Below are 57,671 nucleotides of genomic sequence, written 5' to 3'. Positions count from 1 at the left end.
CTCGTAAAACGGATTTTCCGGCAGATGCTCCGTGACAAACGGGCACTGGCATTAATGATGGTGGCCCCTTTATTAATCATGACCCTCCTCCATTATTTATTTAACGGAAACACGGTAAAGCCCCTGGTCGGTATAACAGGCGCAGACGCTTCCTTAGTAAAGCAATTAAAAAGTAAGGACCTTATCGTCAAACAATATGATCACGTGAATAATCCAAAGGACACGGTCATCGAGGATGATTTAGATGCCCTGCTGCAGCTCAAGGATGAAGAGTTCAATCTCACGCTTAAAAACGATGACCCTTCTGCAGCAAAACCGCTGCAAATAAAAATTCAGCAATCCATCGCTGCTGAAAATGCCAAAAAACAGACCAAAAAACTGAAAACATTTATCAAAACTGTCCAAAGTAAGCTTCCGGGTGTGCCAATCAAACTAGATTCGGCGAAGGCCCCGACTATCCAGACAGATTATGTATATGGCAGTAAGAATGCGACCTTTTTTGATAAACTCGGAGCGATTTTTGTCGGCTTCTTTGTCTTCTTTTTTGTCTTTCTGATTTCCGGGATTGCCCTGTTAAAGGAAAGAACCACCGGGACATTGGACCGGCTTATGGCCACTCCGATTCAAAGAAGAGATATCGTATTTGGCTATTTACTCGGATACGGAATCTTTGCCGTTATTCAAACGGTCATTGTTGTCTTTTTTGCCGTTAAAGTTTTAGATATCATGTTGGTTGGCTCCATTTGGAATGTGATTCTCATTAATTTAACATTAGCCCTGGTCGCCTTGTCGCTTGGGATTTTATTATCTGCCTTTGCCAATTCTGAATTCCAGATGATGCAATTTATCCCGATTGTCATCGTTCCGCAAATCTTTTTTGCCGGTATTTTTCCGGTTGAGGGGATGGCAGACTGGCTGCAGGTCATTGCCAGGTGCATGCCCATGTACTATGGAGGCGATGCTTTGCAAGGCGTAATGTATCGAGGGGAAGGACTTAGAAACATTAGCGGCGACCTCTTCGTCTTACTCGGATTCGCCCTTGTCTTTATTGTCTTGAATGTATTTGCCTTGAAAAAATATCGAAAAATATAACAGTCTATAAATCCGAAGGGAGTCTCCTATGTCAGAGGAAGAAGAGTTAATCCAGCAGCTGTTTGCTGAAGAAGATGAACTAACTGATAAGCAAAAGAAGATTCTCATCGCAGCAATTGAATCTTTTTCGGAAAAAGGCTATGCCGGTACTTCGACAAATGAAATTGCTAAAAAGGCGGGTGTTGCCGAGGGCACCATCTTCCGCCATTATAAAACAAAAAAGGACCTGCTCATGTCCATCGTCGCCCCGATGATGGCAAAATTGATTGGCCCCTTCATCATCAATGATTTAAATAAGGTTTTAGACCGTGAGTTTGACCACGTTGAGGATTTTATCAGAGCCATGATGGAGAACCGCCGTGAATTTTTAAAAAAGCATATCTCTATTTTAAAAATCATGCTCCAGGAAATTCCCTTTCAGCCGGAATTAAGGGAGCAATTTTTCGAGCATGTGGCGAAAAAAACGTTTGACCGATTCGTTAATGTCATTCAACACTACCAAGCCAAGGGGCAAATGATTGAAATGCCACCGGAAAGTGCTGCTAGGCTTGCCATTACCACCATTTTCGGCTCATTGATGGCTCAATACTTACTTTTCCCCCATGCTGAGTGGGATGATGAAGTCGAGACGGAACGAATTATCCAATTTATTATGCACGGACTGGGAACAACAAAGGCACGCTGACTCAGCGTGCCTTTCTTTTTACTCTTCAGGTGCATTCAAGATTTTGATTGTTTTAAAACCGAGATTGATTTTGTAATTTAAATTCCAGCTCCCGCCCAGAATTTCAATCTCACTTTCCTGGAGGGAGAAGCGAAGAACTACGTCATGGTCTTCATCGATGATCACGTAAGCATTTTTATTCGAAAAAATTTGATACGATGGGTGCGAAATAATGGTCCAGCCATGTGATAATTTATTGCTTTTTGTACTCATCCTTACCCTGCCTTTTTGGTAAATTATATAACAAAGCTTGCGCCTTGTTAACACAGTCCAATTGTTTATTTTAAATTGCTAATCCGAACACGATAGAGTTAATCGCCGTTTTGTACGCGATTTCCCCCTGCCGTTGCTGTTATTGCTTACATCCCTTTATATATACTTACTCCCTTCACGGACACTTAGTGGAGCCAGCTTGCGGCTTTCAATAAACTTTCTTACCGATTCTGGATTGGTTTTCGAATATTCGCGTAGGGCCCAGCCAATTGCCTTTTGGATAAAAAACTCCTTGCTGTCGGCGTTTCTTCTTATGTATTCGTAGAGAATTTCTTCCCTTGTTTCTTTTTTGTATTTCAATTGAAAAAGAATCGAGGCCCTGCGCAGCCACATATTTTCATGTACAGTCCAGCTTTCAATCGTTTCACCCATTACCTCTGGAAACTTTTGAGCAATCGTACCAACCGGCTTTGGTGCCAATGCATCAACCGAATCCCACCAAGATTTAGTAGTAATCAGCCCCTCCAAAAAAGCCAAATCCTCCTTTTGCAGTTTCTTTTGTAATTTTTCGAGATACCCTAATGCCGTATATTGATACTCTCTTTCTGTTTTTTCCCAAAGCTCAAGGACAAAACCAGGATGAAACGGTTTTTTTAAAATTCCTGTTTCATTGAAAAATTGTTTTTCAAGCTCTCTTCTTTGCGGTGTTTTAATTCCGAGAAAGGGAAAATGATTCTTCAAGTATTTTTCCATCGGTTTGGCATTTGCTTCATTGCGGCTTTTTTCAAATAGATTGGTTAATAACGCGACTTCATCGCTCAAATTTCTCATCCCCCGGCATTGATCTTTCTATCATTCTAAAATAGTTAGTCTAGTTATTGCCACTATTAGGAAGAAACAATCTTGCGCATAAACAATTGATCACATGCCAAACTATAGATTATGAATAGGAAAGGAGCTTAACTATGACAAAGAAATATAACAAAGGCAGCGGCAATCAAAATTCTCCACAGGATGGGCATGCAGAAGCGGAATTCGCCAGTGAATTTGTCAGCGGAGATAACAGCAAGGGCAACAAAAAGAACGTAAAAAGCCAGCAAAGTAAAACCAATCCCCATCAATAAAAAGCCAGGCGGTCACCGCCTGGCTTACTGTTTTGAGGAGTTATATTGATGTTTTTTTCTGATTTACTAACCTTTTTCATTTTCTTATGCATTAACTTCAGCCAAGTCCCCCAACTCATTGATCTTCTCACGAATTTCACTTTGGATTTTTTCTACTACTGTAAAATCCATAGCGGAAACATAGATTTCCTCAAGCTCATCATGCAAATCCTTTGCCTTTGCAAGATAGGAGGTAGCCTCTGTCATTTTTGTTTTATATTTCCCGGAAATTTCAGTGATAAAATCTGCGTAAATTTCATCTGTTCCAGGTTCAATTAAAAGTTCGTACATATCAATAATTTCATCGCCATCGCGGCTTGGGAAATATTCATGCGGGGCGGTGCTATCAAAGATGGCAATCCCAAGCTCCCTTAAAATGACCATATCCAGACTATTCGGATCAAAACCACAGTGATAAACTTCGGCATCGACCCCTCTTTCTTCTGCCGCTGCTGCAAGCTTCTTCAGCATCGTTGATTTTCCGGAACCGGGCCGGCCTTTGATAAAATAACGTTTCGTAATCTCTTCGGTTAAATTCGGTACAAAATCAACAGCACCCATTGGTGTGGCTGCTCCTAAAAAGCGATGGCGAATATCGGACTTTTTATTCAATTTCATTTTTCCAAAGAAATTTTCAATGAGTTTATTGGTTAATTGATCCGCCTTTTTAAAATCCATACTTCCGATGTAAATTTTCTCCCAATCATCATGAATGTCCAATGCTTCGTTAAACGTAGCGTAGGCCGTTTGGAAGGATTCACTGATTTGATTGGTCAGGCGTTGAATTTTATTTTTATGAAAGCGGAGTTTTTGGGAATTCCATGCTTCTCCAAGATTAATATACTCTTCTACTGCCCCCGGTGCCTGCGGTTCAATGACATGCGGAGCCGTTCCATCGACAATTCCCACTTTTAAGGCTGGAATAATTACACCGTCGATCGAGTTGTTATCAGAGGAGCAATGGAGGAATTCAATATTATAGCCTTTTTCCAGCCATTCATTGCCTATTTTTTTCATTAAAGAGGATTTTCCTGTTCCTGGCCCTCCTTTTAAAATAAATAAGCGATCAAGCCCCTGGAGGTTGGAATCATAAAGACTGTGAAATCCTCTTGCTGTATTGCCACCGGCGAAATAATTTTTAACTTTCCCTACCACTTAACAACACTCCCTTTATCAGCCAATAGGAAAGCTTACCTCCTATCCGGCATTAAGTGCAACTTCGCCCCATGAACTGCCTTACGGATTTGTAGTCGGCGAGGTTTCTTTCTGACATTTTCACCTTATCATATGCGTGTGTCTTTTATAGGTGAATGCCTATTGGAAGTGAGGAGATTAAAATTTGATTAAAACCTATGTTTGGTTTATTTTAAGAGATCGGCAAATTCGGCCTTGGCCGTTTCATGTAAATGCTCGGGCTTTAATACAATTTGTACGCCAATTTTCCCAGCGCTGACGACCATTACTTCAAGCTGTTTTGCGGCCACTGCTATAAAGGTTTTATATTCCTTTTTCATTCCAATCGGTGAGCAGCCGCCGCGGATGTAACCTGTCCATTTTTGGATATCCTTTACCGGAATCATTTCAATCTTTTTTTCACCGGAAACCTTTGCAGCTTTTTTTAGATCCAATTCTGCCTCAACGGGAATGACAAAGACATAGATGTTTTTCGATGCCCCATGGGCAACGAGGGTTTTGTATACTTCTTCAGGATCTCTGCCGATTTTATGGGCAACCGAAACCCCATCGATTTTTCCGTCCTTGTTATCGTATGTATGCATGTCATACGGAATCTTCTTTGCATCAAGAATCCGCATTGCGTTTGTTTTTATCTGTGCCATTTTCCATCATCCTTAAAAGGAACTTTTTTATTGCCATTATACCAAATATAGATGGCCCTGCTCACACAATGCTCCAAAAACTGTCACCTGATTGTCACTCTCTAAAACAATGGATGTAGTAAACTGAAGTAAATTAGAAAACTTCCAAGATTCCTGCAAACAATTTGGATTGAGGGTGGTTGGTTTGAAATACGATTTGGTTCTTTTACATGCACCTAGTGTCTATGATTTTCGGGAAAATGCCTTACTTGCTGGACCCATTAGTGATGTTGTTCCGTCAACACCGGTTTTCGAAATGTATCCAATCGGGTTAACAAGTATCGCCGATTATTTAGAACGATATGGATTTAAAGTCCGAATTATTAATATTGCCAATCGGATGCTGATGAATCCGAGCTTTAATGTTGAAAAAAAATTACGCAGCCTGAACACAAGAGCGTTTGGTATTGACCTGCATTGGCTGCCCCATGCTCATGGAAGCATTGAACTCGCCAAAGTAGTGAAACAACTCCATCCAGATACCCCTATCATTTTCGGCGGGTTATCTGCCACCTACTACCACAAAGAATTAATTGAATATCCATTTATTGATTTCGTGATGCGCGGGGATTCGACTGAAAAGCTGATGCTCCTCCTAATGAATAAACTCGTGGCAGGGAACACCCATTACGCAGACATCCCAAACCTTACTTGGAAAAGAGACAACCAAAAGGGCTTTAATCCGATTACGTATGTACCAAAGGATTTAGATGAGTTTGATGTCCCAGGCTATCGCTACACGATTCGTTCCGTTTTTAAATACCGTAACTTTATGGACCCGCTTCCCTATAATGGCTGGCTGCAATACCCCAATACGGCTTTGCTTACAGCGCGGGGCTGCACGCAAAATTGCCTGATTTGCGGTGGATCCCGGGATGCCTACAATGAAAATTGTAAGCGCAGCCATCTTGCACTTAGGTCTCCCGCTAAGCTGGTCGAAGACATTCAATTTATTCAACGTTTCAGCCGGGCGCCCATTTTTATTCTGCACGATATCCGCCAGGGCGGAGATGACTATGTTAAAGAATTCCTACGCCTTCTGAAAAACATCCATCTAAAAAATGAAATTGTTTTTGAATTATTCCAATATGCCGATGAACACTTTTTCCAAAAGCTACAGAAAAGTGTCCCGAAATACAGTATTGAAATTACCCTTGAAACCTTTGATGAAAATCTAAGACGGAACAATGGAAAGTTTAGCTGTACAAATCAGAAGGTTATCGACACATTAAATTTTGCCTTAAAGCATGGCTGTAAGAAAATTGATTTGTTTTTCATGGTAGGGATACCGGGGCAGACGTATGAAAGCGCCTTAAAAAACATATCGTTTTGCAAGCAAATTCATCTTGCCTGCGGGCGAGACCCAAGGCTGTTTTATTTTGTAGCACCGCTGGCTCCCTTTTTAGACCCGGCAAGTCCTGCTTTTGAGCATCCAGAAAGGTACGGTTACAAAAAGCTCTGTCATACGCTTGAGGACCACCGCAAGGCGATCACTCAGCCATCATGGAAGCATATGCTGAGCTATGAGACTACTGAGATGACGAGGGATGACATCGTTGCCGCAACGTACGCTGCAGCTCACCAACTCAATGAGTTTAAATTAAAATATGCTCTAATTGACGGAGCAGCCTATTGTGATATTAAGCGGAAAATTGTGCAATCTTTAAATTATATTGAAAAAATTGATCAAATCCTTAAACTGCCTGATGAGCTGCAAGCAGCAGAGTTTGCAAAACTAAAAAAAGAAATAGAGGAATTAAACCATTATAGTATTTGCGGAAAGAATGAATTGAAATGGGAAGTCCAAAAGAATTATGCCAATATTTTTTCACTTGTCTCTGTCGGAATCGAGCAGCTGTGTGAGGATTATGCAATTAAAATCAGACATCAATTGAGCCCGAAACTAAGGGAGCAAGTGAATCTGGATTTATAATAGACTGTGTTAAACTTGGTTGTTGATTTCCGCTCCAGGATGCTCGCTTTCCGCGGGGCGGGCGGTGAGCATCCTCGGCGCTGAAAGCGCCTGTGGGGTCTCACCTGTCCCGCTGCTCCCGCAGGACATTGAATTACATCCTCGAATCCGCCCACGCACGAAGAAAATGCGTTAGCATTTTCGAGGAGTCTCGCACCTTCCTCTCCAATCAACATTGTTCTTTAACAAAGCCTTATAATAAAGAAAAGGTACTGGGGTTTCCCCAATACCTTTTCTAATGCCCCCCAAGGTAGGCTGATTTAATTTGATCACTTGCCGTGAGTTCTTCTGCAGAACCTGATGCAACAATTTTCCCTGTTTCAATGACATAGGCACGGTCAGCGATTGATAAGGCCATATTGGCGTTTTGTTCAATCAAGAGAATCGTTGTGCCTGTTTTATTTATTTCCTCGATAATATTAAAAATTGTTTTAACTAAAAGCGGTGCAAGTCCCATTGATGGTTCATCCAATAACAACAGCTTTGGACGAGCCATTAATGCACGCCCCATTGCGAGCATTTGCTGCTCCCCGCCGGATAATGTTCCAGATAATTGCTTGCGGCGCTCATGAAGGCGCGGGAACAACTGATACACCTTATCGAAGTCCTCGCGAATTCCTTGCTTATCATTTCGAAGATAGGCACCTAATTCAAGGTTTTCCTCCACTGACATATTAGCAAACACACGGCGTCCTTCCGGAACATGGGATAAACCCATTTTTACGATGGACTGGGCCACTTTACCACCAATTGGCTTTCCCTCAAATAGGATTTCACCATTCTTTGGTTTTAGTAAACCCGAGATCGTTTTTAATAGTGTACTCTTCCCAGCACCGTTCGCCCCAATCAAAGTAACAATTTCCCCCTGGTTGATTTCAAGGGAAACACCTTTTAAGGCATGAATATTACCATAGTATACATTGATATCATTAATAGTTAACATTATGAAATGACCTCCTCGCCGAGGTATGCTTTGATGACTTTTGGATTATTCCTGATTTCCTCAGGAGTTCCTTCTGCAATAAGTTGGCCGGAATCAAGTACATAGATTCGTTCACATACGCCCATGACCAGTCCCATATCGTGTTCAATTAACAAAATCGTTAAGGAGAAACGCTCACGGATTAACGCGATTAGATTCATCAATTCCTCTGTTTCCTGGGGATTCATCCCAGCTGCCGGCTCATCTAAAAGGAGCAATTTAGGGTTGGCCGCAAGGGCACGCGCAATCTCAAGGCGGCGCTGCTGACCATAAGGAAGATTTTTCGCTTTTTCATGCATAAATCCTTCCAGGTTAAAAATCTTTAAGAATTCAATCGCCTTTTCCTCCATTTCCTTCTCACCGGAAAAATGAGACGGAAGACGGAAAATTGAGCTTAACATCGAATGCTTTGCAAGCGAATGATAGGCTACCTTAACATTATCAAGCACAGATAATTCACTAAATAAACGAATATTTTGGAAGGTACGGCTGATTCCCTTTTTGGTTATTTTATAGGGCGCCAAACCATTTAATTTTTCCCCGTCTAAAGAAATACTTCCTTCTGTTGGTACATAAACCCCTGTTAGGAGGTTAAAAAAAGTTGTTTTTCCGGCGCCGTTTGGTCCAATTAATCCGACAAGCTCGCCTTGGTTTAATTCAAGGTTAACATCGGAAACAGCCTTTAAGCCGCCAAATCGGATTCCGGCATTATCTACTTTAAGCAACGGTGCGTTTGCATTCATCCTTTTACTCCTCCTTTAACGGATTTACCACCTTTAAAGAATGAGGTTATTTCTTTTGTTCCTAACAATCCTTGTGGACGGTAAAGCATCATGATCACGAGAACTAAGCTGTATACAATCATCCGAACTTCAGGGAAGCCCTGCAAGAACGTAGAGATAATCGTAAGTAAGATCGCGGCAATAACTGCTCCGGACATACTTCCTAATCCGCCAAGTACCACGAAAATCAAGATATCAAAGGATTTCAAGAAACCAAAGTTCGTTGGCTGGATAATATAGAAGTTATGTGCATACAATGCACCGGCAACCCCTGCAAAAAAAGCACCGATGGCGAATGCTGCAACCTTATAGTACGTCGTATTGATTCCCATAGCATCGGCAGCTATTTCATTTTCTCGAATGGAAATACAAGCACGTCCGTGTGTTGAATTCGTAAAGTTTACAATTACTACAATGGTTAAAATTACACAGCCTATAAGCCATGGCCATGTAGTGAAATGGGATACAGTCATCCCGCTAGCGCCGCCGACATAGTCGATATTTAACAAGACAATCCTGACAATTTCCCCAAAGCCAAGTGTCGCAATCGCTAAATAGTCTCCCTTAAGTCTTAGAGTTGGAATACCGATGATTAGACCTGTAATCGCTGCGCCAATTCCTCCCGCTAAAATGGCTACCGGGAAGGGAAGACCTAATTTCATTGTCACAATCGCTGATGCATATGCACCAACTGCCAAGAACCCGGCATGTCCAATCGAAAACTGGCCGGTAATTCCAATGATTAAGTGCAAGCTTGCTGCTAATATAATATTAATTCCAATGAAAAACAAAGTGTTTACATAAAACTGATTCAGTGTTCCACCATTAATTAAAAATTGGATTACAACTGAAAAAACAACGGCTAAAACGATTGAACTCCAGAAGCCTTTTGTATGTTTAATTGTATTCATCGCTTAGCCACCCCCTATACCTTTTCCCTGACATTTTTACCAAATAGCCCTGCCGGACGGAAGATTAAGATTAAAATAAGAACAACAAAGGCAACGCCATCACGCCATAAGGAGAAACCTAACGCACTGACAAGTGATTCGATTACACCCAAGACAAGACCGCCGGCCATTGCACCCGGGATGATTCCAATTCCGCCTAATACAGCGGCTACGAAGGCTTTCAGACCTGGGATAATTCCCATCAACGGTTCAATTTTTGTATAGTACATACCAAAGATTACACCTGCTGCACCTGCAAGGGCTGATCCGATTGCAAAAGTTGCTGAAATTGTGTTGTTTACATTTATACCCATTAACCGCGCTGCATCCATATCGTGTGAAACAGCACGCATTGCTTTCCCAATTTTAGTTTTCTTAACGATAAATTGTAGTAAGATCATTAAGAAAATAGATGTCGCTAAGATCAGTAAGGACTGGCCGCTAATTTTTACGCCAAATACTTCTAAACTTTTAAAAGGAACAAGATTGTCAGGATATGCAGCTGGCTGCGCACCTCTAATATAAATCATTCCATACTCAATAAATAATGATACACCGATTGCCGTAATAAGAGCGGCAATTCTTGTTGCATTTCTTAAAGGTTTATAAGCAATTCTTTCAATTAGAACTCCAAAAATCGCACAAACTGCCATTGATATAATTAAAGCAAGGAAAAAATTCAAATGAAGAAATGTGATTGAATAAAAGCCGATAAAGGCTCCCACCATGAAGACATCTCCATGGGCAAAGTTGATTAATTTTACAATACCGTAAACCATTGTATACCCTAAGGCAATTAAAGCATAGATACTGCCCAAGGAAATGCCGTTGACTAGCTGCTGTATTATTTCCATGTATTACACTCCTTTTAAAAGGACTTTCCACTTCAAAAACGCATTTAAGTGCTGAATCTATCAAATTCAAGTCTATTAAATTGGAATAGGGAGACATGAATCTCCCTATTCATTTTCGTTTCATCTTATTGAGGATTTACCTTTGATTTAAATGTTTGTTTACCATCTTTGTACTCAAGAATTACAGCTGATTTGATTGGATCATGGTTCTTGTCCAGCTTCATTGATCCTGTTACAAGTGATAAATTGTTTGTTTCAGCAAGAGCTTTTTGGATTTTTTGCGGGTCACCAGAGCCTGCACGCTTAATTGCATCTGCGATAAAGTAAGCTGAGTCATAGCCTAATGCGTTGAAAGCATCTGGAGTTTTCCCTCCATACTTCGCTTCGAATGCTTTTACGAACTCTTGTACTTTTGCATCTGAATCGCCTGAAGAGTAGTGGTTTGTGATGTAAGTGTTATTTAATGCCTTAGCACCAGCAATTTCTACTAGTTTAGGAGAATCCCAGCCGTCAGCACCCATCATTGGTACATTTAGACCAATTTCACGCGCTTGCTTCACGATTAAGCCTACTTCTTCATAATATCCAGGGATAAACACAAAGTCAGGGTTTTTCGCTTTGATACGAGTTAATGTAGCATGGAAATCAGTATCTTTTGCAACATATGCTTCCTCAGATACAACATTGCCGCCATTTTTCTTAAAGAAATCTTTGAAAGAAGCCGCTAAACCTTTTGCATAGTCACTTGAGCTATCAATAAGGACTGCTGCATTCTTCACTTTTAATTCATTGGAAGCGAAATTAGCCGCTACAGTACCTTGGAATGGGTCAATGAAACAAGTACGGAATACATAATCATTTAATTTACCATCTTTAACCGTAACCGTAGGGTTTGTTCCTGTTGGAGTCAATATTGGTACTTTATTATCATTAGCAATTTGTACTTGTGCAAGGGTGTCTGTACTTGTTGCTGCACCAATAACAGCTGATACTTTATCTTGTGTGATTAATTTGATTGCGCCGTTTGTTGCTTCAGCAGCATCTGATTTGTTATCGACACTTACTAGCTGCAACTTCTTACCATCAATTCCTTTTTTGTTGATTTCACTGATAGCGAGATCAACACCTTCTTTAATCGATTGGCCGTAAGAAGCAACGCCGCCGGATAACTCGAGGTTGGCCCCGATTTTAATCGTTTTGCTGTCACTGCTTGAAGCATTGCCGCTGGTTGATGAACTGCTGCTGCATCCAGCCATAACACTTGCTGCAACTAAAAAGGATGCAACTACACCTACTACTTTCTTCTTTTTCATGGAATACCCCCTGCTAGATAATTTTTCCAATAGTTTTCTTATTGTTTCTAAAACAATTAATATTCTGAAAACATTGTACAAAATTATTTTCCTTTCGTCTAGTACTATTGTCCGTTATTTTAAAATAATTTTTAAAATAATGAATATTACAAGCTAATCTTTGTTCCATTAGGATTTTCGCACTGTGAAGCGTTAAAATTCCTATAGAATGCAAAAATAAGTCCCTTCAAAAATATTTTTCAAGAAATAGAGAGAGAAAAAAGAGAACTCCTGAAATGGAATTCTCCTTTTGTGAAAAAATTATTCTAATACTTTACTTTTCGTTTCTTTTCCTAGAAAAACGACCGCAGCCGCCCCTACTAGAACGGTAATACAAAAAATGGTAAAAATCATGGAAACGGATGTTTTTCCAGCCACCAAGTATCCTACCAACAGCGGTCCAAGCACCCCGCCGATTCGACCAAAGGATGCTGCCATCCCAGTACCGGTACCACGGATAATGGTTGGATACTGTTCTGGTGTATAAGCGTAAAGTCCGCCCCATGCACCTAAATTAAAGAAGGATAACAGAATTCCTGAAAGCATTAATAAAGCTGTTGTATCCGCATTTCCAAAGAAATAAGCGCTGATCGCCGTTCCGGTTAAATAGACAGCCAATACAAATTTCCGGCCAAATTTCTCAATAAACCATGCTGCGGTAAAATAACCAGGCAGCTGGGCAAGAGTCATAATCAGCACATATTCGAAGCTTTTAATTAAACTAAAGCCTTTCATGACCATTACACTTGGAAGCCATAGGAACATTCCATAATAGGAAAATACGACACAGAACCAGACAACCCAGAGCATCGTGGTTTGGCGGCCATATTCCTTGGAAAATAACTTTGCCATGCTTTGAAATACTGAAATTTTCTCTCTCTTTTTCGCTTCGGTGAAACGGGGAGAATCCGGTAAGCCCATGCGTAAATAGAGAGTATAAATGGCAGGAATTGCACTAATCAGTAATGCTACCTGCCAGCCAAACTTTGGAATGACAAAATAGGATATAACCGCAGCAACCAACCAGCCGACTGCCCAGAAGCTTTCAAGCAGTACAACAATTCTTCCGCGCTTTTCAACCGGAACACTTTCCGAAACAAGGGTGGAGGCCACTGGAAGCTCGCCGCCAAGACCCATCCCTATGAAAAACCTCAATACTAAAAACATGGTGATCGTTGTGGTAAAGGCGGAGGCACCACTGCCAATTGAAAATAATAATAGCGTGATTATAAAAACACTTTTCCGGCCCACCCGATCCGCCATTAATCCAAAAATAAGGGCGCCGACTGCCATACCGATGGAATTGATACTGCCAATCCAGCCCATTTGCTCCGCAGATAAATTCCATTCTACTTTTAGGGCAGCGATAATGAAGGAAAGCATCCCCACATCCATGGCATCAAACATCCAACCCGTACCGGCAATGGTCAGCAATTTCCGGCTGGAGATATCCTTGTTTTTCATCGCAGCGCCTCTGTTAAAAACATCCTGCTCGTTAATCATATGGACCCTCCTGAACTAAATATATTTTTACTATTTCCAAAACCTCATTCTTTTAATAAGTCCAACTGTATTCTAACAGGTGTCTTTACAGTAGTCACTACATTTTTTCAAATAAACTTGCTTGTTGATCTCCGCTCCAATCAACAAGTTTAAAATTTAAATGGCCTTGTACATAGCCTAATGCAAAAAAGAGCACTGTTAGTCCAGTGCTCCCTCAATATTTTTAAATTGATTGAAAAACATTTGATAATATCTTCCGTTTTGCTTCATTAATTCATCATGGCTGCCTTTTTCAATAATCTGTCCTTGATCAATCACCATAATGGTATCAGCATCCCGAATCGTATTTAAGCGGTGGGCGATGATAAAGCTTGTGCGGTTCTCCATTAACGTTAACAGTGCTTCCTGAATATGAAGCTCAGTACGGGTATCAATACTCGAGGTTGCCTCATCCAATATCAACAGGGAAGGTTTCGCTAATATCACCCTGGCAATTGCGAGCAGCTGACGTTGGCCTTGACTTAAATTACCGCCATTTTCCGCAAGCACCGTATCATATTGCTTTGGCAGGCGTCTGATAAAGCCATCAGCATTGGCCATCCGTGCGGCTGCCGCCACCTCATCATCGGTCGCATCCGGTTTTCCATATTTGATATTTTCTTTAATCGTTCCGGAGAATAAATAGGTATCTTGAAGCACAAAACCAAAGCATCGCCGCAGGCTATCCCTCGTATATTCGCGGATATCCCGGCCATCGAGTAAAATCCGGCCGCTCGTCACATCGTAAAACCGAGTTAACAGGTTCACCACCGTCGTTTTTCCTGCACCCGTCGGCCCGACAAGTGCCGTACTGCTGCCCTCAGGTGATACAAAATGAACATTTTTTAAAATCGGGACATCCTGCCGATAGCCAAAGTTTACATTTTCAAAAACAACATGGCCTCTCGGATTGACTAATTCCACAGCATCAGGCACATCCTCCGGCTCTTCCTGTTCATCGAGAACTTCAAAAACCCGCTCGGCACCTGCAACACCAGACTGCAAGATATTAAAAATATTAGCTAGATCATTCAGCGGTCGGACAAATTGCCGGGAATACGTGATAAAGCTGGCAATTGCACCAATGGTAATCAAGCTTTTAACGGCAAGAATCCCCCCGACAACCGCTACAAGAGTAAAGCCTAAATTGTTGATTACGTTCATAATCGGCATCAAAAATCCCGACCAAATTTGCGCCTTAAGGCCGACCTCACGGAGCTTGGTGTTGACTTCATCAAATTCCTCGATGACCTTATCCTCATGATTAAAGGCTTTTACAACATGGAGACCAGATATAGTCTCCTCAATATGACCATTTAATTTTCCTAACTGTATCTGCTGGTCCTTAAATAACACACTTGTCTTTTTGGCAATCGTTTTCGTAAGTAAAAAAACTAATGGAACCGTGATTAAACTTACTAAGGTCAAAATCGGGCTCAAAACCAGCATCATGATTAAGGACCCAATAATGACAATTGCCCCGGACATAAGCTGAGTTGTGGATTGGGAAATAGTGTTGCTGACATTATCAACATCATTGGACAATCTGCTCATTAATTCTCCGTGTGTTCTTGTGTCAAAAAACGCAACAGGGAGCTTTTGCAGCTTTTTGAAAAGAGCATCTCTTAGGTTTTTTACAATTCGCTGCGAAACTCCAGCCATCAGCCAGCCCTGTAAAAAGGTTAGGGCGGCATCGGCGAAATATGCGGAGGTAAGAATAATGATTGTTTTTTCTAACAATCCAAAATCAACCCTGCTATGAAGGCTCATCGCATCAATTGCTCTTCCGATTAGGTAAGGGGCAATCAATGTAAGGACAGAATCAATCACAATAAATATAAAAATGATTGAAAGCATGTTTCTTTCCTTACCGACATAGTGCCATAGCCGTTTGAGCGTTCCTTTAAAATTCTTTGGTTTCACGACAGGTCCTCTTCGGTGAGCGCCGCCAAATCCGCCTGGTCGTCCACCTGGACCTGGAAGCGGCGGGGTGGGACGCGATTGTTCTGTTTCCTTCGCCATCTACTCCACCTCCTTGCCAATCTGCGATTGGAAGATTTCCTGATAGACTTTGCATTCATGAATCAGTTCTTCATGTGTTCCGATTCCAACTACCTTACCTTGTTCCATCACAACAATTTTATCTGCATCGATAATAGAAGTAATCCGCTGGGCAATTAGCAGACAAGTGAGACCTTTTGCGTATTTTTTCAAGGACTCCTTTATTTTTGCTTCTGTTGCCACATCAACGGCGCTCGTACTATCATCCAAAATAAGAATTTCCGGTTTCTTAATTAAAGCCCTGGCAATGGATATCCGCTGTTTTTGTCCACCGGAAAAATTCACGCCGCCTTGGCCAATGATGGTTTGGTACCCTTCTGGAGACGCCGATATAAAATCCTGGGAACCGGCGATCACAGCTGCCGCTTCAATTTCCTCGTCACTGGCATCCTCTTTACCCCATTTAATATTTTCAGCAACACTGCCGGTAAAAAGAATTGTCTTTTGCGGTACAATCGCGATTTTTTCTCTCAATCTTTTTGGATCAACCTCATTAACATTTTCTCCATCTACCTTGATGGTCCCGGAGCTGACATCATAAAAGCGGGGGATGAGGCCGACAAGCGTACTTTTTCCTGATCCGGTTGAACCAATAATTCCAACGGTCTCCCCGGGCAGGAAAGTAAGATTAATATCTTTTAAAACAGGTTCATTTGTTCCCTCATATGAAAATGAAACGTTTTCAAAGTCAATTCTGCCTTTTTCTGTTGAATTTTCGTTCACTTCGTCCTTCCAGGTCTGGAAGTCTTCCTGCTGAAATACCTCGCCAATCCTTCCCGCCGAGGCCTTGGCACGGACGAACATATTAAATACCATGGAGATCATCATCAATGAAAATAAAATTTGTGTCATATAGTTGGTAAATGCAATAATATGACCGACTTGAATTTGGCCTGATTCGACTCCTAATCCTCCCAGCCAGAGAACCGCGACAATCCCCAGATTTACTGTCAGCATAATAGAGGGGCCGAAAATAGACATTAGTCTTGTCGCTGAAATCGATTGGTGCTGAAAATGATGATTGGCCTTCGTAAATTTAGCAATTTCTACATCCATTCGATTGAAGGCTTTTACCACGCGGACTCCTGATAAATATTCCCTCATTACACTGTTCACCCGGTCTAATGCCTTTTGCACCTTGGTGAATAGAGGAAATCCGAGCCTCATATTCATCATAATCAGCACTCCAACGATTGGTACCACGACCGCAAGGACCACCGTGAGGCGAAGATTTAACCGTGAGGCCATAATTAACCCGCCAAAGGCAAGTAGGGGAGCTTTTACAAACATCCTCATTAGCCCGTTTACAAAAATTTGTACCTGGTTCACGTCATTGGTCAGCCTTGTAATTAACGACGCGCGGTCAAAACGATCGATGTTTTTAAAGGACAGCGATTGGATTTTTTTAAATAGATCCGACCGAAGTTCAGCACCAAAATTTTGTGAAACTGTACTGGCCACGATGCTTCTCGTAGAGGCAGACACTGCACCAATGGCCGTAACCAGCAGCATTATGCCGCCCATTTTTAATACGTAATGGATATCCCGCTTGGCAACACCGACGTCAATGATCTTGGACATAATGGTCGGCTGCAGCAGGTCACATATGGCTTCGAAGGTTAGAAATAATACGGCGGTTAAAAAGAATTTCCAATACTTCCTTATATATTTGCCTAAAAATTTCACGACATTGTTCACCTCTAATTGCTGGAAATGTAGGAAGTATCAAATTTAGATATGTTTATTATAATGAGGCTACGGGTTGTTAAACAAATTTTAGGACTTAATATTATTCAAATAAAAAAACAACACTCCGCGTATACGGAATGTTGCTTCGTTTTTTAGTATGTACTTATTCTGCAGGGCGGAATTCATGAACCCAGACGCGCATTTGTGGAAGCCATGGCATTCCTGGATGCATCGAAAGAATCGATTGCTTATAATCTTCTAAGGAATTGAAGCCCTCGCGGCGTGCATCGTCATCAGTTAATTCACCTAGAGATTGCGAGTAGACCTTTTCGACGACAAATTGACGTCCCTCTAGTGTCATGATTTCCCCTGGATCGGCATAACGTCCGTTACGGCGCGTTGCTGTTTTTTCTCCTGAGAGTACTTTTTGTACGTCTTCCGCTACCGTTATCATGCGGTCAATTGTACATGTCTTTGGTGGTAATGCATTGTTTTCTGTCATCATCATTTCCTCCTTGCATAGATTATTTTTCCATTTTAGCATTATTGTAACCATAAGAAAAGTTCACGCCTAAAATCTAAATAAAAAGGCAGAACACCAATTGGTTCCTGCCCTCTTATTTTATAATTTTATTTCTTTTTTACCGTCGTCTTTGCGGCGGAACTCTTATTTCCTGCTGTATCCGTTGCCGTTACATAGACAGTCGTCCCCACTTTTAAGGCATTTTTCAGTTTAATTGAATACTTCCCTTTACTGTTGACATAGCCAGTCACAACGGTTTTCCCTGCTTTAACGGTAATCTTTGCACCTTTTTCTCCATGACCGGTAACCAATTTCTCTTTACTTACGATTTTATCAACCTGTGGTTTGGCTGGTGCTTTGTTATCTAAGAGGAACGATTTAGAATTAAAGATCACCGTGTTTCCTGCTTTATCTTTTGCACGGATGTGCAGGTAGTATTTGCCATCCCCTTTAGGAGAAGTTAGATTCGTACTATTTTTAAAGGATTTAAACCCTGACTTCGGTGCGGCAGCACTCTTCGTCCAGGCATATCCATAGCTGCTGAGGTTCGAGTCTTTAACCGTTACCTTAGGCGATACTGATTTTGCCGGTTTCGTGCTGCCGTTTGGCGAAACCGTTACGGTTGGCTTTACCCCGTCCAGATTGAAAGAATTTGTTCTCCAAGCCGTGGAATTTCCAACTTTATCTTTTGCACGGATGTGCAGGTACCATGAGCCTGTTTTACCTGAAAGTGTTAATGTTGAACCGCTCTTGAATGTCTTATAACCTGAAGCTGGTGCTTTCGTGCTTTGTGACCAATAATACTCTAATGTTCCAGGATTAGAATCCGTAACCGTTACTTTTGTAGCCGCTTGTTTCGCAAGTGTCTTACTGCCGTTCGGTGAAGCTGTTACCTTTGGTGCATCATTATCCACTTTAAATGAGGCTTGCTTTACAGCTGACCCTGCCGTTACCTTCACCGTATAAGCTCCTGTCGGAGTATTAGCAGGCAAGGTGAGTGTTTTACTGAACGACTGGCTGGCTGCCGTTAACTTTTCAGAGATTGAAGTAACGGCTTTGCCGGTACTATTTATTATCTCATACTTAACCGTGCCCCCGACTGTTCCTTGTAATTTACCAAAGATTGATACTTTGTTGTATCCCGTTTTATTGGAATAAACCGTTTTGCTAAGTGAATTCAGTGTTACAGAGTCATTACTCTTTACAGAAATCTTAACGGCTCCGACTGACATATCATTTGCTTGTTCCGTAACCTGGAAGCTTAATCCTAATTTCGGTACATTACGGCCAGCATAAATCAGCCCTGGATTGCTGTAATCCCTTGAATCATCAAATAAATTGACGGCAGACTGCGCATCTAACTTAACATAGTACGAGGCCCCATATTGTGTGAGGTCGATATAGGTTTCGTCGGTAGGTTTCAACGAAAATGCTGCATCTTGAATTTGGTACCGTGAATAAGGGACTGCCCCAAGATTGGCTGATGTCGAAGCATCATAGAAATCAGCTGTTTTTTGATGGGCATCCACAACCCCTAAGAATCCATCCCCAGGGTGATCTCCGACCCAGTTTTCGGTATACTTGTTATCCACATACCAAAGCACCGCACCTGGATCATAAGTTATATCATAAGCTTCCCATAAATGTTTTAGCGCCACATCTGCAGCCGCATAGTTACGCCATTCTAATAAATAATATTGATCCGTTAGGGATTTCCCATTGTTTTTCGCGAAACCTTGAAGCAAAAACGGTGATTGCGCTCCATCCGCATTATCACTTAAAACCGTTTGGCCATTTGCAGTTATCTGTATATCATCCAGATAAAAACCAGGCATGGCAACTCCCGGGTCCGTTACATAAGCAATGACTAAATAAAATTGTTTCCCTGCAAGTGCGGAAAGATCAAATGTTGCATCCTTCCACCCATTGGAATTACCCGTAATACCATTTCCAAGATTCGCGCCATATGGATTGGAGTTGGTTGTAATGGTACCCGGCAGCGGAGAAAAATTCTGCCCGTCTAACGATACGCCAACATAAGCATAGTCAAAATCCTTTTCAATATTATACCAAGTTTTAATTTTTAACTGTGCTGATGACTTTCCTGTTAAATTCACAGGTGCTACCATTCCATTTGTGAGATTATTAGCACTGCCGCTAAAGTACTCATATTGGCCGCTTGCAGGTGCATTAACGGTTGTTGATTTTTTCGGCAATTGAATTTTTACCGCATCTTGGTTTGTTCCCTTGACACTTGCCTGATCCAAAAGAACCGTCTTTCCGCCTTTCAGGTCGTCCAATTTATACTCGGCATTTTTAAACCAGTTGGACCCAGGCATAGTCCCTTGTAGATACTCCTTATCATATGGGCTAAAACCTGTTGGTTCCGTCCCAGGAATTATTCCGGCCCAGCTTCCTGAGGACATAATCGTCCAATATTCCGTTGCGGCACCCACAGCATTTTGGGTATATGCCGTGTCATATTCATCAGGCAAACCCAAATCATGGCCAAATTCATGGGAAAAGACACCCGCTGCACCGTCTTCCGGCTCAATGGTGTAAGTGTATCCATAATAGTTTGAACCTGGAATTTGAACAGGCCCGCCTAAATCCCAGCTGTGGGACCAAATTGCATCTGCACCAAGTGCGCCGCCCCCAGCTTCTTCACCAACACCGGAGTGGATGACCATTAAATGGTCAATGATTCCATCTGGTTCACGATAGTTTCCATCTCCATCTAAATCATATTGATCCTCTATATCATAGTCGCTAAACTTAATAGCTGGATCTTTGGCCGCTGCTGCCAAAGCCTCTACCACTAATGCACGCGGGTTAACATCGCTGTCTCCTTGCTGTGGATCATTTTTGCCATAATAGTCTGCATTATGTTGAGCGGTATACCATTTAGAAACCTGGCCATCAATTGTGTAACTTCCACCTGATTGCTGGTCATAATATTGTTTAACGGATAGCAATTTTTCGCCGTTCGGTCCTGTATATCCATTGTCACCAAAAATCATATCCTGATAGTGCTGCTGGGTATAGTTATCATAGTAAAGGTAGGTTTCATCTTCTCCAATGTTGCTATTCTGATAGTTGGGATAATCGATTAATAGCACAAGTACCTTATCTTTTCTTACCGCCCCGGTCCATGGCTCTTTCTGAATCGGACCAACTTTCTTGCCTGTGAATACTTTTGGATTTACCTTTTTCTCTTCCTTAAGCGCTCCCGCAGGCTTAAGCTTTAACTTCTTCTTTTCTTGCATTTTTGCCCGAACCTTTTTAACTTCCTGTTGATTGGTACCTTTCACTTCCGCCTTTTCAGCCCGTTTGGCAATATAATCATACATTTGCTTGTGCTGTTTCTCTTCGGAGGCATTCTTGTCAACAATTCCCTGTTTAATTAAAAGCTTAAGTACTTTTTTTTCATTGATGATCCCTTTATCAAATGGACCACCAGTATGTTGATCTAGAAAAGGCAATTTACCAGTATCACTGTTAGTTTGATGGAATTCCATTTTTTGAAGGTTCTTTAACTGAATATCTTTTCCCTTTACTTCTTTTGCAAATGTGATCGGTGCAAAAGAACTAAATACCAGCCCGGCCGAAAGCAATGAAGAACCGAGCATCTTTTTCCACTTAACCATTTACCTATCCCCCCATTTTTAAACTATATAAAAATGCTCCTCCTTTTTTTATTTTTTAAAATCTACAAATATAGGTCTTTAGCAGTAGATTTTAAATGATCAAATAGTATTCTATCATCATAGATATGCGAATTTACGGATAATTTGTAAATTTTGGATATTATTTTTAGCTATAATACTTCCTTTTCCGCTATTTCTCCCACTAAAATGCTAAAAAAACACCCGGATGAAATTCTTCCGAGTGTTAAAGAAATGATTAATATAGTAGTTTTTTAGATACAGTTGTTGAATAAGCACTTTATATATCCTTAATTTCACGACTCCATAAAAATAACCGAGGGATTTGGCCTTTAAACATTCAAATCCCTTTTTTGATAGGAAACATAGGTAACTGCCGCTAAAACAGCTACTGCTACGATAGAAACACTCATATATACAGGGTCAAGTACTGCATCCGCCATTACCTTTTTCGCCTCATAATATTTAAAGGGGGTCAAGTACTTTAATCCATCCAGTTTATGGTTTAGATCGATAAAAATCGATAAAAGATACAAGATTAAAAGAATAGCTGTTCCGATGGATGCAGCCCGTTTTGGTTTTTTGAGAACAGCTGCCATTGTCGAACCTAGTAGCAGGAAAATAAGCTGCAGCATAAACATTCCGGCCATTAAGGTATAGATCACATCCAGCGGATCACCTGCTTTATTAAACTTGTATACCATCGCTACCGAAAGAACTAACGTGACAAGATTGAAAATAACTACATTCACAAGGGCAGCCAATAGCTTCACCGTGAGAATCCTTCGACGCGAGATGGGTTTTGCCATTAAAAATTCTGTTGTTTTGTCCCGCTCTTCTTTTGCAATGATATTGGCGCCAATCATTAATGCATGAATCGCAGCCATTAAAAGAAGGTACGCAAATAGCATCCCGTAAAACCCGATTGGGGTTGAAAAATCTAACTCTCCGACGCCCATCATCGCCTGTAAGGATTTCGGCATACTCGCCATCAGTTCGTTAATCGATTGACCTGATGAGGAAGAATAACCCTCATATTTTCCCATTCCGGCCACAACCATAAACAGGATACCAAAACACCAAATGATCAATGACTTCCGATTTGCCTTCATTTCTCGGAAAAATAAATTCATGACCACACCTCCTTATACCGCATGAATGTCTTTTTTAGTATAAATCACATAACTGGCGGCAATCGCTGCAAAAATAAAGACCATTTCAATGATAATAAAAGAAGCGTCATAGCTTGAATGTTTGATAATATAAGTTGTTTCATAATACTTAAATGGGGTGAGGTAGCGAATCGCCTTTTCGCCAATCACTGAACCTAACATATTTAAGATATAAAAGCCAAATACGGTACCAAGTGAAATCGGCAAAACGGATTTAATTTTTGGGACTGATACTGAAATAAGCATTCCCAGTGCGACAAACATCAATTCTACTAAAAAAGCGGTTAGTGAAATCAGCAAAAAGGTCGTTAAATCAAATGAATTCTCACTGACGGCCAATGCTGTATTGACTGCAATGACAATGTAAATAACATTCGTAATGATCAAGGAGGCTACTACTGCCAATAGTTTAGCTGTGACAATTTGCTTCCTTGTAACAGGCTTTGTGAGCAAAAAATCAGCTGTTTTTTCCCGAACCTCTTTTGATAATATCGAGGTTCCTAGATTCATAGCCTGAATGGAACCACACAAAAGCACATAGGTAAAACCGTAGGAATAGAACCCTAATAACGATGTAATGCTATCAAGCGAAACACCTAGCGCCCTCCGCACCGCTTCGGGATAGTTCTCCAGCAGCTTTTTAAACTGATCCGCATCCTGTGTTAAGCCAGGGAACATCGAGAGGAAGAAAACAATCAACGCTGCTAAAGAAAGTGTCCAGATTACCGTCGACTTCCGATATGCCTTTAGTTCATGGAGAAAGATATTCATCGTTTTAATTCTCCTTTTCATAATAGTGCATAAAGATTTCCTCAAGATCCGGTTCGTCAATCCAAAGGTTCTCAAGCTCAAGCTCCGAGAGTTTTTTCAAAATCAAGTTGATATTGCCGCTGTATAGGAAGCTAGTGATATTGTCTTTCACCTCGAAATTCGTGACCCCATCGATTGTTAGATTCGTAAGTGGGGCCTTGGTTTCTAACTTGAACTTTTTATGATTGTTTTCACGTAAGGTACTGATTTTTTCCACCTTTACAAGTCGGCCCTCTTTAATAATCGCCACACGATCGCACATTTTTTGCACTTCACTCAAAATATGGGAGGAAAACAAAATCGTCTTGCCCTTTTTATTTTCTTCTTTTAATAGATCAAAGAATTTTTGCTGCATTAACGGGTCAAGCCCGCTTGTCGGTTCGTCAAGGATGATGAGTTTCGGATCATGAAGGAGCCCTTGGACGATTCCAACTTTCTTTTTGTTTCCAAATGAGAGGTCATCGATTTTTTTATTAAGGTCAAGATCCATGATTTCGGCTAATTCTTTCATCCGTTTACTGCAATCCTTTTTATAAAAACTTGCCGAGTACTTGAGGAGGTCTTTGACTTTCATGTTGTCATAATAAAAAACTTCTGATGGCAAATAACCGATTTCTTTTTTGATTTCTGGTGCATACTTCACGCTGTCCTTGCCAAAAATTGTGGCACTGCCGCTTGTTGGGTAGATGAGTGAAAGAAGTGTGCGGATGGTCGTCGACTTTCCGGCGCCATTCGGCCCGATAAACCCGAAAACTTCTCCTTCCTCGACATGAAAGCTGATATCTGTAATACCTCGCGAATTGCCATAGGTCTTTGTTAAGTTATTCAGTTCAATCACATTCATCGCGTGAACCCCCTTATTTATAAAAAGCTTTCATCAAGATCTCAAAATACTCTTCGATTTCTACTTGAATTCTTTCGTAATCAATTTGGTGAGAGGGGGAAAGTTTTACCTTGTTCATTTCCTCTTCACCCAGTTTTTCAAAGGTAGAGGTAATAATTTTTAAGACCTTTTTGATATCCATATCCGATCGAAATTTTGAAAAATCAATGCCATCATAGATTTTGCCAAAATTGATGTCATTTAGTTCCTTTACCTTTTTTTCAATCTCAATTTTAATCTCAGATGATTCGTCTAGATAAGCCTCTTCAATAAATTTAAATAGGTTGGGATATTGGTTTAATAATTCTGTCTTAATTAAGATGGCTCCGCGAATTCTGTTAAAAAGGTCTTTTTCCTGTAAATTGATTTTTATATAAAATTCATCGGCAATGATTTTGCAGCAGTGATCAAATAAAAATAAAAACATTTGCTTCTTGTTGCCAAAATAATGAAACAGCAAGCCCTTTGATATACCCGCTTCTTTTACGATTTCATTTGTTGAGGCGTTATCATATCCCTTCAGGGCGAATTCCTTTATGGCTGCATTGATTATTCGGTCTTGTTTTTCTTGATCTAGGTTGAGAAATTTAGAAAACATAGTGGCTGCCCTCTTTCTTTATTGCGTTGACCACATTAGTCAATGACATTGTAACTCCGTTGACCAACTAGGTCAATAGCGGTCAACGGATATTTTTTACATTTTTCAGAACATTTCTTTGTAAGGTTATTATGGGTCCGCGGGTTGTGCTAAGATACATACGAGGCTGAATATATGGAGGTGAAAGATATTTTTACGTTAAAAGAAAGAGACCTGTCACTTACTCTGACAGGCGTCATTTCTGCTCAAAATTGGTTAGCTGCGAACCATCCGTTTCTTCCTGTTTTATCTAGTAAGCAGGCATCAGTAGAAGCAGGAATTGGCGGAGAAGAAACGGTATCTGAAATTTCCAGAAGACACTTGTTTCCATTTGATCACCACATTTTCCACGATTTATCCCCCAGCTCTGATGAGAAATTCCAAATGGATACCTATTTTATGACTCCTTCTTATGGGTTAGTTTTTGAAACGAAGAATATTGGCGGAAGTTTGGAGTTCAGAGAAAATCCGCCTCAACTGATCCGCACAAGGGAAAATGGACAAAAGGATGGGTTTGAAAGCCCTGTCGTTCAATTGGATCACAATCGTGAATTATTGAGTGCCTGGCTAAGGTCCCGAAACATTTATATTCCTATTTATGGGGCTGTTGTTCTTGCCTACCCAAGACAAATTGTGGAAGTCCCGCCTTCGAAGGCAAAAGTCCTATTCCCCAGTTCGATTCCCGCCTTTATTAACAGTATCCCAAAGCTAACAAAGAAGTTAGATCCTTACTGTTTTGAGTGGCTTTCTGCAGAATTGCTTAATAGTCATCAACGTTATATTCCAAAGCCAATCTGTGAGGCTTACAAATACCATTTGAGGACATTCAGCCAGGGGTGATTTGTAAGGTATGTGACCGGATTGGGATGGTGAAACACTGTAGGACCTGGTACTGCCCTTATTGTGAGGCGACTGATCATTTGGCCCATGTGAGGAACTTACAGGAATGGTTTCTGCTTTTTAAAAGAACAATTACGAATCGAGAGTGCCGGGAGTTTTTGCGGGTTGACAATATCCATACTGCAACCCGAATTTTGCAAAGCTCCAATATGGATATGGAAGGAACGTTTAAAAATAGGTCATATATTATGGATTTAAGCAAAGTCAGGTAAGAGTAGCATCTACTTTTGAGAGTATTCTCACCTTATCCGAGAGTATTTTACGCTCATCCATGAGTATTACCACCTCATCCGAGAGTGGCATTCACTTTTGAGAGTATTCTCAGCTTATCCGAGAGTATTTTACGCTCATCCACGAGTATTACCACCTCATCCGAGAGTAGCATCTACTTTTGAGAGTATTCTCAACTTATCCGAGAGTATTTAACTCTCATTCACGAGTATTGCCACCCCATCCGAGAGTAGCATTCACTTTTGAGAGTATTTTACGCTCATCTGAGAGTAGCACATCGACTTATCTAAAAACGTGTACCCATCCAACGAAAGTGCTATTATAAACATGTAGCAAAACCAAAATAAGGGAGTGCAAACAAACATGAAAAATGAAATCATTGAAAGATTTACTTCCTATGTAAAAATTGATACCCAATCTGACGAAAGCAGCAGCACTTGTCCATCAACACCAGGGCAGTGGACCTTGCTCCACAAACTTGAAGAAGAATTAAAGTCCATTGGCATGCAAGAAGTCAGCATCGATGAGAACGGCTATCTAATGGCAACGCTTCCGTCCAACACAGAAAAAGACGTACCCACCATCGGATTCCTGGCCCACGTCGACACCGCTACAGACTTCACCGGCAAAAACGTCAACCCGCAAATCCACGAAAACTATGACGGCGGCGACATCACATTAAACGAGGCCTTAAAAGTTGTCCTATCACCAAAAGACTTCCCAAGCCTCCCAGAATACAAAGGTCATACCTTAATCACCACCGACGGCACAACCCTGCTCGGCGCCGACAACAAAGCCGGCGTGGCTGAAATCATGACCGCAATGGCATACTTAATCAACCATCCGGAAATCAAACACGGCAAGGTCCGCGTTGCGTTCACTCCTGATGAAGAAATCGGCAGAGGGCCGCATAAATTTGACGTTGCCCGATTTAACGCTACATACGCCTACACCGTCGACGGCGGTCCGCTAGGAGAATTAGAATACGAAAGCTTTAACGCAGCTGCAGCGAAGATTACCATTAAAGGAAACAATATTCACCCAGGCTCAGCAAAAGGTAAAATGATCAACTCTGCCAAAATTGCGATGGAGTTCAACAACCAGCTCCCGGCCAAAGAAGCACCTGAATACACCGAAGGGTACGAAGGCTTCTATCATCTTATTTCAATCAACGGGGATGTTGAACAAACCAAGCTATACTACATCATCCGTGATCATGACCGAGAAAAATTCAACAATCGCAAAACAGTCATTACAAACCTAATCAATGAGTTTAAAGCAAAATACGGCGAGGACAATGTTCTTCTTGAACTGAATGACCAATACTACAACATGCGTGAAAAAATTGAACCGGTTAAGCAAATCGTTGATATTGCCCAGGAAGTAATGGAATCTCTTGACATTAAGCCGCTGATTAAACCAATCCGCGGCGGAACGGACGGTTCGCAACTATCCTTTATGGGTCTGCCAACACCTAATATCTTTACCGGCGGCGAAAACTTCCACGGGAAATATGAATTTATTTCTGTCGATAACATGGAAAAAGCCGTAAATGTAATCGTTGGCATTGCGCAAAGCTTTGAGAAAAAAGCGTAAATAGGAAAAGGCTAACCCCGCGGTTAGCTTTTTTCAATTCAACAGTGCCCCGATACAATCCCTTAAAGTAGCAACCGTCTCCTCGAACTGCGCCTCCAACTGCTCTCTTGGCCATTTTTTCTGCCCCGAATCCAAGTCACTTCGAATCAATAACAACATCCAAATCGAAAACGCAGCGGAGAATAGATAATATTCCCTTATAAAGGCCTCATCTGCTATTCCCGCATGGTCACAATACGTTTTTAAGGCCAACTCCCGAAACGGATGAGGTACCTGCTTCGGAAAAATAGGGTGGGCTAGATCAAGCAGATGATACAAATCCCAATAGGGTGCATTCAGATGGGTATGCTCCCAATCCAACACCACCACTTTCTCACCCGCGCTTGCAATATTGCCAATATGAAGATCGCCGTGTGATAACACGAGCTTCTTTGAAAAATTAACCCCATCAAGCAGTGGAAAAATCTCCTCTATCCCCAAATCCTGTACCAAAACCCTTTTCTCAGTAAGTTCTAAAAGAATGTGCTCCATTTTCGGTTTAAGTCCCGTCACAGGAAGTCCCACCATTCCTTCAACAGAGAGGGAGTGCCATCCTGCCATCAGCCTAACCACTTCTAAAACTGTATCCTCCTGAAAATCATGATCAAGCGATCCAAGATCCTCAAAAATCATCCAATTCTCATCCAGTTTCTCAGCAACCGAGCAGGCCAGCAGTTTGGGATAGATCTCCGGAAAAGCGGGGAGGACATGCTCATACACCCAAACCTCTTTCCCTAACTGCCCGTTATTGGTTAAGGGCTTAAAAATGTAACTTTCAGTCGGTGACAGATAAAATCGCTCAACAAGTTTGCCATTCATCCCTTGATAAAGTGTTTCACTTTTATAGATTTTTTCACTTTTTAACGTCCCATTCAAAAGGACTAGATTTTTAAGGCGCTCCATAATTCCTCCAACTCACTTTTAGTACATTTTATTCAGTGAAATCCAATTCATTAAAAAAAGCCCAACAATTTGTTGGACTTTCCATTTTAAAAAAGCGCCACTGATTTTTTCAACGCCTCAAGCTCTTGACGCAGCTTTCGATTTTCCCTTTGAACGGCTTCAATTTCTGTTTCGTCCTTTGCAACGACAGGGAATAATAGATTGATTTCATACCAATTCTTTCCATCTATAGATTCCATTGGATGACACTGCTTAACATTCGCTTTAGGATATCTTTTTTTTACGAGTGAAACTTCATCCTGTGAAAGCCTTAATTCACGAAAATTGACTCCATCCGCAAAAGATCTCGATAAGAACTCTTCAAACTTCTCCATTTCTTTAAAAATCATCCTTTTCTCACCCTCCATTTTGACTATTCAAATGGCTAATCACGACATCATTTTCGGCATCGTATTAACGTAGAAAAGGAAGGATCAGTGCTATTTTTCTTTTTTTTTGACCTTACTTTTTTTATTTAACCTCATATTATATTTATTACGTATTTTTTTAGATATGCAAATTAAAAAGATTGCCCCCCCAATAAGGGGCAATCTCATTATAGAATTTTGTTTAAAAATCTCTGGGTCCGCTCATGCTTTGGATTTGAAAAAATTTCATCTGGAGACCCTTCTTCAATAATATTCCCATCTGCCAACATGATAATCCGGCTTGCCACTTCGCGGGCAAATCCCATTTCATGTGTGACAATCACCATTGTCATGCCCTCTTCTGCTAATTCCTTCATGACTTGAAGGACTTCACCAACCAGCTCCGGGTCAAGTGCAGAGGTCGGTTCATCAAAAAGCATCACCTTTGGTTCCATCGCCAATGCCCTGGCAATCGCAACACGCTGCTTCTGCCCGCCTGACAGCTGATCCGGATAAAAATTAGCCTTATCGGATAAGCCAACTTTTTTCAAAAGATTCAATGCCTTAGCAGTTGCCTGGGCCTTCGTTTCTTTTTTCACATAGATTGGTGCCTCGATGATATTTTCAAGGACGGTTTTATGAGGAAACAGGTTAAAATGTTGAAAAACCATTCCGACTTTTTCCCTTATTTTATTGAGATTGGATTTCCCATGGTCAACCTTTTCCGAATCAATGATAATCTCGCCGTTATTCGCGGTCTCCAGGAAATTCATACAACGAAGCAGTGTACTTTTTCCAGAACCACTGGCACCAATCAGCACGACAACCTCTTTTTCTTGAACCTTCAAATTAATATTTTTTAAGACTTCAAGTTCACCGAAGGACTTGGATAGCTGTTTAATTTCAATCACGCTACTGCCGCCTCCTTCGGTTTACTGACATCCAGCTTCCTCTCAACCCTGTTTGCTAACCATGTAAAGATTAGCACAATGATTAAATAATAAAAACCGACAACGAAATAAGTTTCAAACGGCATATAGTTTTCACCTTGTACCGTCAGTGCCGTATTGAATAGGTCTGTAACAGAAATATAGGCGACCAGTGATGAATCCTTTAAGCTGATAATAAACTGATTTGCGAGTGGAGGAATCGAGCGCTTGAAGGCTTGTGGGAAAATAATTCTCCTCATTGCAAGCGGCAGCGGCATCCCTAACGACCTCGCCGCTTCCATTTGACCTCGGTCAATGGACTGCACCGCCCCCCTAAAAATTTCAGCAATATAGGCACCGGTATGAATACTTAATGCCAACGCGCCTGCGGTAAAGCTGTCCAGCGTTACCAAATTGGCAATTCCGTAGTATAAAAACATGATTTGAACAATTAACGGTGTACCACGGATAAGGCCAATATAGATGTCTGCCACGCGATTTAACAGTTTTATAGAAGAAATTTTAAATCCGGCAAAAATCACTCCAATAATCATGGCAAACACTAAAGAAATTACCGTAATCGAGATGGTCATCCAGGTGGCCTTCAAGAAGGCCATACCATTTTCACTTAAAATTCCCGTCACATTGTGTAAAAACGTCAATGTTACAGCCTCCCTAAAAAGCTTCTTTATTTTTCTAAAAGATTTTCATTGAACCATTTCTTACTGATTTTTTCGTAAGTTCCATCCTTTTGCATGTCAGCAATGGCTTTGTTGATTTTATCTGCGAGCGCTTTGTTTCCTTCTGTTACCGCTACACTAACGCGGTCCTCATTTAACAGGTCACCAACCGCTTTAATTTTTAGATGCTTTTCATTTTTGGCATTCAGACCAACAATTTTATCCGTGATCACTGCATCAATACGGCCTAACGCTAAATCTTGAAGGGCGTAAACATCACTTGGATAGCCTTTTACCTTATCGGATAATTTAACGGCCATATCCTTCCATGTGCTGGACTGAATAACTCCAATGGTTTTGCCTTTTAAATCGTCTTTTGATTGAATAGCATTATTGCTGTCTGCAACAAAAACTTGCGCGCCTGATAAATAGTATGGGTTTGTAAAATCAACCTGCTTGTCCCGCTCAGGCGTTGCGGTCATGCTTCCGATAATGGCGTCATACTTGTTCGCTTTTAATCCTTGAATAATTGTTTCCCATGGGTTCGTTACAGGGTTTGCTTTTAAACCGATTCTTTTAGCAATTTCGTTCCCAATTTCCACATCAAAACCCGTCAATTTGCCATCCTTTTTATAGTTTAACGGCGGGTATAAACCGCTCATCGCAAAGGTTAACGAACCACCCTTTACTAGTTTTAGATCTGAACCTTTCGCTTTAGCCGTTTCGTTATTTTGCTTCGTTCCGCATGCTGATAAAACAAATACAAGCGCAACTGTTAGCAGAATCATTATTCTTTTCACAATATTCCCTCCTTTAAATTAAAAAAGGCACCGCCATAATATTATGACGGTGCCTGACACACCCTCATCTTTAAGCTTTGAAAAAGATAGCTCTCCACAATTCACTAAATTGTGACAGTTCTGCCCCTGTTTGAGTGCAGACCCAGCCTCCTGAAACTAGTGATTTCAGTGACTTCGGCGATTATTCCTTTTTCCTATTTTCATAGATTTCACTAAATCTCCAATAGGATACTCTTAAAAATCGCGACCTCTACCCCATCTCAAAACTTGAAAAGATGAGGATTTATTATTTTATTTTTCAAATAACAGTTTTTAGTATAGCGAAATAATATGATAAAATCAATAATAAATATTCAAAAAATATTATATTAATAAACTACTTGACGCCAAAAACCTTTAGGTATACATTTTTGTAAAAACATTTTATTCAAAAAGGGGAATGTACCATGCTTGAAAGCCGGGAAGCGGTTCTTGCTTTAACCACTCAGCTCGTGAATGTTGAAAGTATCGTTAATACAGCTGGCGAGAAGACAATTGCCAATTCATTATATAAAATTATCGCAGATCTTCCTTATTTCTCCAAAAACACATCCTACTTAACATTAGAGAAGACAATTAATGATATTCATGAACGCTACAATGTGCTTGCCTTTGTGAAGGGAACAAAAGGTACAAGCAATCGAACAGTTATTTTAATGGGTCATATGGATACGGTAGGAATCGATGATTTTAATCAATTAAAAGACCGGGCGTGTTTTCCTGATGAGTTGATGGAAGCACTAAAGCAGGAAGAGCTCCCTGTTTCTGCAAAAGAACATTTGGAATCAGGGGACTGGCTGTTTGGACGCGGCGTCCTTGATATGAAAAGCGGTGTCGCCAGCCATCTTTTTCTTTTACAATACTATTCAGAGTATCCTGAGGAATTAGACGGAAATCTTGTCCTTTTAGCAGAATGTGATGAAGAAGACAGCTCCCACGGTGTTTTATCTGCCTTAAAAGTATTAAAAAGTTGGAAAGAGGAACATGGCTTTGATTATGTTGCGGCCATTAATTCTGATTTCGTATCGCCCCGCTATGCCGGTGATATAAACCGCTATATTTATAAAGGCACGGTTGGGAAGCTCCTGCCATCTTTTTTTATTACTGGTGCAGAAACCCATGTCGGATCCTGTTTTGAGGGCTTAGACCCGAACTTTATTGCGGCAGAATTAACCAAGCAGATTAATTATAACCCTGAGCTTTGTAACGAGGCATTTGGGGAGACGACGGTACCGCCTGTTTCCTTAAAGCAAACCGACCTTAAACCATCCTATACCGTACAGACCGCCCTATCTGCCTATGTTTACTATAACTTTTTTATCCATTCATGGTCTCCAAAGGATGTGCTGGAAAAGTTAAAGGAGCAGGCACTAATTGCCTTTGAAAGGGCGCTTGCATCCTTTGATGAGCGCTATAAACGTTACAGTGCGGCGAGTGGCGAGCCTTATGTAGAACTGCCATGGGCACCTCGAGTGTTTACATACGAGGAAATGGAACAAATGCTTGTGGCGGAACATGGGGATGCATTCGTTCGTCATATGAATGAATTTAAAGAGATATTGTTGCAAAATCAAGAACTTGATACGCGGATGTTTGCGGCACGAGTAGTAGAGGAAGCCTGGAAATGGATGAAGGATAAAAATCCTGCCATCATTCTGTTTTATTCTTCACTGTATTCACCAAGAATTGAATTAACAGGGAAAACAAGCCGTGAACAGGCTTTAATTGATGCCTTGGATGAGGCAGTAGAGGCTGTACAGCCAAGCTACCAGCACCCCATTGTAACAAAGAACTTTTTCCCATATATTTCGGATATGAGCTTTGTTGCTTTAAGTGATGATCAAGAAGGAATTAATGCGGTTTCGAAAAATAACCCCGGCTGGGGAACCAAGCATTATGTAGAATACCAGGATATCCGCGAGTTAAATGTTCCGGTTATCAATATTGGGCCTTATGGTGTAGATGCTCATAAAAAACTTGAACGAATGGAAATGACCTACTCTCTAGAAGTCGTGCCGAACTTAACCAACCTTGTTATCCGTAAGCTTCTAGCATAAATTAGAAAACACCTAGCCAATCTCCTTGCGGCTAGGTGTTTTTAATTCATTATCCCTGTGTAACCAATGCTTTTTTCAATGCTTCCACTTCTTGCTTTAACCGTTCATTTTCTTTTTGAATGTCCTCAAACTTCGATTCAGCATCATAAGCGGGCAATAGGTTGACTTCATACCATGCTTTATGATCCTCGGACTCCAAAGAAGCGCTCTTCAAAACACTGGCATTTGGATACCTTCTTAATAAGTAATCTACTTCCTCGTCTGATAATCGTAGCTCGCGAAAACTTACCCCGTCCGAGAACGACTCTGCTAAAAACGTTTCTAATTTTTCCAATTCAGTTGGTGCCATGAAAATCCCACCTTCCGCTCGTAACATGCAAATCTATTAAGAATACACGGCTGAACTATTTTGTTTTTTCGAGGTGCCGCCTGAAAGGGCAATCGACTGTTCAACGAGAACCTCCAATGCATCCACACAGTACTGCGCTGCCTCATCACCAATCCTTACACAAGAAAGCTCCGTACAGGCAAGAACAACACAGTTACAGCCTTCGTCAAAAATAAGCTGATGGATCATCTCTTCGAGTTCCAGCGGGTCAATCATTTTGTCAGCCTTTATGCTGTAAATAATGTCCATCGTCTGTTTTTGAACGGCTTCACTCGGAACATACATCTGCATCTTGTATTTGCTGGATTCTTTTTCGTAAATACCGCTGCTGATGGTTCCCTTTGTTGCTAACAGTCCAACCTTGGCGTTTTCGCCGTATTTTTGATAAATCACTTTTAATGTTTCATCCACCATATGAATAATTGGAATCTCTGTCATGGCCTGCATTTGATCGTAAAAATAATGCGAAGTATTACAAGGAATCGCGATATGAGAAACACCGGCAAACTCCAATAGTTTGAAGTCCTTTTTCACTGCATCTAAAAATAAATCATCCCGTCCATTTAAAATGGCTTCGGTACGATCCGGTAAGGTGGCGTGATTCAGGATCATAATATCGATATGGTCTTGATCCCGATCAGCGACTGTATTTTCAACCACCTTATCGAAAAATACAGAGGTAGCCTTGGGACCCATTCCACCGATTACACCTAAACTTTTCATTCAACCACCTTCCATTTCTTGAAAATTATCGTTCCGTTAAAAAGATTAAACGGTAACCAACTCGTCGGGCTGTTTTGCCTTATGAGAAGGCGCATCAGACTCTAATTCTATGAAAAACTTTTTATACCAAACTAAGAATACATAAACTGTCCAAATATAACGGGCATAATTGTGTCTGTTATGGTAATGGTCGTCCAAAAATTTCACCAATTCATCGGTGTTAAAGAATTCTTTCGCAATGTCAGAGGTAAACATTTCTTTGACTAATTGATAATACTTTTCTTCACGCAGCCAATAGCGGATTGGCACAGGGAAGCCGACCTTTGGACGATTGGCCCATTCTTCCGGCAATACTTCCTTCGCTGCAGTACGCAGTGCATATTTCGTATTTTCCTGATTCACACGAAGCGGCGTTGGAATGTGTGAAGCCATTCCCATCACTACCTTATCCAAGAACGGAACACGGAGCTCGATCGAATGCGCACAGCTCATTTTATCTGCTTTTAACAGAATATCCCCAGGAAGCCATAGCTTCAAATCAAGATATTGCTTTTTCGTTACATCATCTTTATTTTTCACTTTATCATAGACTTTTTGTGTAATGCTTCGAACGGAAGGCCCCTTCTTAAAGTCATCCTTTAATACTTTTAACGCATCATTTTCATCCCAAACCTTGGCTTCACCAATAAAGGTTTCCTCAACCGTTTGGCCGCCTTTGACAAGGAAGCCCGTAATGCGGTTCTGTGGTAATGCCTTCGCCACATTGGAAGCCGCGCGGCGGAGGGCAAATGGGATCTTTTCATACTTCGCCATTGCCGGCGTAGGGCGGTACCACTCATAACCACCGAAAATTTCATCGGCACCTTCACCAGACAACACGACGGTAACATGCTTACTAGCAAGCTCCGCTAAGAAATATAACGGAACAGAGGATGGGTTGGATTGCGGTTCATCCATATGGTATTGGATCGTTGGCAGCTTCTCAAAGCATTCATCCGCATTAATAACCGATTTATGATTTTCAATTCCAAGAATATCCGATAAATCTTTGGCAAGATTCGTTTCGTTGAAGATTCCCTCATGGTCCTGGAAGCCAACAGAGAAAGTTTTATTTGGCTTTAACAGGGAAGTAATATAGCTGGAATCGATCCCGCCGGATAAAAATGAGCCGACTTTCACATCACTAATCTTATGGTACTTCACTGATTCTTCGACTGTGTTTTTTATTTTTTCCACATAATGCTCTAAACTGTCTTGATTTTCATCAAAGTTAACATCCCAATATGACTTGATGTCGGCCTTACCGTCTTTATAGATCATGTAATGGCCAGGCTTTAACTTGAATACACCTTTAAAGAAGGTTTCATCAAGTACAGAATATTGGAACGTAAGGTATGGTTTAAGGGCATCCTTGTTTAATTCCTTTTTAAAGGATGGATGCTTTAAAAATGCTTTAATTTCCGAACCAAAGATAAACGAGCCATCTGTTGTGTTCTGTGTATAGTAAAGCGGCTTGATTCCAAAGAAATCGCGTGCTAAGAACATCTCTTGTTTTTTCTGATCCCAGATTGAGAAGGCAAACATTCCTCTCACTTTTTGCAGTAAATCCACGCCGTACTCTTCGTAACCGTGAAGAATGACTTCACTATCAGTATGACTTCTAAATTGGTGGCCTTTTGCAACAAGGTCTTTGCGGATTTCTTCAAAGTTATAAATTTCCCCGTTAAAAATCAGCACTACGCTGTTGTCTTCATTGTACATTGGCTGACTTGCTTCGTCAGATAAGTCGATGATCGAAAGTCGTCTAAAGCCAAAGGCTACACGGTCATCGGTAAACACACCGCCGCTGTCCGGTCCGCGGTGGATGATTGTGTCCATCATATTATTCACTGTCGTTACTTTATCTACAGTCGTGCTTGTATCGGCAAAGCCTACAAAACCACACATAGTTAATTATCACCTTTCGTTCTGCTTTGAATAATTATGGAATAAGAGTAAAAGTTTTTTTATCCATCTCTATTAAAACACTAATAGTTTACGATTCTTTAACGTTTCCTTTACAATTTCCGCTTCATTAAAAGGAATTTCCTTTTTGCCGACGATTTGGGCCGTTTCATGTCCTTTTCCGGCAATGAGGATCGTATCTTCTTCCGTGCTGACATGAATCGCATATTGAATAGCTTCTAAACGGTCAACAAAAACTTTATAGTTTCCATTCTCTTCCTCAACTGCTTCCACAATTTCGTCAATAATGAAATTTGGATCTAAATCCTTTGGATTATCGGAAGTGACAATGGCTAAATCAGCAAATTTGGCCGCTGTTTTACCCATCGCCTTACGCTTCAATCTACCAATTTCACTATCAGGCGCATAGACACCAAAGACCACAATTAATTTGCCTTTTGTGTAAGGTCTAAGGGATGTGAGGGCCTTTTCCAATCCATCTTCTGTATGAGCAAAATCAATTACGATTTTATAATCCTTGTCCTTAAAGACCACTTCCATCCGGCCTTTAATCCCTTCAAGGTTGCGGATTCCCTTTTGAATAGTTTGCAGATCAATCTTGTGACAGTACGCACAAGCAATCGCAGCTAAACTGTTATACACATAAATATCCCCGGGAATGTTCACTCTAACTTCGATGTTTCCTCTTGGGGTATTGGCAGTATAAAGAGTATAGTCAGCAAAATAGCGAATATCAGATGCATAGATATCGGCATCGGAATCCATTCCATACGTCATCAGGGTCGTATCATAATCCTTTATTTTATCAATGAGCCGCTTTCCATAAGGGTCATCGTTATTGATGATATTGTAATCCTGCGTCATATCAAATAAAAGAGCCTTCGCTTGGAAATAATCTTCCATATTATGGTGCAGCTCTAAATGATCTGGGGTAAGATTGGTGAAAATCCCTGTATTAAAGTTGCTATAGGCAACCCTGTTTAGGCTGAGCGCATGGGAGGAGACCTCCATAATGCAATCATCCGTACCAGCTTCAACCATATCGGTAAAGATTTTTTGCAGGTTTAACGACTCCGGTGTTGTATTTTGATTCTTCATGAGTTTATTGTCAATGACCGTTCCAATTGTACCAATAAGCCCTACTGATTTTTTAGCTTCTTCAAAAATGGATTTCAGAAAATAGGTAATCGAGGTTTTTCCGTTCGTTCCCGTAATCCCAATTAAATTTAATTTTTCTGTTGGATTATTGTAAAAGTTAGCTGAAACTCTGGCTAACGCCTTGCGGGAGTCTGCCACCTTTAAGATGGTTACATAGTCCTCAACCCAAATATCCTTTTCTACAATGATAGTTGTCGCACCCATTTCAATTGCTTTTTCAATAAATTGGTGGCCATCGACCTTAAAACCAGAAATCGCTACAAAGAGACCATTTTCCACTACTTCCCTAGAATCATAGGCAATGGAGTTTACTTCCCTGTCTAATTCTCCCTTAATTGGTTCAAATTCAAGGTCTTTAACAACATCCGTTAATAACATGTAATCAACTCCATTTTTATTCTAGTAAGTTTTAAGAAAAACAATAAAAAGATGAACTGGACCAAATAAGGTCCAGTTTTTTGATTGTGTTGATTTCCGCTCCAATCACCTTGCTTACTTTTTCAAAAATTTCTTCGTAAATTTACCGGCTATGATTCCCGCATAAGAAATCCCTGGTTTTGGATCCTTCCAATCCCAAATTGCGTAGGCATGTTTTTTAAACAGCGATTTCACAACCTGCGGGACGGTCAACTGTCCTGTTTTAATATAATCCTTCACAGCAAGCATATCTTCATAGCCATACCAGAAAACCTGACCGGTATTTTCTTTGATTGCCTTAGGCGGCAGTGGATTGCCGGTTAGCTCGCGGTAGGCAATGTATGGCATATTCAAGCCAATTTTATTAATTAACGTATTAAAATTTGTCGTACGTGCATTGATTTCAATTAAATAAAACTTGCCTGTATTGGCATCCTTTTTAAATTCAATTTCGGCAAACCCCTTCCAGCCGATTTCCTCTAAAAATTTCCCGCCAATTTCATACAGCTCCGGAATATATTTTTGGCCGGTATAAACAGATGCGCCAAAATTGATCGGATACTGGCGGAACTTTTGGAAGGTTGCCCAGTGGGACACCTTCGAATCCTGGTTTAAATACGCATCAAAGGTGTGCATATGATCATCGAATCCTGGAATAATTCTTTGTATAATGACTTCTAAGCCCGCTTCTTCTGCTTTGGCCAATGCTTCCTGTAATTCTTGACGATTATGGACCTTAAAAAGTTTCCTTCTAAATTTGGCCACGAAGGTAGGGGAATCGGTTGGTTTTACGATACATGGGTATTTCAAGATGCTTTCTACTTTTTCAAAAAGATTTTCTTCGTTTACCCGAACCGTTTCCGGTACATTCACACCTTTTTCCATTGCAATACGGTGCAATACTTCTTTATTCATGGCCTTCGTATATAAGCCTTGTTCCGTCTGCGGGATCAAGTAGTATTTTCTGATTTCATCTAAGTATTCATCAATGACTTCCAAATAGGAATCATGACATGGAAATAACACCGGTTTCGCACTTTGTTTTTTCGCGTAATCAATTAAAAACTGAATGAATTGTTTCGATTCATTTTTATAATGAGGAGCAATCAGCCGCTCTGATGTATATTTCGATTTCGCTCCATACGTATTTTCCTCTGAATAATCAACCGCAACTGTTTGGATCCCGTGCACACCCAAGCAGCGGATGACACTTAATCCGATATAATAGTTACACCCCAAAATGACTGCCTTATTACTCACTTTTTCCATCTCCTCATTCCTTCGTTCCCTAGTCCGTTCTCACATTCTACAATATTCGATTTATATCAACACTATCTGGAGGTAGATTACAAGATTTATAATTCTTTTTGCAAAAACGCTCGAAAAATTTAGCATCTATATTATATGACGTTACTCCATTATTATAAAGTAATTTAACTAAAATAGAATTGTAATTATTTAGGAAAAATCCTTAAAATAAAGATTAGCACTAATCATAGCACAATAATCATGCCTAGAACCATTATTCGTATTAATATTCCGACTATATATTGGCGGCACGCACCGTCAATATATATGAATGGCTTTTGGATATATTCCACAAATTGAAAGTTTGATTTATCTGAAAATACTTATGCACCCTAAGGTGATTTACGGTAAAATGGGAGATATAGTCTGGGGAAGGGGAAGCAAATTACGATGTTAAAGGCCAATATCTTAACGTTTTTACTATTTTTTGCTTCATTGGCTGCCGCAATAGGCTCCAGACCTATTAGCATTGAAAATAACCTCTACATGAAGGCTTTCCTTTTGTATTTGTTATTTTCCTGCCTCTATCATCACCTGCGGATTACAAGCAAAAATGGAAGTACATCCGTTGATTATGGAATTTCCTATAGCTTATCGATTGGATTATTTACCGGCCCACTAGGGTTGTTTATTTTTGAAACCTTTTATCGCTTTATTGTCTTTTTTTATAAGAAAATAACTAAAACAGCCGATCCCCATGAATTTACCGATACATTTTATAATATCGGTGCTTTTGTATTGAATAATTCAATTGCTTTTTATTTATTTCATACTTACTATCCAAAATTTCAGGGAGTCCCATTCGGCTTTTGGATTTTAATGTTTTTACTCGTAACAGTTACCTCAGTCCTGTCTGATCTTTATCTCATTTTAATCTTCTATTTCCTAGGCGATATTAAGACGGGCAAGGAAGCGATCGATTTTTTCAAAAGCAGAAGCGTGCTTGATATGGGGAAATTATCGTTCACAAACGGTCTATTATTTCTATTTCTCCAGGAACAAAAATGGGAGATGCTGATCAGTCTGTTTATTCTTAATTATCTAGTTAGCCTTTCCTTCGTTTCAAAATCACAACATATTCAAAATAAGATTGAACGGGATCGGTTTGAGCAAATGGCCTATACCGACTTTTTGACTGGGGTGTTTAACCGGGCCTTTATGGACAAAAAGATGGAGGAATTGAATCAAACTGGTGAATATCTCGGAATTGTTGTCGCTGATATTGATAAGTTTAAGCAAATTAATGATAACTATAACCATGCTGTCGGTGATCAGGTTATTCAGCATTTTGCAGCCACATTAAAAAGCTATATTTTGATGGACGATTATTTGTTTCGGAGCGGCGGAGAAGAATTTACGTTGTTTCTTCGGCATCGGCATTTTGAACAATGTGCCGCTTTAGTTGAAACCATCCTGCAGAGCCTTGAAACTAGTGAAGTTAATGTTGAGTATAAGGGCGAAACAGCCACGATACACTATACCTCTTCATTTGGACTGTATTTCTTTAAAGTAAATGAAATAGTCTCAATGGAAAAAGGATATGTGTATGCTGATCAATTGCTGCTGCAGTCGAAACAGTTAGGCAGAAACCGTTTATCGTCGGCGAATGGAGCAAAAGTAAGCGAAACAAACCACCAGCTTGTATAAAAAGGAAGACCCTGGCCAATTAATTTGGTACAGGGTCTTTTTTAGTTTTGATATCCTTCCAACATCGAGAAAAATTCCTTTAAAAACTCATAAAACAATTTCTCTGTTGGAAGTAAGTCACGGTCACGGGGGATGATGACCCCAACGGAACGAGTCACTGACGGTTCCATCACGGGAATTTTAACTGTTCCGCGCGGCAGGCTGTCCACTAATGTAATCTCAGGAATCAACGTCACTCCCAAACCAGCAGAAACTAAGCCTTTAATTGCATCAATATCCTCTCCTTCAAATGACACCTTTGGCTCAAACCCTAGCTGTCTGCACGCATTTACAATGATTTCATTTAAGATAAATTTCGGAGGGAACAAAACAAATGATTCCTCCCGCAGTTGATTTAGCTTCAAAGTACGCTGCCCTGCAAGACGATGATCCACCGGCAAAAGTGCAACAATACTATCCGTGAATAAGGTGCTTCCCTGTACTTTCGCCTCATGTTTTGGTACCGGGCCAATTAAGGCCATATCAATATCACCTTTGATCACTCCATCAATTAAAGAATGGTAGGAGCTTTGCCGCAGGTGGAATTTCACTAGTGGATAGCGTTCGCGAAAAGCCGATATGGCAGTTGGCAGTGTATGGGCTGCAAGGCTGCTGGGAAAACCAATTCGAATGACCCCATTTTCCGGGTCAAGATACTCTTCAACCTCTCTCAGCCCATTTTCAATCACCTTTAATGCCTGTTCCATATGTTCAAGAAATATTTTCCCTATTGGCGTTAATCGAACATTCCTGCCTTCTCGGAAAAACAAGTCAACCCCAAGCTCTGATTCTAAATTAACAATTTGCCGGCTTATTGCGGACTGTGCGACATTTAATTTCTGCGCAGCCTCTGTCATATGTTCACGCTTTGCAACTTCGATAAAATACTGTATTTGCCTTAATTCCACAGCACTAACCACCATTCATCTCAATTCAGCATGATTCTAATCTATTATTTATATTGATTCGATTATTTCTCCATTATAAAATATTTTATAATAATAATTCCAATAATTTAAAAAATAAAAAGAAAAATTGGGGTAGGGGAGAAAAGGAATGGCAGCAATTGAAGAGGTCAATCAGGTAGAACTCCTATTGGCAAAAGAATATGTTAAAGAAGTATTTGAAATGGTAAAAAAGCGAAATCCAAATGAAGATGAGTTTCATCAAGCGGTAAAGGAAATCACAGAATCACTTATTCCTGTTTTCGCAAAATATCCAAAATACATGCAGCATGGCATTCTTGAAAGACTGGTTGAACCTGACCGCACGATTAGTTTTCGGGTTCCATGGGTTGACGATAAAGGAAAAGTCCAAGTAAACCGAGGTTTCCGAGTTCAGTTTAACAATACCATCGGCCCTTATAAGGGCGGATTGCGTTTTCATCCTTCCGTAAATGCCAGTATTATTAAATTCTTAGGCTTTGAGCAAATTCTTAAAAATTCCTTAACCAGTTTGCCTATTGGCGGAGGGAAAGGCGGCTCAGATTTTGACACTAAGGGTAAGTCTGACGGAGAAATCATGCGTTTTACCCAAAGTTTTATGACTGAACTTTATCGGCATATCGGGCCGGATGTAGATGTTCCGGCAGGTGATATCGGCGTTGGCGCAAGAGAAATCGGCTACCTTTTTGGCCAGTATAAAAAAATTCGCGGCGGCTTTGAGGCAGGTGTCTTAACCGGTAAAGGTCTTGGATATGGCGGAAGTTTAGCGCGTACAGAAGCAACAGGCTACGGGTTGGTTTATTTTGTAGAAGAAATGTTGAAAGACCGTGGTCTTTGCCTAAACGGAAGTACAGTTGTTGTTTCAGGCTCCGGAAATGTTGCAATATACGCAATGGAAAAAGCCTCACAATTGGGTGCAAAAATTGTTGCCTGCAGCGACTCGAGCGGCTATATTTATGATGAAAACGGAATTAACCTTGAAACTGTAAAACAGTTAAAAGAAGTCGAAAGAAAAAGAATTAGTGAATATGTAAATGTGCACCCTCATGCCCACTATTATGAGGGCTGCAATGGAATCTGGTCAATACCATGTGATATTGCCTTACCATGTGCAACACAAAATGAAATCGATGAAGTTTCTGCAAACATTCTTGTTTCCAATGGTGTTAAAGCAGTCGGTGAAGGAGCCAATATGCCATCGACTCTTACAGCGATTGATGTATTCCTTCAAAATGATGTTCTTTTCGCTCCGGCAAAGGCTGCAAATGCCGGCGGTGTAGCTGTTTCTGCATTAGAAATGTCGCAAAACAGCGCACGTCTAGCATGGACGTTTGAAGAAGTCGATCAAAAGCTGCACAGGATTATGGTCAATATTTACCATACCAGTGTAAAGGCATCAGAGGAATACGGCTATCCAGGCAATTTGGTTGTCGGTGCAAATATTGCAGGTTTTATAAAAGTAGCAGACGCCATGATTGCACATGGTATTTAAAACGACCTGAAGCTATGAATAAAAACAGTCACCAGCTTTTAAAACTGGTGACTGTCTTTGTTTTATCGATTATCCACTTTTTCCGGATATAGATCATGATTCATTAAGCGGAATTGAGCCATTTCTTCATATTTCGTTCCTGGTTTGCCATAATTGCACCATGGATCAATCGAAATGCCGCCGCGCGGTGTGAATTTCCCCCACACCTCGATATAGCGTGGATCAAGCAACTTAATTAAGTCGTTCATAATTATATTGACGCAGTCCTCATGGAAATCACCGTGATTTCGGAAGCTGAAAAGGTATAATTTCAATGATTTGCTTTCGACGATTTTTTTATCTGGAATATAAGAAATATACATGGTTGCAAAATCGGGCTGCTTTGTTAATGGACAAAGACTTGTGAACTCCGGACAGTTAAATTTCACAAAGTAATCCCGATCGACATGGAGATTATCTACTGCCTCTAAAACTTCAGGTGCATATTCAAAGGAATACTGTGTATTCTGATTTCCTAATAAAGTTAAATCCTTTAAACCTTCTTCATGGTTTCTGCCAGACATAAAAAGACCTCCTGTAAAAAATATCAATATTAAAAACAAAAAAGCCATGTCCCATATGGACATGGCATAATCGTCATGTATCCATAGTTTTTTATAGAGGGTTTCCGCTATGAACCTCTCTCGTCAAACACGAGTATATAATTCTTCCTAATCATAAAGAACATGTGGAAAAACGTCAACTGGAAATTGATGTTCGACAAAATTCGGCTGGTGACAGGCACCACCCGAATTTTGTCGAATTATTTATTCATACTCGCAAGGAAATCACCGAGCAGGTCGTCCAGGTTACTCTCCACTTCTTGTTTTGTTTCTTCTTTGGCGTCGTGCGGTTGACCTTGCGATATGTTATCCCAATCAAATGTGCTTAAGTCATCTTCAAGGTCTGACTCCGAGGCAGTTGCTGTTTCTTCCATTACTGGAAAAGCGGATCTGGCAGGAGAGATGACCTCTTCTGGTTCTTCCTGAAGGTACAACGCCTCATCAATATCTAATGAGCTGCTATTTAACGATGCAAGCAGTGCGGTTGACCTTACAGGGTCAGATAATAGATGATAAACAATGCTTCCCATTAGGGCAAGGGAATGTTCATGCTTCAGCCAATCCCGCTGTGACTTACTTAGCTTATGCGGGAGGGGAATCGTGATGGTTTCCTTCTCCCTTGCATAAGAACTCGCCACACCCTGCATGACAAAGTCAGCGATTTTACTTGAGAAGTTTCTTCTCTCCGTCTCCTTTAAACTTTGCAGTTGCTTAACTAAATGATCGGGTGTATCCGAAGGGATACGAAAGGAGATGGCTTGACCCCTCTTAATTTCACTTAAAGTGGACTTTTTCATAGGATCACCCTATTTTAGGCTTTTTTAACAGGCTCTTGAACCACTTTAGGCTTTTCGCTCTTTTTAACAAAATCAGTGATGAGCTTGTAATAAGCATTTGCCATCATCCAAATACTTTCTTTCTCATCTTCAAAAAATTCAATATTATAACCATCTAAATGATTATTTAAGGTTTTAATATATTCCTTTAGAACAATTGAACCCCCGCCAACAAAATAGCAAATTTCGGTTTGTGAGTTCCTTTGCCAAACGTTGCGCAATAAGCGGTATTGCTTTTTGGCTAATTCGACAAGAATGCGGTCTGTGATATCATGAACACTTGTCCGGCTACCTTTTACCATAATGTGATTGCGGTCATTTTTTCTTGTAATAATTTCAACCACATCGCGGCGGCTGTCTAGTTCAACGCCATGTTTTGTCCGAATTTCCTCACGAATCGACTCCAATGATTCGGACACACCGAGGTTAAAACCCTGTGCCTTATCATCATCGACATTACGGTTCTTGATGACAGCAATATCTGTCGACAATCCTCCGATATCTTGAATTAGTATTCTCTTATCAATTAAATCTTTATTGATAATTTTTAAATTATTATCCATAACAAGGTTAATAAAGGCGGCAAAGCCTTCTGGGTAAACCTTTACTTCATTAAATTTAATATTTACCTTTAAACCTTGGTATTTTGGTGTTACGAGGAATTCTACTTGATGGACTGAACCAATCAATTTAGAACGGTAGCCCACATCCTTTCCCTCTTTCACCTCACGAAGGGGGAGACCAGTTCCAAGATTGTAGTTTGCATCAATCACATTTTTCATACGCGGAAAAATCTTTTCATTTTCTGCTCTTACAGCATCTAAAGCTAGTGTTGCAAACAGCATAACTAATGTTTGGTCTTCCTCTGATTTGCTGCTGCCTGGATCTAATTCTGCAGCATTATTGCTTTTAGTCGCTAAATTACCGATACGATAAATTGCGTTGTTTTCCTTCAGGGCAGGGGAGTGTACCTTAATATGGATTCCATCAAGAGGGTTTTTATTGTCTAATTCTTCAATCCCGATTACCGGGCGGTCTTCTGTATCCCTTGCAATAATGTTGGGAACCGTTAATTGGAAATCTAATTCCCCAAAAATAGCCTTAATTGAATCATTTCCTACATCCACAGCAGCAATTCTAGCATTCGACATCTGTTTATCTCTCCTTATAGGTTAATAGATTAGTATTATGAAAAGGTATGTATTTCAAGTTTGCCTATATAAAGGATAAAGGGGAACCATAGATTCTTCAATAGTATCTTGTGAAAAGATACAAAACTGTAAACCTGTAAACAACCTGTAAACCAAGACTTGCTTGTACACGTTTTTGTAAACATCAGTAACAACTTTGTATACATACTATTGCAGAGCTGTGTATACGTATTTGTTTACATGTCCACAAATACGTATACGTTCGTTTGCAAAATAGTATACAAGTAAACACTTTTGTAGACATACAAAATTCTAGTGAGTTCGACAGCTTAGCAAGGCAATCTTTAATAATTATTGAAAGTTTTCTCATACCAGAGCGAATATAGATTGTGTAAAATGTTATTACCAAAACCATTTACACAATCTGATAGCAAACTATTCACCTCCTGCCTAGTACGTATATAAAAGAGTAGAATGCTTTTCCAAGCCTTATTCTTCCTTGGTGGCACCTCTATTTTCTTATCCGTCCTCATGCAGTTTCTTTATCGATTATTTTTTACGCCAGTAAGGGGGCAACACAGACCACTCCTAATGGACATAATATCATTTTTGAAAGGCTCTATTAAACTTGCCAATCATTTAATGCTCCAATTAGCATAGTGGCAATACCAACAATGAGGTTAAAATATAACCTATTGTAAAAAGTAATATCTTGTAAACAATGTTAATTAATCCGTACAAATACCAGTTACATAGCTATGTAAACACTATTGAGTACACGTAAACAAAATCGTATACAATTGTTTACAAATAGTACACTAGCAAACAATTTTGTAAACATACGATATCCCCTATAAAATGACAGCCTGATATGATTGCCACTAAAATTACATCCCCTCTAACCAGAATGTGCTGTAGTCTCTATAGATGGTATTAACAACTTTTTCCCGTTTTATATCAATTGTGCAATTCATTCTTTCATAAACTGATAGCGGACATCCATGTTCCTAATCCTTAAAGGTATAGAAGGGTGTCCTTTTATTTCTGAATTACCTTTTCCAATACATTACTCAAAGCCATTACCGTAATTTAATTAGTTCCGTTACGCTCCATACTTCATAGTCCCAATAGGTCTTTTGATAAAATTAATGTTATGTAAACAACGAAAACAAATCCGTACACTTACTGTCACACAGCCATGTATACGTATTTGTATACATGTACACAGATTTGTCTACAAATGTTTACAATAAGTACACAAGCAAACGTTTTTGTAAACATGCAAAAAATCAAAAAAAAGACAGCCAATAACGGCTGCCAACTCTTACTTCGTTGTTTAATATTCTCCATTTTCCTCTTCCCATAGAGGGATGCAGACATTAAAGGTGGTACCTACGCCCTTTTCACTTTCCACATCAATCCTGCCCTTCATTCTTTCCACAATCTGATAGCAGACCATTAGTCCCATTCCGGTTCCTTTTTCCTTTAACGAATAAAAGGCGGTTCCTAATCTTTCTAATTCTTCCGGGGACATCCCAATCCCCGTATCGGTTACCACAATTTCTCCATATCGATTATTTTTCCTAACAGTCAGAGTTAAAACTCCGCCAGACCTCATAGCCTCAATGCCGTTTTTGACAATATTGATTATGACTTGTTTTAATTCACTTTGATTTCCCTTTACCAGAACTTCCTTTTCCAAAATAGTTTTCAAGGAAATATTTTTTGACATAAAGGCAAAGGTGTTCATTAAATCTGCAACTTTTTTTGATAGATCGCTTATATCTACCTTTTCAACATGTTCAAGGTCCGGTTTCGCCAGCGAAAGATAATCATTAATGATTTTCTCCGCCCGGTTTAATTCATCAATCATTAATTGAATATAGCTTAATTCGGTTTCGTCTAAATGATCCTTTGTTAAAAAAATCTGCAAGAATCCACGCACTACGGTCATGGGATTGCGTATTTCATGAGCAACCGATGCAGCCAGCTGACCAATTGCATTCATTTTCTCTGCCCGCTGCAATTCTTTTTGAATTTTTGTCTTTTCAATAATCTTTTCCATTTCGCCAATCGCTTCTTCAACTCGATGAACACTGCCTAAGTTTTTAGGAATAGAGCCAAATTCTTTATAGGTATCCGCCAGTCGTTCAAACAAAACGGTCAACTGGGAAGTCATATGGTTAAATTTTTCGCCAAGCTTGACCATATCCGATTGGCTGGAGATATTAAGCTTTACATTAAAATCACCTGAGCTAACAGCATTTATTCCTAAAATAATTTCATTTACCGGAGCAAGGGCCCTTCTAATCCCCCATCTTAATGTAAAGTAAACTAACATGGTAACAATGGTTAAAGAGATAAGGACGTAGATTCCAATCTTCTCCTTAAATTGACTAATTACTGAAGCATCCACATCTACAGCAAGTACAGCAATCGCCTTGCCGTTATGGTCCGTAATCGGCTTGAAGGCCGTAATCCAAACCCCGTAACGGTCATGATAAAGAGTGCTGCTAGTTACTTTCTTCTCTTTCATGGACCGTTCAAAAGCTTGAAAAAATTCTTCCCCTGCTTGATAAGAACTAAAATTTTCGATTCCATCCAATCGGTCCACATCAGTAACAGCTAAAAAGTGTAATTTATTCCCTTTTTCAACTCTTGAATCCATTAAATATCCCTCTAAATATTTTGCATTTCTTTCTCGCACTAATCCAACCAAATGATTCAGCTTTTTTAAGCTTGGATTATTCGGGTCCTGGGAATGAATTGCATCAAGCACGTCCTCGGATGGAATCGTATAACTCCAGAGACTAGCAATTCCTTCTGCCCGCTCAGTAAGTTGATTAGCTAAATGCTTCGTTACATAATAAAATGTGAATCCTGCTGTTGACGCTACTACCATAAATGTTATCAAAAAAGAAAAAATTAAGATTTTGCGATATAGAGGTAAATCGTTCACATGTCGTTTCCACATAGATACTGGTCCTTTCGGATTTATATTTACAATTTTATAAATACAATTATATCGTGAAAATTCGCCATTAAATAAGCTAAATCGCCTTTGTAAACTTTTACCTCCGTTTACTTTTTAATTAGATATACCTATTCAATATACAAATGTTTTCCACCCTGCCGAAAAATTGCAACAATTCGACTTCCGTGATAATCTTGTGATTATGTATGTTTGGGGGAGAGAGAATATGAACACCAGGGCTTTCGTATTAGCCTTAATTACAGTCACTATTTGGGGATCTACATTTCCTGCAATCCGTGCAGGTTTGAATGGAGGTTATTCTGCCGGTCATCTAGTTCTCATTCGTTACTTAATTGCTTCTGGGTTGTTTGCGATTTATGCGCTGCTTCCCGGTGTTAGATTCCGATTGCCGCGAAAAGAGGATCTATTAAGAATTTTATTACTGGGATGGGTTGGAATCAGCATCTATCATATTGGGGTTACCTTTGGCCAACAAACGGTTTCGGCTGGTACCGCGGGGATGCTTGTTGCCTCTGCACCCATTTTTACGGCACTCATTGCCGTGTTTATATTAAAAGAGCGCTTGGGTTTTGCCGGCTGGCTGGGATTAGCAATTGGTTTTATTGGGATTGCTGTAATTACCATCGGAACAGCAGGACCTTCTTTAACAATTTCTAAAGGGGCCTTTTTAGTGATAATGGCAGCCGCAGCAACCTCTGTATTATTTGCATTTCAAAAGCCGCTTTTACGCCGGTATAGCTCCATTGAATTAACAGCTTATTTTTCATGGGCTGGAACAATCCCATTTCTTTTGTTTCTGCCTGGACTTTTCCAAGACCTCCAGCATGCAACATTAGAAGCAAACCTATCAGCCATTTATATCGGAATTTTCCCAACAGCCATCGGTTACGTCACATGGGCGCTTGCACTATCAGCAGGAAAAGCCGGCTCCGTAACCAGCATGCTCTACATTGAACCAGTCGTCGTCCTCATCGTCGCTTGGATTTGGCTAAAAGAATGGCCCAGCAACCTCACCATCCTTGGCGGCATCATTGTCATCTCCGGCGTCATCGTCGTGAATGTATTAGGGAATAAGCGGAAAGCAACAGCGTAAATTCGACAAAAATCGGGGGGTGCCTGTCACCTCCCGATTTTTCTTGTTCCACACCTATATTACTGTTTTTTTATTTTCATTGTATATGAGAGTAGTAGTTTGGGAATAATGTGGATAGGACAATATATTGGGGGGATTGGTGATGGAGGGAAATAGGTTGTTGCTAACGGATTTTACTAGTGATGAAGGGTTTGAGCTTACAAGATACATTACACATTTATTTGAATACGTTTCTAGCCTGCAGAAAAATAATAATCCACAATTTAAGCCAGCCCAAGAATAAGGGCTGGCTTTTTGATGTAGTGATTTTTTAGTTGATTCCATTTTTACAAAACTTTTTCTAGAAAATCCCTTGCTCTACTTGTCTTTGGATTACTGAAAAACTCCTGTGGGGAACCTTCTTCAAGCAGCTGCCCCTCATCCAAGAAGATAACCCGGTCAGCCACTTCCCTTGCAAACCCCATCTCATGCGTAACAATCGCCATCGTCATTCCTGACTGAGCAAGATCCTTCATAACATTCAGAACTTCCTTGACCATTTCCGGATCCAGTGCCGATGTTGGCTCATCAAATAGCATTAACTCCGGTTCCATTGCCAGTGCACGAGCAATCGCTACACGCTGTTTCTGACCACCGGAGAGATTACTCGGAAAGGCTGATTCTTTTTCTGTTAACCCTACGCTGGCTAACAAATTCCGTGCCTTTTTTTCAGCAACCTCACGGGATTCCCCTTTTACCTTCATTGGGGCATACGTTAGATTATCCAAAACTGTCTTATGTGGGAACAAATAAAAGTGTTGAAAAACCATCCCAATCTGTTGTCGTACCTTCATAATATTTGTCTTTGGGTCAGTAATATCTTGGTTATTCACCAACACTTTTCCCTTTGTTGGTGTTTCTAACAAGTTTAAGCAACGGAGGAAGGTCGACTTCCCAGACCCTGAAGGTCCAATAATCGAAACCACCTCACCACGTTCAATCGTAGTCGAAATATTTTTTAAGACCTCTGTATTGCCAAATTGCTTATAAAGGCTTTCTACTTTAATCACTGTATTTCAACCTTCTTTCAACCCGTTTGCCCAGCGTTGTCAGCACCATGACCATTACCCAATAAATAACACCAACAAATATAAGCGGTTCAAAATTCCGATAAATATCTGCGCCAACCACTTGGGCACGACGCATAAGGTCTAAATAACCAATTGTCGATACAAGTGCTGATTCCTTTGTTAGGGAAACAAATTCATTCATAAGTGCCGGTAAAATATTTTTCATCGCCTGGGGCAGAATAATATCCTTCATCATCAGACGGTAAGGAACACCAAGTGCCTGCGCAGCCTCTGTCTGACCTTTATCTACTGCTTGTATTCCTGCCCGAATAATTTCCGAAACATAGGCTGCTGAATTTAAACCGAAAGCTAATATAGAGGATAAAAATGGAGTGATATCATAACCTGTTAATTGTGGAACAGCAAAATAAATAATCATTAATTGTAAAATTAACGGTGTACCACGAAAAATCGAGGTATAGATACCTGCAATCCAATTTAAAGCCTTTATATGAGAAATTTTAAACAGTGCAAAAACTGTACCAAGTGCAAAACCAAAAATAATCGCTACAATAACGAATTTAAGCGTCTCCCATATTCCTTTTAACATAAAAGGAATATAAGGCACAATTTGGCTAAAATCCAAATTCATGCCTTACACCTCACTTCAATATTTATTCTAAGCTGTCTGACACTGATGAAAAACTACTGTTGATTCTTCAACCATTTATCCTTCAATTCCTGAAGCTTTCCGTTGTCTTCTAACTTTTTAAGAACACCATTCACATCACCAACAAGCTTGCTGCCTTTTGGGAAGGCAACTGCCATTCCTGGAGAACTGCTTGTTGGATCATCAAATCCAGCCAAATTTTGTTTTTTAATATAACCGGTAGCTACTGATTTATCCATATAAGCTACTTGAATACGTTTTGATAAAAGCTCTTGAATCAATGTAGTCGCATTATCTAGTGGCTTCACATCAAATTTAACTTTTTTCTGAAGTGCTTTTGCCCCTTCTTCTTGAATGGTCCCAAGCTGAACTCCAACCGTGTTCCCTTTTAAATCATCTACTGTTTTAATATTAGAACCCTTTAAGGTAATAAACATTTCACCTGAGCGGTTATATTCAGTTGAGAAATCAACATTTTTCTTACGTTTTTCGGTAGCAGACATACCAGCAAGAACCATGTCTGCGCGGTTAGCCTGCAGGGCTCCGATTAAACCGTCAAACTTCATATCCTTAATTTCAAGCTTATATCCTAATTCTTTTGCAATCATATTCGCTAAATCAATATCAAAACCTTGAGGATTTCCTGCTGTATCTCTTGATTCAAATGGAGCAAAGTCAGCTGATGTCGCCATCGTTAATACTTTGTTTGCTTTGCCGCTTTCTTTATCTGCTCCTTCATTATTGCTCTTACCGCAAGCTGCCATTATCACTAAAGTAAAAATAATCGTAGCAAATAATAAAGTCTTCTTCATGATGTCTCCTCCTACAAAAATTAAGTATTTTATGAATGTAAATTTGAATTTTTATTCAACTAGATGAATATTAACACGCAATTTTGCATTTGAAAAGATATTTTTCCAATATAAAAATATTCAGAAAACATTCGTTATTCATTAATAAAATCCCCCCAGAATTTCCTATATTAATATTTTACCCAAAAAAAGTACCCCTATTAAAAAGAGGTACTTGGTTTTACATTTCCTTTATTTACAATTGGATAAAAATTCACTTTTTATGTTTTCTAGCGCTTCTTTATCGATAATTAAGTCAAACCCTGTATAAGCCAGAGCTAGGACGCCGCTGGCAAGAATCCGATGGGAGTTGTCAGTAATGGTTGTATCGGCAAATTCCGTTGTATGCGCAACAAGTCCTGGGCAATCTAAACCAATATAAGGGTGAATGGCCGGGACGACATGGCTGACATTCCCCATATCAATTGAGCCGTACGACTCCTTCGCCTTCTTGACTTCCTTAATGCCCGCCGAGAATAGATTTTTTGTAAAAAGCCCTGATAGGGTTTGATTGGTAACCATATTATCATAGCTTAATTCATAATTATCGATTTGGACTTCCGCACCTGTCATAAGCGCAGCACCGTTTGCGATATTTTTTACCTTTTCAACGACCTCATTTAAATAGCTGCGGTTGCCTGCGCGAACATAGAATTGGGCTACAGCCTTATCGGGTACAATATTGGCCGCAACGCCGCCTTCTTTAATAATTCCATGGATCCGGACATCAGATGTCACATGCTGACGAAGGGCATTGATTCCATTGAATAATTGAAGCACTGCATCAAGGGCATTAATCCCTTTTTCAGGAGATGCGGCTGCATGGCTTGATTTTCCCCGGAAATCAAATTGAATCGCATCCATTGCCAATGAACCCCCGCTCTCATACGATTCATCAGCAGGATGGAGGATCATGGCCGCATCAATATCCGCAAAAATCCCTTGTTCCGCCATTGGAACCTTTGCACCATTCGTTTCTTCCGCCGGAGTTCCCAGTACCACGATTCGTCCGCCAATTTCATCGACCACTTTACTTAGAAGAACCCCGGCCCCTGCACTCATCGTTCCAATCATATTGTGGCCGCACCCATGTCCAACACCGGGTAATGCATCATATTCTGATAAATAAGCAATCGAAGGCCCAGCCTTTTTACTGTCATACACCGCTTTAAAGGCTGTTGGGCGGCCAACAATCCCTTTTTCAACAGTAAATCCATGCTCTTCAAGAAAACCAACTAAGAGCTCCATCGACTCAAATTCTTGGTCTCCTAATTCGGGGTGATGATACAAGTGATCACTAATTTCCCATAATCTATGCTGCAAGAATTCTAATTCTTTTTTTAACTGATCTTTCATCGTAAAAACCCCCTTTGTCGTGTACATATATTTTGAAACCTACCGCAGCGAATTTCAAGTTCCAAGGAACTTACTTTTTATCTAAAGCTAAACTTATTTGCCGTCTTTAGAGCGAATCGGACCGATTTCCGATTTAATGTCCCCTGCAATTTCTTAATGGTTCGATCTTTTTCACTGAGCTTTGTTTGAAGTTCTTTCAACCTTTCATCTTTATTGGCAGATTCCAGCAGATAAAGGTTTTCCCATCGTTCTGTAATTTCTTGCAAATCACAGCTGCTAATTGGCGAAATAGGCGGGAGGGGCTGAATCTCCGCTAATTTCTCATCCAAAGGAACTCTAGCAGGTGTGTGATTATCTTTATAAATATGTTCCAGGTTATTTTTATTTAGAAAGCTGATGAATTTATCAAAATTTCCTGCTTGTGTTTTAATAGGCGCTTTAAAATCACTTTTTTCAATTAAATCGCTCAGTCTTGTTTTACTTGTAATTTCATTTGCATTCACATGTGTTAAATTATGGTACTCAGCTAATTCTCTCATTCTAGCGTCTTTTGGAATTAAAATGCTAGGCGTTCCGGCAATGGTTGCGGCAATATTCCCGTGAAGCCTGGCCCCGAAACTTAAATCGGCTTGCTTTAAAAAATCTAACCAAGTAGATACATTTAAAAAGAAACGTACTCTATTGTTCATATAAGTTGGATGTGAAATCGCCACTGGGTAATTTTTGCTCGATCCAGCTATAGCAGGCGCCCCGGCAAAAGTAAGCCTCATTTCCTTCAACCATTGTGGAATAAAATAATGGTTAGGAAAATCCTCCATACCTCTTGTAATAAAATCAAGTACATTCTTTGGAGAAAGGCGGGATGAATTAACACAAACCATTGAATCGGTTGTGATATTCGTTTCACGTATCTGTAATTCTCTGCCAAAGGCATACATGGAAGGGCAACCAATAACCGTATGGTCTATATTTTCGCGAAAACCTAATTTTGATAGATATTGAGAGGTAATTTCGCCTCTGACACCAATCATTGCTGACTTTTCCAGTACAGCACTAACAAACGCTTTGACATCCTCATCAAAAGGGAAGCTCTCATTTAGCTTTGGTTCAAATGGAGCACGCAAACCAACACCAATCACCACAACTGGGATCGTTAGTTTTTTGATTAATTTCGTATATTTGCGTAAGGATGGAACAAAGTCATTTCGGAAGGCATCAGCCAATGGAATAATGTAACAACTATACTTTTCATTGATTTCATCAGCCTTATCCGGGTCAATATCATAATAATCCGGTGTAATCATCGTTTCTTCTGTCATTAATGTACGGAACACACTAAAGGCATAAACGAGATTCCCTACGTTTCCGCCGATGGAATTATTCACAATCATATGTGGTGCATCAAATGTATCAAGTGGCGATATGCCCGATCTGATTAGAATCTCTTTCATTATAAAAAACTTACCCCTTAAATTAATTTTTTATTAAAATACCATTAAATGCTACCATAGGATAAGTTAAGAAACCATTAAGAACCACTATTTGGCATTAAAAAGAGAAAAAAGCCCTAACTCATTTGCAGAGTTAAGGCTTTATCGATTAAATAATCCGTGCTGTTACAATTCCTTCGATTTGGTTAATTTTCTCTTCTATCGCAGGAAGAATATCACTGTTTACTTCGTTATCAATATCAATCATTGTATAAGCATAGTCACCACGGCTTCTATTTACCATGTCAGCGATGTTCAAATCATAGCTTGAAATGGCAGAAGTTATTTGTCCAACCATGTTCGGAACATTACGATGGAAAGCTGTTACTCGTGTCTTTCCAGTGTATGGTAAAGATGCATTTGGAAAGTTCACAGAGTTCTTAATGTTTCCAGTCTCCAAAAATTCTTTCACCTGGCGTGATGCCATAATCGCACAGTTTTCTTCTGATTCCTGTGTCGATGCACCTAGATGCGGGATGGCAATGGTATTTTTCATTTGCAATACATTTTCATTCGGGAAGTCTGTGATGTACTCGCCAACGATTCCATCTTCAAGCGCAACCGCCATATCCACTTCATTTACCAGCTCACCGCGGGAGAAGTTCAAAATGTGCACACCCGGCTTCATGATGCTAAATGTCTCTTTATTAAACATTCCCTTTGTATCAGGAGTAAATGGCACATGTACAGTGATATAATCAGATTCCGCGAATAACTGTTCAATTGACATAGCACGCTGTACATTGCGGGATAGGTTCCAAGCCGTATCTACAGAAATGAACGGATCAAAGCCGATGACATCCATATCTAAATCAAGTGCATCATTTGCTACAAGCGCACCGATTGCACCTAATCCAATGACACCTAAAGTTTTTCCTTTAATTTCTTTTCCAACAAATTGCTTCTTTCCTGCTTCCACCAGCTTCGGAATTTGATTACCTTCAACTTCTAACCCCTTTGTCCAAGCAATACCAGCAAAAAGATTACGAGATGAAGCAATTAAAGAGGTTAGAACCATTTCTTTTACTGCGTTTGCATTGGCACCAGGAGTATTAAAAACGACAATTCCTTGTTCCGTACATTTATCAACCGGAATATTATTAACCCCTGCGCCTGCACGAGCAATCGCCTTTAATTGATCGCCGAATTCTAATGAATGCATATTGAAGCTTCGAACTACAACGGCATCCGGATTTTCATTTTCATTGTCGATTGTAAAAGAATCCTTATTGAAAACTTTTAGCCCGCTTTCTGCGATTGCATTTAAAGTTTTAATCGTTTTTATTTTTTCTACAGTTACAGTGCTCATTTTTAATTTCGCCTCTTTTTTTTTATTAGATTTAAAATCTTATAGACTATTATAAATAATCAAAAATATTCACGCTAGTCAACAGTTATTTCCTTTTTATCTCCCCCTAATAAACAGAAAGAGGCAAGGGGTATATTCCCTTACCTCTGCCCAGGCGAACGGCTGTCGATACTATGTGCTCCCTCACGGTTCTCCGCGCTTCGCCAGTTACACATAGCCTTTTTATTTCTTCCATTTTATCAAGTTCTCTTTAAACCTTCAACTAAAAAATTCTTAAATTTAAAAAATTTCGATTTTACCAGTTATAGTTCCTTTTCCCAGTTTGAAATTTCCTCACGAACACGTGGCGCCACTTCTGTCCCTAACAGCTCGATGGCTTTCATGACATCTTCATGCGGCATGGTTCCAACCGGCGTATGGAGCATAAAACGTGTGATTCCCACATGTTTGCGAAGATGAATAATCTTTTCAGCAACAGTTTTTGAATCGCCTACGTACAGTGCCCCTTCAAAGCTTCTTGCAGCATCAAAGCTCGCCCGGCTGTAATGCCCCCAGCCGCGTTCTCGCCCAAGCACGTTCATTGCTTGCTGGGTCGATGGGAAGAATTTATCTGCTGCCATTTCTGTAGTCTCAGCAATAAATCCATGAGAATGGGACGCAACAG

51 protein-coding genes and 3 riboswitches (2 of these 54 cut by a window edge) are annotated in these 57,671 nt (G+C 40.2%); of the genes, 11 read left to right on the top strand and 40 right to left on the bottom strand.

What is annotated here, in order from left to right:
- A protein-coding gene (locus E2K98_RS03285; RefSeq protein WP_133332865.1) for an ABC transporter permease crosses the window boundary here: on the top strand, positions 1–1,092 show its 3' portion. Its footprint begins 15 nt before the window's first position; 1,092 of the gene's 1,107 nt are visible here — the last part of the coding sequence; the start codon falls outside the window, past its left edge; the stop codon is at positions 1,090–1,092.
- 28 nt (positions 1,093–1,120) lie between these two features.
- A complete protein-coding gene (locus tag E2K98_RS03280) occupies positions 1,121–1,777 on the top strand; it encodes a TetR/AcrR family transcriptional regulator (RefSeq protein WP_133332864.1) in 657 nt (218 codons plus the stop codon).
- A gap of 18 nt (positions 1,778–1,795) precedes the next feature.
- Here the strand turns inward: E2K98_RS03280 and E2K98_RS03275 are convergent, their stop codons facing one another.
- The gene (locus E2K98_RS03275) at positions 1,796–2,029 is read right to left on the bottom strand and encodes a hypothetical protein (RefSeq protein ID WP_133332863.1); all 234 of its coding nucleotides are present in this window, start codon (positions 2,027–2,029) and stop codon (positions 1,796–1,798) included.
- A 156-nt stretch (positions 2,030–2,185) separates the two neighbouring features.
- Positions 2,186–2,860 (bottom strand): DNA alkylation repair protein, encoded by a 675-nt coding sequence (locus E2K98_RS03270; RefSeq protein WP_133332862.1) that lies wholly within the window; start codon positions 2,858–2,860, stop codon positions 2,186–2,188.
- A gap of 134 nt (positions 2,861–2,994) precedes the next feature.
- On the opposite strand from E2K98_RS03270, the gene E2K98_RS30730 reads away from it, so the two are divergent.
- Complete coding sequence (locus E2K98_RS30730; RefSeq protein WP_165976157.1) at positions 2,995–3,153, top strand: hypothetical protein; 159 nt, start codon at positions 2,995–2,997, stop codon at positions 3,151–3,153.
- Positions 3,154–3,237: 84 nt separating this feature from the next.
- On the opposite strand, the gene E2K98_RS03265 is transcribed toward E2K98_RS30730, so the two are convergent.
- Complete coding sequence (locus tag E2K98_RS03265; RefSeq protein ID WP_133332861.1) at positions 3,238–4,347, bottom strand: PRK06851 family protein; 1,110 nt, start codon at positions 4,345–4,347, stop codon at positions 3,238–3,240.
- A gap of 206 nt (positions 4,348–4,553) precedes the next feature.
- Complete coding sequence (ybaK, locus tag E2K98_RS03260) at positions 4,554–5,030, bottom strand: Cys-tRNA(Pro) deacylase (RefSeq protein WP_133332860.1); 477 nt, start codon at positions 5,028–5,030, stop codon at positions 4,554–4,556.
- Positions 5,031–5,214: 184 nt separating this feature from the next.
- On the opposite strand from ybaK, the gene E2K98_RS03255 reads away from it, so the two are divergent.
- Positions 5,215–7,002, top strand: a complete 1,788-nt coding sequence (locus E2K98_RS03255) for a TIGR04190 family B12-binding domain/radical SAM domain protein (protein WP_133332859.1) — start codon at positions 5,215–5,217, stop codon at positions 7,000–7,002.
- A gap of 274 nt (positions 7,003–7,276) precedes the next feature.
- Here the strand turns inward: E2K98_RS03255 and E2K98_RS03250 are convergent, their stop codons facing one another.
- The 14 genes from E2K98_RS03250 to E2K98_RS03185 all read right to left on the bottom strand — a co-directional run bounded on the left by E2K98_RS03250 (position 7,277) and on the right by E2K98_RS03185 (position 24,904).
- The gene (locus E2K98_RS03250; RefSeq protein ID WP_133332858.1) at positions 7,277–7,984 is read right to left on the bottom strand and encodes an ABC transporter ATP-binding protein; all 708 of its coding nucleotides are present in this window, start codon (positions 7,982–7,984) and stop codon (positions 7,277–7,279) included.
- Positions 7,984–8,766 carry an ABC transporter ATP-binding protein gene (locus tag E2K98_RS03245; protein WP_133332857.1) on the bottom strand — a complete coding sequence of 261 codons (783 nt, stop codon included), beginning with the start codon at positions 8,764–8,766 and terminating at the stop codon, positions 7,984–7,986. Before E2K98_RS03245 ends, E2K98_RS03250 begins: the two co-directional genes overlap by 1 nt.
- Positions 8,763–9,716, bottom strand: a complete 954-nt coding sequence (locus tag E2K98_RS03240) for a branched-chain amino acid ABC transporter permease (RefSeq protein WP_133332856.1) — start codon at positions 9,714–9,716, stop codon at positions 8,763–8,765. Before E2K98_RS03240 ends, E2K98_RS03245 begins: the two co-directional genes overlap by 4 nt.
- 14 nt (positions 9,717–9,730) lie before the next feature.
- Entirely contained in the window at positions 9,731–10,609 is an 879-nt protein-coding gene (locus tag E2K98_RS03235; protein ID WP_133332855.1) for a branched-chain amino acid ABC transporter permease, read from the bottom strand.
- Between the two features lie 125 nt (positions 10,610–10,734).
- Positions 10,735–11,922, bottom strand: a complete 1,188-nt coding sequence (locus E2K98_RS03230; protein WP_133332854.1) for an ABC transporter substrate-binding protein — start codon at positions 11,920–11,922, stop codon at positions 10,735–10,737.
- Between the two features lie 300 nt (positions 11,923–12,222).
- The gene (locus tag E2K98_RS03225) at positions 12,223–13,425 is read right to left on the bottom strand and encodes an MFS transporter (protein WP_133333217.1); all 1,203 of its coding nucleotides are present in this window, start codon (positions 13,423–13,425) and stop codon (positions 12,223–12,225) included.
- A gap of 237 nt (positions 13,426–13,662) precedes the next feature.
- Complete coding sequence (locus E2K98_RS03220; RefSeq protein ID WP_133332853.1) at positions 13,663–15,525, bottom strand: ABC transporter ATP-binding protein; 1,863 nt, start codon at positions 15,523–15,525, stop codon at positions 13,663–13,665.
- Positions 15,526–17,250 (bottom strand): ABC transporter ATP-binding protein, encoded by a 1,725-nt coding sequence (locus tag E2K98_RS03215; protein ID WP_133332852.1) that lies wholly within the window; start codon positions 17,248–17,250, stop codon positions 15,526–15,528. It abuts the gene before it with no gap.
- A 166-nt stretch (positions 17,251–17,416) separates the two neighbouring features.
- The gene (locus E2K98_RS03210; RefSeq protein WP_133333216.1) at positions 17,417–17,758 is read right to left on the bottom strand and encodes an ASCH domain-containing protein; all 342 of its coding nucleotides are present in this window, start codon (positions 17,756–17,758) and stop codon (positions 17,417–17,419) included.
- A 125-nt stretch (positions 17,759–17,883) separates the two neighbouring features.
- The gene (locus E2K98_RS03205; protein ID WP_133332851.1) at positions 17,884–21,423 is read right to left on the bottom strand and encodes an immune inhibitor A domain-containing protein; all 3,540 of its coding nucleotides are present in this window, start codon (positions 21,421–21,423) and stop codon (positions 17,884–17,886) included.
- A 350-nt stretch (positions 21,424–21,773) separates the two neighbouring features.
- On the bottom strand, positions 21,774–22,574 hold the full coding sequence (locus E2K98_RS03200; RefSeq protein WP_133332850.1) for an ABC transporter permease subunit: 801 nt from the start codon (positions 22,572–22,574) through the stop codon (positions 21,774–21,776).
- A 12-nt stretch (positions 22,575–22,586) separates the two neighbouring features.
- The gene (locus E2K98_RS03195) at positions 22,587–23,384 is read right to left on the bottom strand and encodes an ABC transporter permease subunit (RefSeq protein ID WP_133332849.1); all 798 of its coding nucleotides are present in this window, start codon (positions 23,382–23,384) and stop codon (positions 22,587–22,589) included.
- A gap of 4 nt (positions 23,385–23,388) precedes the next feature.
- Positions 23,389–24,267 carry an ABC transporter ATP-binding protein gene (locus E2K98_RS03190; protein WP_133332848.1) on the bottom strand — a complete coding sequence of 293 codons (879 nt, stop codon included), beginning with the start codon at positions 24,265–24,267 and terminating at the stop codon, positions 23,389–23,391.
- Positions 24,268–24,280: 13 nt separating this feature from the next.
- A complete protein-coding gene (locus E2K98_RS03185) occupies positions 24,281–24,904 on the bottom strand; it encodes a TetR/AcrR family transcriptional regulator (RefSeq protein WP_133332847.1) in 624 nt (207 codons plus the stop codon).
- A gap of 174 nt (positions 24,905–25,078) precedes the next feature.
- Here E2K98_RS03185 and E2K98_RS03180 point away from each other — a divergent pair, with 174 nt between their 5' ends.
- Positions 25,079–25,783 (top strand): nuclease-related domain-containing protein, encoded by a 705-nt coding sequence (locus E2K98_RS03180; RefSeq protein WP_235824701.1) that lies wholly within the window; start codon positions 25,079–25,081, stop codon positions 25,781–25,783.
- Between the two features lie 654 nt (positions 25,784–26,437).
- On the top strand, positions 26,438–27,670 hold the full coding sequence (gene pepT / locus E2K98_RS03175) for a peptidase T (protein WP_133332846.1): 1,233 nt from the start codon (positions 26,438–26,440) through the stop codon (positions 27,668–27,670).
- Positions 27,671–27,703: 33 nt separating this feature from the next.
- Here pepT and E2K98_RS03170 read toward each other — a convergent pair whose 3' ends face one another.
- The 5 genes from E2K98_RS03170 to E2K98_RS03150 form a co-directional block, all read right to left on the bottom strand.
- A complete protein-coding gene (locus E2K98_RS03170; protein ID WP_235824700.1) occupies positions 27,704–28,612 on the bottom strand; it encodes a phosphotransferase in 909 nt (302 codons plus the stop codon).
- Between the two features lie 86 nt (positions 28,613–28,698).
- Entirely contained in the window at positions 28,699–29,001 is a 303-nt protein-coding gene (locus tag E2K98_RS03165) for a hypothetical protein (RefSeq protein WP_133332844.1), read from the bottom strand.
- 206 nt (positions 29,002–29,207) lie between these two features.
- Complete coding sequence (locus E2K98_RS03160; protein WP_133332843.1) at positions 29,208–29,930, bottom strand: amino acid ABC transporter ATP-binding protein; 723 nt, start codon at positions 29,928–29,930, stop codon at positions 29,208–29,210.
- Positions 29,927–30,565 (bottom strand): amino acid ABC transporter permease, encoded by a 639-nt coding sequence (locus tag E2K98_RS03155; protein WP_133333215.1) that lies wholly within the window; start codon positions 30,563–30,565, stop codon positions 29,927–29,929. Before E2K98_RS03155 ends, E2K98_RS03160 begins: the two co-directional genes overlap by 4 nt.
- 71 nt (positions 30,566–30,636) lie before the next feature.
- Positions 30,637–31,416 carry an ABC transporter substrate-binding protein gene (locus E2K98_RS03150; protein ID WP_133333214.1) on the bottom strand — a complete coding sequence of 260 codons (780 nt, stop codon included), beginning with the start codon at positions 31,414–31,416 and terminating at the stop codon, positions 30,637–30,639.
- 91 nt (positions 31,417–31,507) lie between these two features.
- Positions 31,508–31,689, bottom strand: a riboswitch (Lysine riboswitch).
- A 185-nt stretch (positions 31,690–31,874) separates the two neighbouring features.
- Here E2K98_RS03150 and E2K98_RS03145 point away from each other — a divergent pair.
- Positions 31,875–33,524: a M20/M25/M40 family metallo-hydrolase gene (locus tag E2K98_RS03145; RefSeq protein ID WP_133332842.1), complete on the top strand. Its 1,650-nt coding sequence runs from the start codon at positions 31,875–31,877 to the stop codon at positions 33,522–33,524.
- 49 nt (positions 33,525–33,573) lie between these two features.
- On the opposite strand, the gene E2K98_RS03140 is transcribed toward E2K98_RS03145, so the two are convergent.
- The 5 genes from E2K98_RS03140 to E2K98_RS03120 all read right to left on the bottom strand — a co-directional run bounded on the left by E2K98_RS03140 (position 33,574) and on the right by E2K98_RS03120 (position 39,435).
- Positions 33,574–33,873, bottom strand: coding sequence for a hypothetical protein (locus tag E2K98_RS03140; protein ID WP_133332841.1), 300 nt, complete (start codon positions 33,871–33,873; stop codon positions 33,574–33,576).
- A gap of 36 nt (positions 33,874–33,909) precedes the next feature.
- Positions 33,910–34,635, bottom strand: coding sequence for a cysteate racemase (gene cuyB / locus E2K98_RS03135; RefSeq protein ID WP_235824699.1), 726 nt, complete (start codon positions 34,633–34,635; stop codon positions 33,910–33,912).
- Between the two features lie 45 nt (positions 34,636–34,680).
- Positions 34,681–36,582, bottom strand: coding sequence for an asparagine synthase (glutamine-hydrolyzing) (gene asnB, locus E2K98_RS03130; RefSeq protein WP_133332840.1), 1,902 nt, complete (start codon positions 36,580–36,582; stop codon positions 34,681–34,683).
- Positions 36,583–36,654: 72 nt separating this feature from the next.
- Entirely contained in the window at positions 36,655–38,136 is a 1,482-nt protein-coding gene (locus E2K98_RS03125; protein ID WP_133332839.1) for a UDP-N-acetylmuramoyl-L-alanyl-D-glutamate--2,6-diaminopimelate ligase, read from the bottom strand.
- Positions 38,137–38,250: 114 nt separating this feature from the next.
- Positions 38,251–39,435 (bottom strand): carboxylate--amine ligase, encoded by a 1,185-nt coding sequence (locus E2K98_RS03120; RefSeq protein ID WP_133332838.1) that lies wholly within the window; start codon positions 39,433–39,435, stop codon positions 38,251–38,253.
- 438 nt (positions 39,436–39,873) lie between these two features.
- Here E2K98_RS03120 and E2K98_RS03115 point away from each other — a divergent pair, with 438 nt between their 5' ends.
- Positions 39,874–41,130, top strand: coding sequence for a GGDEF domain-containing protein (locus E2K98_RS03115; protein WP_133332837.1), 1,257 nt, complete (start codon positions 39,874–39,876; stop codon positions 41,128–41,130).
- 41 nt (positions 41,131–41,171) lie between these two features.
- Here the strand turns inward: E2K98_RS03115 and E2K98_RS03110 are convergent, their stop codons facing one another.
- On the bottom strand, positions 41,172–42,077 hold the full coding sequence (locus E2K98_RS03110; protein ID WP_133332836.1) for a LysR family transcriptional regulator: 906 nt from the start codon (positions 42,075–42,077) through the stop codon (positions 41,172–41,174).
- Positions 42,078–42,225: 148 nt separating this feature from the next.
- Here E2K98_RS03110 and gdhA point away from each other — a divergent pair, with 148 nt between their 5' ends.
- Positions 42,226–43,605 (top strand): NADP-specific glutamate dehydrogenase, encoded by a 1,380-nt coding sequence (gdhA, locus tag E2K98_RS03105; RefSeq protein ID WP_133332835.1) that lies wholly within the window; start codon positions 42,226–42,228, stop codon positions 43,603–43,605.
- Positions 43,606–43,667: 62 nt separating this feature from the next.
- On the opposite strand, the gene queF is transcribed toward gdhA, so the two are convergent.
- The 4 genes from queF to E2K98_RS03085 all read right to left on the bottom strand — a co-directional run bounded on the left by queF (position 43,668) and on the right by E2K98_RS03085 (position 49,168).
- Positions 43,668–44,168, bottom strand: coding sequence for a preQ(1) synthase (queF, locus tag E2K98_RS03100; RefSeq protein WP_133332834.1), 501 nt, complete (start codon positions 44,166–44,168; stop codon positions 43,668–43,670).
- A 77-nt stretch (positions 44,169–44,245) separates the two neighbouring features.
- A riboswitch (PreQ1 riboswitch) is annotated at positions 44,246–44,292 on the bottom strand.
- A 115-nt stretch (positions 44,293–44,407) separates the two neighbouring features.
- Positions 44,408–45,004 carry a hypothetical protein gene (locus E2K98_RS03095; protein ID WP_133332833.1) on the bottom strand — a complete coding sequence of 199 codons (597 nt, stop codon included), beginning with the start codon at positions 45,002–45,004 and terminating at the stop codon, positions 44,408–44,410.
- Between the two features lie 14 nt (positions 45,005–45,018).
- Positions 45,019–46,194 (bottom strand): ParM/StbA family protein, encoded by a 1,176-nt coding sequence (locus tag E2K98_RS03090; protein WP_133332832.1) that lies wholly within the window; start codon positions 46,192–46,194, stop codon positions 45,019–45,021.
- Positions 46,195–47,530: 1,336 nt separating this feature from the next.
- Positions 47,531–49,168: an ATP-binding protein gene (locus E2K98_RS03085; RefSeq protein WP_133332831.1), complete on the bottom strand. Its 1,638-nt coding sequence runs from the start codon at positions 49,166–49,168 to the stop codon at positions 47,531–47,533.
- Between the two features lie 226 nt (positions 49,169–49,394).
- On the opposite strand from E2K98_RS03085, the gene E2K98_RS03080 reads away from it, so the two are divergent.
- Together E2K98_RS03080 and E2K98_RS30725 are read left to right on the top strand one after the other, a co-directional pair.
- Entirely contained in the window at positions 49,395–50,282 is an 888-nt protein-coding gene (locus E2K98_RS03080; protein WP_133332830.1) for a DMT family transporter, read from the top strand.
- Positions 50,283–50,424: 142 nt separating this feature from the next.
- Positions 50,425–50,565 carry a hypothetical protein gene (locus E2K98_RS30725; RefSeq protein WP_165976156.1) on the top strand — a complete coding sequence of 47 codons (141 nt, stop codon included), beginning with the start codon at positions 50,425–50,427 and terminating at the stop codon, positions 50,563–50,565.
- 43 nt (positions 50,566–50,608) lie between these two features.
- Here E2K98_RS30725 and E2K98_RS03075 read toward each other — a convergent pair whose 3' ends face one another.
- The 7 genes from E2K98_RS03075 to E2K98_RS03045 all read right to left on the bottom strand — a co-directional run.
- Positions 50,609–51,331 carry an amino acid ABC transporter ATP-binding protein gene (locus E2K98_RS03075; protein ID WP_026573790.1) on the bottom strand — a complete coding sequence of 241 codons (723 nt, stop codon included), beginning with the start codon at positions 51,329–51,331 and terminating at the stop codon, positions 50,609–50,611.
- Positions 51,324–51,983 (bottom strand): amino acid ABC transporter permease, encoded by a 660-nt coding sequence (locus E2K98_RS03070; protein ID WP_133332829.1) that lies wholly within the window; start codon positions 51,981–51,983, stop codon positions 51,324–51,326. The genes E2K98_RS03075 and E2K98_RS03070 overlap by 8 nt, the downstream gene beginning before the upstream one ends.
- A gap of 53 nt (positions 51,984–52,036) precedes the next feature.
- Positions 52,037–52,813: an ABC transporter substrate-binding protein gene (locus E2K98_RS03065; protein ID WP_133332828.1), complete on the bottom strand. Its 777-nt coding sequence runs from the start codon at positions 52,811–52,813 to the stop codon at positions 52,037–52,039.
- Positions 52,814–53,044: 231 nt separating this feature from the next.
- The gene (locus E2K98_RS03060) at positions 53,045–54,208 is read right to left on the bottom strand and encodes a M20 family metallopeptidase (protein ID WP_133332827.1); all 1,164 of its coding nucleotides are present in this window, start codon (positions 54,206–54,208) and stop codon (positions 53,045–53,047) included.
- Between the two features lie 77 nt (positions 54,209–54,285).
- Entirely contained in the window at positions 54,286–55,659 is a 1,374-nt protein-coding gene (locus tag E2K98_RS03055; protein WP_133332826.1) for a polysaccharide pyruvyl transferase family protein, read from the bottom strand.
- A gap of 148 nt (positions 55,660–55,807) precedes the next feature.
- Entirely contained in the window at positions 55,808–57,007 is a 1,200-nt protein-coding gene (locus E2K98_RS03050; protein WP_133332825.1) for a phosphoglycerate dehydrogenase, read from the bottom strand.
- A gap of 141 nt (positions 57,008–57,148) precedes the next feature.
- Positions 57,149–57,228: riboswitch (ZMP/ZTP riboswitch) on the bottom strand.
- 81 nt (positions 57,229–57,309) lie between these two features.
- Positions 57,310–57,671 carry the 3' portion of an LLM class flavin-dependent oxidoreductase gene (locus E2K98_RS03045; RefSeq protein ID WP_133333213.1) on the bottom strand. The gene runs 688 nt beyond the window's last position, so 362 of the gene's 1,050 nt are visible here — the last part of the coding sequence; its start codon lies beyond the right edge, outside the window; its stop codon occupies positions 57,310–57,312.

This window comes from Bacillus salipaludis (assembly GCF_004358205.1).
The sequence above is the reverse complement of the archived record's forward strand: the minus strand, read 5'-3'. Positions and strand labels throughout refer to the sequence as shown.

Bases quoted from the DNA above. Each gene is read 5' to 3' on its own strand.
- E2K98_RS03090 (WP_133332832.1), bottom strand. From the start codon at position 46,194: ATGTCGAATGCTAGAATTGCTGCTGTGGATGTAGGAAATGATTCAATT.
- ybaK (WP_133332860.1), bottom strand. From the start codon at position 5,030: ATGGCACAGATAAAAACAAACGCAATGCGGATTCTTGATGCAAAGAAG.
- queF (WP_133332834.1), bottom strand. From the start codon at position 44,168: ATGTCTGGCAGAAACCATGAAGAAGGTTTAAAGGATTTAACTTTATTA.
- E2K98_RS30730 (WP_165976157.1), top strand. From the start codon at position 2,995: ATGACAAAGAAATATAACAAAGGCAGCGGCAATCAAAATTCTCCACAG.
- E2K98_RS03060 (WP_133332827.1), bottom strand. From the start codon at position 54,208: ATGAAAGATCAGTTAAAAAAAGAATTAGAATTCTTGCAGCATAGATTA.
- E2K98_RS03065 (WP_133332828.1), bottom strand. From the start codon at position 52,813: ATGAAGAAGACTTTATTATTTGCTACGATTATTTTTACTTTAGTGATA.
- E2K98_RS03190 (WP_133332848.1), bottom strand. From the start codon at position 24,267: ATGAATGTGATTGAACTGAATAACTTAACAAAGACCTATGGCAATTCG.
- E2K98_RS03210 (WP_133333216.1), bottom strand. From the start codon at position 17,758: ATGATGACAGAAAACAATGCATTACCACCAAAGACATGTACAATTGAC.
- E2K98_RS03155 (WP_133333215.1), bottom strand. From the start codon at position 30,565: ATGGCCTTCTTGAAGGCCACCTGGATGACCATCTCGATTACGGTAATT.
- E2K98_RS03270 (WP_133332862.1), bottom strand. From the start codon at position 2,860: ATGAGAAATTTGAGCGATGAAGTCGCGTTATTAACCAATCTATTTGAA.
- E2K98_RS03165 (WP_133332844.1), bottom strand. From the start codon at position 29,001: ATGATTTTTAAAGAAATGGAGAAGTTTGAAGAGTTCTTATCGAGATCT.
- E2K98_RS03095 (WP_133332833.1), bottom strand. From the start codon at position 45,004: ATGAAAAAGTCCACTTTAAGTGAAATTAAGAGGGGTCAAGCCATCTCC.
- E2K98_RS03195 (WP_133332849.1), bottom strand. From the start codon at position 23,384: ATGAATATCTTTCTCCATGAACTAAAGGCATATCGGAAGTCGACGGTA.
- E2K98_RS03085 (WP_133332831.1), bottom strand. From the start codon at position 49,168: ATGTGGAAACGACATGTGAACGATTTACCTCTATATCGCAAAATCTTA.
- E2K98_RS03070 (WP_133332829.1), bottom strand. From the start codon at position 51,983: ATGAATTTGGATTTTAGCCAAATTGTGCCTTATATTCCTTTTATGTTA.
- E2K98_RS03055 (WP_133332826.1), bottom strand. From the start codon at position 55,659: ATGAAAGAGATTCTAATCAGATCGGGCATATCGCCACTTGATACATTT.
- E2K98_RS03245 (WP_133332857.1), bottom strand. From the start codon at position 8,766: ATGAATGCAAACGCACCGTTGCTTAAAGTAGATAATGCCGGAATCCGA.
- E2K98_RS03240 (WP_133332856.1), bottom strand. From the start codon at position 9,716: ATGAATACAATTAAACATACAAAAGGCTTCTGGAGTTCAATCGTTTTA.
- E2K98_RS03225 (WP_133333217.1), bottom strand. From the start codon at position 13,425: ATGAAAAACAAGGATATCTCCAGCCGGAAATTGCTGACCATTGCCGGT.
- pepT (WP_133332846.1), top strand. From the start codon at position 26,438: ATGAAAAATGAAATCATTGAAAGATTTACTTCCTATGTAAAAATTGAT.
- E2K98_RS03080 (WP_133332830.1), top strand. From the start codon at position 49,395: ATGAACACCAGGGCTTTCGTATTAGCCTTAATTACAGTCACTATTTGG.
- E2K98_RS03185 (WP_133332847.1), bottom strand. From the start codon at position 24,904: ATGTTTTCTAAATTTCTCAACCTAGATCAAGAAAAACAAGACCGAATA.
- E2K98_RS03220 (WP_133332853.1), bottom strand. From the start codon at position 15,525: ATGGCGAAGGAAACAGAACAATCGCGTCCCACCCCGCCGCTTCCAGGT.
- E2K98_RS03280 (WP_133332864.1), top strand. From the start codon at position 1,121: ATGTCAGAGGAAGAAGAGTTAATCCAGCAGCTGTTTGCTGAAGAAGAT.
- gdhA (WP_133332835.1), top strand. From the start codon at position 42,226: ATGGCAGCAATTGAAGAGGTCAATCAGGTAGAACTCCTATTGGCAAAA.
- E2K98_RS03205 (WP_133332851.1), bottom strand. From the start codon at position 21,423: ATGGTTAAGTGGAAAAAGATGCTCGGTTCTTCATTGCTTTCGGCCGGG.
- E2K98_RS03145 (WP_133332842.1), top strand. From the start codon at position 31,875: ATGCTTGAAAGCCGGGAAGCGGTTCTTGCTTTAACCACTCAGCTCGTG.
- E2K98_RS03275 (WP_133332863.1), bottom strand. From the start codon at position 2,029: ATGAGTACAAAAAGCAATAAATTATCACATGGCTGGACCATTATTTCG.
- E2K98_RS03170 (WP_235824700.1), bottom strand. From the start codon at position 28,612: ATGGAGCGCCTTAAAAATCTAGTCCTTTTGAATGGGACGTTAAAAAGT.
- asnB (WP_133332840.1), bottom strand. From the start codon at position 36,582: ATGTGTGGTTTTGTAGGCTTTGCCGATACAAGCACGACTGTAGATAAA.
- E2K98_RS03250 (WP_133332858.1), bottom strand. From the start codon at position 7,984: ATGTTAACTATTAATGATATCAATGTATACTATGGTAATATTCATGCC.
- E2K98_RS03150 (WP_133333214.1), bottom strand. From the start codon at position 31,416: ATGATTCTGCTAACAGTTGCGCTTGTATTTGTTTTATCAGCATGCGGA.
- cuyB (WP_235824699.1), bottom strand. From the start codon at position 34,635: ATGAAAAGTTTAGGTGTAATCGGTGGAATGGGTCCCAAGGCTACCTCT.
- E2K98_RS03235 (WP_133332855.1), bottom strand. From the start codon at position 10,609: ATGGAAATAATACAGCAGCTAGTCAACGGCATTTCCTTGGGCAGTATC.
- E2K98_RS03230 (WP_133332854.1), bottom strand. From the start codon at position 11,922: ATGAAAAAGAAGAAAGTAGTAGGTGTAGTTGCATCCTTTTTAGTTGCA.
- E2K98_RS03115 (WP_133332837.1), top strand. From the start codon at position 39,874: ATGTTAAAGGCCAATATCTTAACGTTTTTACTATTTTTTGCTTCATTG.
- E2K98_RS03125 (WP_133332839.1), bottom strand. From the start codon at position 38,136: ATGTTATTAACGGATGTTGTTAAAGACCTTGAATTTGAACCAATTAAG.
- E2K98_RS03140 (WP_133332841.1), bottom strand. From the start codon at position 33,873: ATGGCACCAACTGAATTGGAAAAATTAGAAACGTTTTTAGCAGAGTCG.
- E2K98_RS03180 (WP_235824701.1), top strand. From the start codon at position 25,079: ATGGAGGTGAAAGATATTTTTACGTTAAAAGAAAGAGACCTGTCACTT.
- E2K98_RS03200 (WP_133332850.1), bottom strand. From the start codon at position 22,574: ATGAATTTATTTTTCCGAGAAATGAAGGCAAATCGGAAGTCATTGATC.
- E2K98_RS30725 (WP_165976156.1), top strand. From the start codon at position 50,425: ATGGAGGGAAATAGGTTGTTGCTAACGGATTTTACTAGTGATGAAGGG.
- E2K98_RS03050 (WP_133332825.1), bottom strand. From the start codon at position 57,007: ATGAGCACTGTAACTGTAGAAAAAATAAAAACGATTAAAACTTTAAAT.